Annotated in this window: 51 protein-coding genes; 12 read left to right on the forward strand and 39 right to left on the reverse strand. The window is 45.6% G+C overall.

Going from position 1 to position 46,722, the window contains the following annotated elements; genetic code table 11:
• Positions 1 to 201, forward strand: a 201-nt coding sequence (locus tag ACG2E4_RS14955) for a hypothetical protein (protein WP_395277039.1), incomplete at its 5' end; no start/stop codon positions are given.
• A 10-nt stretch (positions 202 to 211) separates the two neighbouring features.
• Positions 212 to 1,396 carry a tyrosine-type recombinase/integrase gene (locus ACG2E4_RS14960; RefSeq protein ID WP_395277040.1) on the forward strand — a complete coding sequence of 395 codons (1,185 nt, stop codon included), beginning with the start codon at positions 212 to 214 and terminating at the stop codon, positions 1,394 to 1,396.
• A 68-nt stretch (positions 1,397 to 1,464) separates the two neighbouring features.
• Here ACG2E4_RS14960 and ACG2E4_RS14965 read toward each other — a convergent pair whose 3' ends face one another.
• The gene (locus ACG2E4_RS14965; protein WP_395277041.1) at positions 1,465 to 2,229 is read right to left on the reverse strand and encodes an SOS response-associated peptidase; all 765 of its coding nucleotides are present in this window, start codon (positions 2,227 to 2,229) and stop codon (positions 1,465 to 1,467) included.
• Between the two features lie 83 nt (positions 2,230 to 2,312).
• Here ACG2E4_RS14965 and ACG2E4_RS14970 point away from each other — a divergent pair, with 83 nt between their 5' ends.
• Positions 2,313 to 2,645 (forward strand): hypothetical protein, encoded by a 333-nt coding sequence (locus ACG2E4_RS14970; RefSeq protein WP_395277042.1) that lies wholly within the window; start codon positions 2,313 to 2,315, stop codon positions 2,643 to 2,645.
• Positions 2,646 to 3,001: 356 nt separating this feature from the next.
• Here the strand turns inward: ACG2E4_RS14970 and ACG2E4_RS14975 are convergent, their stop codons facing one another.
• The 22 genes from ACG2E4_RS14975 to ACG2E4_RS15080 form a co-directional block, all read right to left on the reverse strand.
• Positions 3,002 to 3,424, reverse strand: coding sequence for a holin family protein (locus ACG2E4_RS14975; protein WP_395277043.1), 423 nt, complete (start codon positions 3,422 to 3,424; stop codon positions 3,002 to 3,004).
• 23 nt (positions 3,425 to 3,447) lie between these two features.
• Positions 3,448 to 3,927 (reverse strand): hypothetical protein, encoded by a 480-nt coding sequence (locus tag ACG2E4_RS14980; RefSeq protein WP_395277044.1) that lies wholly within the window; start codon positions 3,925 to 3,927, stop codon positions 3,448 to 3,450.
• Between the two features lie 4 nt (positions 3,928 to 3,931).
• A complete protein-coding gene (locus tag ACG2E4_RS14985) occupies positions 3,932 to 4,258 on the reverse strand; it encodes a hypothetical protein (protein ID WP_395277045.1) in 327 nt (108 codons plus the stop codon).
• A 53-nt stretch (positions 4,259 to 4,311) separates the two neighbouring features.
• Positions 4,312 to 4,734 carry a peptidoglycan-binding protein gene (locus tag ACG2E4_RS14990; protein ID WP_395277046.1) on the reverse strand — a complete coding sequence of 141 codons (423 nt, stop codon included), beginning with the start codon at positions 4,732 to 4,734 and terminating at the stop codon, positions 4,312 to 4,314.
• 6 nt (positions 4,735 to 4,740) lie between these two features.
• Entirely contained in the window at positions 4,741 to 5,655 is a 915-nt protein-coding gene (locus ACG2E4_RS14995; protein WP_395277048.1) for a hypothetical protein, read from the reverse strand.
• Positions 5,656 to 5,658: 3 nt separating this feature from the next.
• Positions 5,659 to 6,261, reverse strand: a complete 603-nt coding sequence (locus ACG2E4_RS15000; protein ID WP_395277049.1) for a hypothetical protein — start codon at positions 6,259 to 6,261, stop codon at positions 5,659 to 5,661.
• Between the two features lie 5 nt (positions 6,262 to 6,266).
• The gene (locus ACG2E4_RS15005) at positions 6,267 to 6,839 is read right to left on the reverse strand and encodes a transglycosylase SLT domain-containing protein (protein ID WP_395277050.1); all 573 of its coding nucleotides are present in this window, start codon (positions 6,837 to 6,839) and stop codon (positions 6,267 to 6,269) included.
• Positions 6,839 to 8,290, reverse strand: coding sequence for a hypothetical protein (locus tag ACG2E4_RS15010; protein ID WP_395277051.1), 1,452 nt, complete (start codon positions 8,288 to 8,290; stop codon positions 6,839 to 6,841). Before ACG2E4_RS15010 ends, ACG2E4_RS15005 begins: the two co-directional genes overlap by 1 nt.
• Positions 8,291 to 8,292: 2 nt before the next feature.
• A complete protein-coding gene (locus ACG2E4_RS15015) occupies positions 8,293 to 8,862 on the reverse strand; it encodes a hypothetical protein (protein ID WP_395277052.1) in 570 nt (189 codons plus the stop codon).
• Positions 8,859 to 9,269 (reverse strand): hypothetical protein, encoded by a 411-nt coding sequence (locus ACG2E4_RS15020; RefSeq protein WP_395277053.1) that lies wholly within the window; start codon positions 9,267 to 9,269, stop codon positions 8,859 to 8,861. Before ACG2E4_RS15020 ends, ACG2E4_RS15015 begins: the two co-directional genes overlap by 4 nt.
• Positions 9,270 to 9,285: 16 nt before the next feature.
• Positions 9,286 to 10,035 (reverse strand): hypothetical protein, encoded by a 750-nt coding sequence (locus ACG2E4_RS15025; protein WP_395277054.1) that lies wholly within the window; start codon positions 10,033 to 10,035, stop codon positions 9,286 to 9,288.
• Positions 9,965 to 10,777, reverse strand: coding sequence for a hypothetical protein (locus tag ACG2E4_RS15030; protein ID WP_395277055.1), 813 nt, complete (start codon positions 10,775 to 10,777; stop codon positions 9,965 to 9,967). The genes ACG2E4_RS15025 and ACG2E4_RS15030 overlap by 71 nt, the downstream gene beginning before the upstream one ends.
• A gap of 93 nt (positions 10,778 to 10,870) precedes the next feature.
• Positions 10,871 to 11,410: a hypothetical protein gene (locus ACG2E4_RS15035; protein WP_395277056.1), complete on the reverse strand. Its 540-nt coding sequence runs from the start codon at positions 11,408 to 11,410 to the stop codon at positions 10,871 to 10,873.
• Positions 11,411 to 11,595: 185 nt separating this feature from the next.
• Entirely contained in the window at positions 11,596 to 15,738 is a 4,143-nt protein-coding gene (locus tag ACG2E4_RS15040; protein WP_395277057.1) for a zincin-like metallopeptidase domain-containing protein, read from the reverse strand.
• 2 nt (positions 15,739 to 15,740) lie between these two features.
• Positions 15,741 to 16,142 carry a hypothetical protein gene (locus ACG2E4_RS15045; protein WP_395277058.1) on the reverse strand — a complete coding sequence of 134 codons (402 nt, stop codon included), beginning with the start codon at positions 16,140 to 16,142 and terminating at the stop codon, positions 15,741 to 15,743.
• A complete protein-coding gene (locus ACG2E4_RS15050) occupies positions 16,139 to 16,873 on the reverse strand; it encodes a hypothetical protein (RefSeq protein WP_395277059.1) in 735 nt (244 codons plus the stop codon). Before ACG2E4_RS15050 ends, ACG2E4_RS15045 begins: the two co-directional genes overlap by 4 nt.
• On the reverse strand, positions 16,873 to 17,151 hold the full coding sequence (locus ACG2E4_RS15055; RefSeq protein ID WP_395277060.1) for a hypothetical protein: 279 nt from the start codon (positions 17,149 to 17,151) through the stop codon (positions 16,873 to 16,875). Before ACG2E4_RS15055 ends, ACG2E4_RS15050 begins: the two co-directional genes overlap by 1 nt.
• A gap of 9 nt (positions 17,152 to 17,160) precedes the next feature.
• Positions 17,161 to 17,382, reverse strand: a complete 222-nt coding sequence (locus tag ACG2E4_RS15060) for a hypothetical protein (RefSeq protein ID WP_395277061.1) — start codon at positions 17,380 to 17,382, stop codon at positions 17,161 to 17,163.
• 12 nt (positions 17,383 to 17,394) lie between these two features.
• The gene (locus ACG2E4_RS15065; protein ID WP_395277062.1) at positions 17,395 to 18,051 is read right to left on the reverse strand and encodes a hypothetical protein; all 657 of its coding nucleotides are present in this window, start codon (positions 18,049 to 18,051) and stop codon (positions 17,395 to 17,397) included.
• A gap of 9 nt (positions 18,052 to 18,060) precedes the next feature.
• A complete protein-coding gene (locus ACG2E4_RS15070; protein WP_395277063.1) occupies positions 18,061 to 18,603 on the reverse strand; it encodes a hypothetical protein in 543 nt (180 codons plus the stop codon).
• 55 nt (positions 18,604 to 18,658) lie between these two features.
• Complete coding sequence (locus ACG2E4_RS15075; RefSeq protein ID WP_395277064.1) at positions 18,659 to 19,447, reverse strand: transglutaminase family protein; 789 nt, start codon at positions 19,445 to 19,447, stop codon at positions 18,659 to 18,661.
• The gene (locus tag ACG2E4_RS15080; RefSeq protein WP_395277065.1) at positions 19,448 to 20,833 is read right to left on the reverse strand and encodes a hypothetical protein; all 1,386 of its coding nucleotides are present in this window, start codon (positions 20,831 to 20,833) and stop codon (positions 19,448 to 19,450) included.
• Positions 20,834 to 21,385: 552 nt separating this feature from the next.
• Between ACG2E4_RS15080 and ACG2E4_RS15085 the strand changes: the two genes are divergently transcribed.
• The 6 genes from ACG2E4_RS15085 to ACG2E4_RS15110 all read left to right on the forward strand — a co-directional run bounded on the left by ACG2E4_RS15085 (position 21,386) and on the right by ACG2E4_RS15110 (position 27,570).
• Entirely contained in the window at positions 21,386 to 21,877 is a 492-nt protein-coding gene (locus ACG2E4_RS15085; RefSeq protein ID WP_395277066.1) for a hypothetical protein, read from the forward strand.
• 141 nt (positions 21,878 to 22,018) lie between these two features.
• On the forward strand, positions 22,019 to 22,327 hold the full coding sequence (locus ACG2E4_RS15090) for a hypothetical protein (RefSeq protein WP_395277067.1): 309 nt from the start codon (positions 22,019 to 22,021) through the stop codon (positions 22,325 to 22,327).
• Positions 22,328 to 22,488: 161 nt separating this feature from the next.
• Positions 22,489 to 23,286: a TIGR02391 family protein gene (locus tag ACG2E4_RS15095; protein WP_395277068.1), complete on the forward strand. Its 798-nt coding sequence runs from the start codon at positions 22,489 to 22,491 to the stop codon at positions 23,284 to 23,286.
• Positions 23,287 to 23,475: 189 nt separating this feature from the next.
• Positions 23,476 to 24,516 carry a DUF4917 family protein gene (locus ACG2E4_RS15100; protein WP_395277069.1) on the forward strand — a complete coding sequence of 347 codons (1,041 nt, stop codon included), beginning with the start codon at positions 23,476 to 23,478 and terminating at the stop codon, positions 24,514 to 24,516.
• 278 nt (positions 24,517 to 24,794) lie between these two features.
• Positions 24,795 to 26,051 (forward strand): hypothetical protein, encoded by a 1,257-nt coding sequence (locus tag ACG2E4_RS15105; protein WP_395277070.1) that lies wholly within the window; start codon positions 24,795 to 24,797, stop codon positions 26,049 to 26,051.
• A 229-nt stretch (positions 26,052 to 26,280) separates the two neighbouring features.
• On the forward strand, positions 26,281 to 27,570 hold the full coding sequence (locus ACG2E4_RS15110) for a hypothetical protein (RefSeq protein WP_395277071.1): 1,290 nt from the start codon (positions 26,281 to 26,283) through the stop codon (positions 27,568 to 27,570).
• Between the two features lie 304 nt (positions 27,571 to 27,874).
• Here ACG2E4_RS15110 and ACG2E4_RS15115 read toward each other — a convergent pair whose 3' ends face one another.
• Complete coding sequence (locus ACG2E4_RS15115) at positions 27,875 to 29,143, reverse strand: transposase (RefSeq protein ID WP_395277072.1); 1,269 nt, start codon at positions 29,141 to 29,143, stop codon at positions 27,875 to 27,877.
• A 228-nt stretch (positions 29,144 to 29,371) separates the two neighbouring features.
• Between ACG2E4_RS15115 and ACG2E4_RS15120 the strand changes: the two genes are divergently transcribed.
• Together ACG2E4_RS15120 and ACG2E4_RS15125 are read left to right on the forward strand one after the other, a co-directional pair.
• Positions 29,372 to 30,664: a hypothetical protein gene (locus ACG2E4_RS15120; protein WP_395277073.1), complete on the forward strand. Its 1,293-nt coding sequence runs from the start codon at positions 29,372 to 29,374 to the stop codon at positions 30,662 to 30,664.
• 173 nt (positions 30,665 to 30,837) lie between these two features.
• Positions 30,838 to 31,341, forward strand: a complete 504-nt coding sequence (locus ACG2E4_RS15125; RefSeq protein ID WP_395277074.1) for a hypothetical protein — start codon at positions 30,838 to 30,840, stop codon at positions 31,339 to 31,341.
• 183 nt (positions 31,342 to 31,524) lie between these two features.
• Here ACG2E4_RS15125 and ACG2E4_RS15130 read toward each other — a convergent pair whose 3' ends face one another.
• The 15 genes from ACG2E4_RS15130 to ACG2E4_RS15200 all read right to left on the reverse strand — a co-directional run bounded on the left by ACG2E4_RS15130 (position 31,525) and on the right by ACG2E4_RS15200 (position 45,806).
• Positions 31,525 to 34,767 (reverse strand): DEAD/DEAH box helicase family protein, encoded by a 3,243-nt coding sequence (locus ACG2E4_RS15130; protein WP_395277076.1) that lies wholly within the window; start codon positions 34,765 to 34,767, stop codon positions 31,525 to 31,527.
• On the reverse strand, positions 34,764 to 37,931 hold the full coding sequence (locus ACG2E4_RS15135; RefSeq protein ID WP_395277078.1) for a site-specific DNA-methyltransferase: 3,168 nt from the start codon (positions 37,929 to 37,931) through the stop codon (positions 34,764 to 34,766). Before ACG2E4_RS15135 ends, ACG2E4_RS15130 begins: the two co-directional genes overlap by 4 nt.
• A 75-nt stretch (positions 37,932 to 38,006) precedes the next feature.
• Entirely contained in the window at positions 38,007 to 38,297 is a 291-nt protein-coding gene (locus tag ACG2E4_RS15140; RefSeq protein ID WP_395277079.1) for a hypothetical protein, read from the reverse strand.
• 12 nt (positions 38,298 to 38,309) lie between these two features.
• Complete coding sequence (locus ACG2E4_RS15145; protein ID WP_395277080.1) at positions 38,310 to 38,669, reverse strand: hypothetical protein; 360 nt, start codon at positions 38,667 to 38,669, stop codon at positions 38,310 to 38,312.
• Positions 38,670 to 38,781: 112 nt separating this feature from the next.
• Positions 38,782 to 39,330 carry a hypothetical protein gene (locus tag ACG2E4_RS15150; protein ID WP_395277081.1) on the reverse strand — a complete coding sequence of 183 codons (549 nt, stop codon included), beginning with the start codon at positions 39,328 to 39,330 and terminating at the stop codon, positions 38,782 to 38,784.
• Positions 39,331 to 39,700: 370 nt separating this feature from the next.
• On the reverse strand, positions 39,701 to 42,439 hold the full coding sequence (locus ACG2E4_RS15155; protein ID WP_395277082.1) for a hypothetical protein: 2,739 nt from the start codon (positions 42,437 to 42,439) through the stop codon (positions 39,701 to 39,703).
• Positions 42,440 to 42,879: 440 nt separating this feature from the next.
• On the reverse strand, positions 42,880 to 43,170 hold the full coding sequence (locus ACG2E4_RS15160; RefSeq protein WP_395277083.1) for a hypothetical protein: 291 nt from the start codon (positions 43,168 to 43,170) through the stop codon (positions 42,880 to 42,882).
• Between the two features lie 6 nt (positions 43,171 to 43,176).
• Positions 43,177 to 43,515 (reverse strand): hypothetical protein, encoded by a 339-nt coding sequence (locus ACG2E4_RS15165; protein WP_395277084.1) that lies wholly within the window; start codon positions 43,513 to 43,515, stop codon positions 43,177 to 43,179.
• Complete coding sequence (locus ACG2E4_RS15170; RefSeq protein WP_395277085.1) at positions 43,512 to 43,856, reverse strand: hypothetical protein; 345 nt, start codon at positions 43,854 to 43,856, stop codon at positions 43,512 to 43,514. The genes ACG2E4_RS15165 and ACG2E4_RS15170 overlap by 4 nt, the downstream gene beginning before the upstream one ends.
• The gene (locus ACG2E4_RS15175) at positions 43,853 to 44,128 is read right to left on the reverse strand and encodes a hypothetical protein (RefSeq protein ID WP_395277086.1); all 276 of its coding nucleotides are present in this window, start codon (positions 44,126 to 44,128) and stop codon (positions 43,853 to 43,855) included. The genes ACG2E4_RS15170 and ACG2E4_RS15175 overlap by 4 nt, the downstream gene beginning before the upstream one ends.
• Positions 44,125 to 44,520 (reverse strand): hypothetical protein, encoded by a 396-nt coding sequence (locus ACG2E4_RS15180; RefSeq protein ID WP_395277087.1) that lies wholly within the window; start codon positions 44,518 to 44,520, stop codon positions 44,125 to 44,127. The genes ACG2E4_RS15175 and ACG2E4_RS15180 overlap by 4 nt, the downstream gene beginning before the upstream one ends.
• 14 nt (positions 44,521 to 44,534) lie before the next feature.
• Positions 44,535 to 44,777, reverse strand: a complete 243-nt coding sequence (locus tag ACG2E4_RS15185) for a hypothetical protein (RefSeq protein WP_395277088.1) — start codon at positions 44,775 to 44,777, stop codon at positions 44,535 to 44,537.
• An 8-nt stretch (positions 44,778 to 44,785) separates the two neighbouring features.
• Positions 44,786 to 45,172: a hypothetical protein gene (locus tag ACG2E4_RS15190; protein ID WP_395277089.1), complete on the reverse strand. Its 387-nt coding sequence runs from the start codon at positions 45,170 to 45,172 to the stop codon at positions 44,786 to 44,788.
• 59 nt (positions 45,173 to 45,231) lie between these two features.
• Positions 45,232 to 45,447 carry a helix-turn-helix domain-containing protein gene (locus ACG2E4_RS15195; protein ID WP_395277090.1) on the reverse strand — a complete coding sequence of 72 codons (216 nt, stop codon included), beginning with the start codon at positions 45,445 to 45,447 and terminating at the stop codon, positions 45,232 to 45,234.
• A 95-nt stretch (positions 45,448 to 45,542) separates the two neighbouring features.
• Positions 45,543 to 45,806: a hypothetical protein gene (locus ACG2E4_RS15200; protein WP_395277091.1), complete on the reverse strand. Its 264-nt coding sequence runs from the start codon at positions 45,804 to 45,806 to the stop codon at positions 45,543 to 45,545.
• Positions 45,807 to 46,098: 292 nt separating this feature from the next.
• Between ACG2E4_RS15200 and ACG2E4_RS15205 the strand changes: the two genes are divergently transcribed.
• A complete protein-coding gene (locus tag ACG2E4_RS15205) occupies positions 46,099 to 46,299 on the forward strand; it encodes a hypothetical protein (protein ID WP_395277092.1) in 201 nt (66 codons plus the stop codon).
• Positions 46,300 to 46,722 lie beyond the last annotated feature (423 nt).

The raw sequence follows: 46,722 nt of genomic DNA on the forward strand, positions 1-46,722 counted from the left end.
TCAGGCGTTTTAATGGCCTTTTTTTGTTTCTTTTCCGCGCACAACGAAGGAATAAAAAGGAACGGAAAGGAACAAAAAGGAACAGCCATTTCCTCTGCTTTCCCCCAATTTGGGTACAATTTTGGGTACAATTTGGGTACAATTTTAAGAACCCATAATCATGGCATCACTCAAAAAAAGAGGAAAGTACTATTACATTAAATTTTCGAAAATGATCGACGGAGAAGTTTTCGAGTCGACGAAAAGTTTAGGCATTCGTTATAAAGACAATGCTGAAAAAGCGTTACAACAACTCGAAGAACTGGAGGAACGGGGAGACATCGATCCATACAGCAAGTATTTTGAACCACAGAAGGTGCTCGAAAACCTCAATAAAAAGAAACAACCGGTTCCGGTACATACCGTCAGAGAGGCGGCCGATTATTTTTACGAGTTGAAAAGTCATTTATCTAATAAAACGGTCCGTAATGACCAGAAACGACGCGTCCACAAACAAGGGGCCTATGAACAAGCGGTGGAGCATTTCATTAAATTGAATGATATAGAAGATCTACCGATTCAACAGGTAGGTTTATATCATTTTGAGAAAGTCATATTTAAACCTGGAATAAAGAGTACGACCCGACATTTTTACTACCGGCAGTTGCGGGTTTTTTGGAATACGCTAAAGGACAGAGAAATTGTACAGGAAGATTACTTCGAGATTCTGAGAAAAAACCTACCACCGAAGAAATCCAGCGTAATTCCAAAAATGATATCGGATGAAGAATTAATGCAGGTATTTGAGGCTTTCGATAAAGAAGTGGAACGGAAAAAGAAACTTCCGGAGTATTGTCCCTACTTTTCCCAGCAGTGGTTTAAGCCTCTTATTTGCTGCTACTTTTATGGGGGATTGCGAAGAAACGAGGCAGGTTATGATCCCGAATTGTCTTATTCAGGTCTGAAAGGTGAAAATTTATACTATGAGGACGGAGAACTGGCTGCAATTTACCTGGGAATTACCAAGGGAAGGAAAGAGCGTATCATCCCGATGAAAACATTCTGGCGAGATCAAATGAAAACCTATCTGGAGATAAGAGGACCAGTTAAACCAGACGAATACGTTTTTGTCTACCTGGGGGGAAGCAAGAAAGGGTGGCCAGTTACCGGGGATCGTGCCTACCGCGAATTCAAAAGGTATCTCAAGAAAGCAAATTTACCAAGTACACGAACGTTGCATGGTATGCGGCATGAGCGAATCACCCAATGGATTGAGGACGGGTTTAATACATCAGAAGCTCAATACATGGCTGGACATTCATCCAGTAATGTGACCAACCGTTATACTCATTTGAGGGCGAAAAATTTGTTGCGTAAACAGCGGGAAATAGAAAAGCGAAAACGGGGAAATGATTAAGCTTTTGATAAAACACTTGGTGTACTACGGATGGTTTGAAATACAACAAACCATATGAAACCTCCTTTTTAAAATAAATTGCCTTGTTCTGATATATCTACCGGATTCTCAACCGGCTCAATAAGTTCCGGGCCATTGCCACCGTAATCCAGAGATTTAGTTACTTGCCAGGCCTCCATATCGTCATCGGGCCAAGGCTCAAAAATACCAGACTCAAAATAATCTTCTGGTTTATTCGGGTCATTCAACCAAAAATCATAATCCTCACGTGCCAATATCAAAGGTGTTCGCGGCTTTTTATTATGGATTCTCTTGATAATTTTATTTGGACTGGTTGTTATAATTGAAAAGCTTTTAATGGCTTCCCCGGTTTCTTTATTTGTCCATTCATCCCATATACCGGCAAACCCAAATACAGGTCTGCTTTTCAAGTGGAAATAAAACGGAATAGAATCGCTGGGCTTCCTCCCTCCTGGTTGCTCTATTTCAGTGTGGAATTTATGTGGTTCATAGAAACCATTGGCTGGGATGATACACCGGCGACTCTTGAAACATGGTTTCCATAATCCGCTTTCCAACAGTTTGTCATCACGAGCGTTGAAAAACCGATACTGATTTTTTTGCTTGTCTTCTGCTTTACCCCAGTTAGGCATCATACCAAACTCAAAAAGTTCTATTTTACGTCCGTCCGAATCCTTAAATACCACTGGAGCTGGCATTGTCGGGGCTACTTTATAAGTATCAGGGAATTCAATCTCAATCTGATCTGGATCAATATTGAATTCCTCTTCAATATAATGTTTCACACCGTGTGCGTCATAATAAATACACATATCAGATCTGGTTATATTCAATTTGTGTTAAGTAACTCTTTATTATATTTCTGTGCAACCATCAATAATAAAATGGTTATGTAATGGACCAAGAATGGGTAAATAAATCTATTACAGAACGAGTTGAGTGGTATAATAACGAACTAAATAGCCTGTTTGATTATCTCTCCGGTAAAGAGCCGTATGAAGATCTGGAAATGATTAATACCAGTTCAGAGATCCTTAAAAATATCAAAGAACGGATGAAAATGGATATAACATCTACTTTGGCCCCCAAAAATGATACTACAAATACGATCTCTTATTACCAGTTAATTTGGGATGCCTATCAGTTAATGCCCAACAATGAAGAGTCCCGTAAGAAGTGGTTTGAAAAGCTGGATAGGGCCAACGAAATTATTTTAAAAATTAGCTAATTGCTCATGACAATGCTTCAACAAGATATTCGCATTATTTATCACGAATGCATGAAATATCCCCGTACCTTCAGGGTCCGGTTTGAAAAGAAAATATGCACTCTTATGCGCATAGCTTACTACAGAAAATATAACTACAACCCTAATAAAATAATGGATGACCTTCGAATTATTGGCGATGAGTGTAAAGAGAGAGGATTATCTACAAAAAACTATTTAACCTTGGTTACCCGATACTGCCTTGCTGCCCATCGACGATTACACAACTATCAGAAACTCAACAAAGAAACACTACTACTGGAATTTGACTTGCCCGATAATAAAATACCATTTCCAGCCAATAACTAGAATAGCTTCTATTTTGCAAATTTTTCCATAATCTTTTTCTTATCGAAGCTGCGTCCCCCTACGTACCCTAAATAGCCGGTTCCAAACAGCCACCAGAGTTCATTTGGAAGTGCACCCAAATAGGTTTTAATACCCTCATTAATAGCCTGACCCAGTTCGGGATTAACAGCTGTTAGCACACCCATTGGAATAGAAAAAAGAAGTAGTACGTAAAACACATATAAGAAGGAAGGTCGTGCGCGACTGGTCCACGGGTCGGTGCTTCTTGCTTCAGCTAATATAGCGGACATTTGTATTTCAAGCTCTTTCAACTGACCCTGTTGTTCAAGCTCCATTAATTTCACTTTGGCTTCTCTGGCCTCCGCTTTGTCAGGAAATAATTTATCTATAATTCCAAGTCCGAATTTTGCTACAGCATTTATCGGTTCCATACTGGCTGTAAATTAATTTTAAATCATGGTTCTACGATAAAAATATGGTCCAATCCAGTGGCTCGGATATCTTGGTGTACCCAAGTCGGTGCAAATTCACCATTTTCAATCGTAGTAAGACCGGCATTTAGCCAAGACTCTGGATCTTGATTTATTACATCGCGTACTACATCAGCAGGAATTTTCTCCCCATTAACACCACGTTTATACTGGCAATCCAATGCTCGACCAAATTTGTGTTGACTTAACGACGAACCGATCTGACAGTCGAATGGTCGTAGCCCACTGAGCTTTCGCTCACCTCCCCATTTGTAATTGTTTATTATAACTTTTATCTCTTCTCCAAAATGGGCACTCAAGTAATCTTTATTGAACTGGGCAAGCGTAATAATACGATGATCAAGTAACTGCAAGCAACGATGAGAACCGTGATTTTCCAATAGTTTGGGGGGAACTAGCTCCTCAATTACAAAGTTTGGTGCGCCATAATGTGATAAGTCCATAATTCTATCGTTTTTGGTTGAGCTTTTCTATGGCTTCCCGATAGGACTTTTCAAGATCCTGTAAATCCATTTCGTGAAATTCCGGTGGTGATATATCATACTGTTGAAGCGATTGGGCATACAGTGACCAATACCGTATTTTCCAGATGGTAACCTCCTCCTCCAGGTGTTTTGTCCGTGCTTCAACTACTTTCAGGCGATCCAGGATATCAGCGCGAAATTGAATGCGATCATCCGTATCGGTTCGGTCGGTTGACCTAATCCAGTTAAACAGCCCCGTAATTAATGCGCCTATACATGCAGCTATTACTCCAACTATCTCTGTACTCATTCGTTTAATCCTATTTGGATTCAAAAAGATTGATATCATCATCCCAATAATCATCAGCGACCATTCTTTTTATGGAGTGTAAAGCCAATGCCTACCAAAAGAGCTGCTCCTCCGGCCCCATACATCAGCTTTTCGGTGGGTGAAAGGCGTCGCCACCAGTCCATAGCGACAGCAGGGAGGGCTTTTATCCTGCCTATTACACTGCTCTTCGGTTGTGCCGGTACGGTTGATATCTCATCGAGAGCGGCCCAGGTGTTGGGGCCTACGATCCCGTCAACGGCCAATCCTTCCCGGGCCTGAAATTCCATGACAGCGGCCCTGGTATCCGGACCGTATTTGCCGCACGGTTTCAAGGCCAGCTTGCGCTGTACTGTTTTCACATCCTCTCCCTGCATATGCGGGATCGTTAGACGCAACATGCGACGGGTATCGGACAGTAGATTAATATCTGTTGAATGCTGAGTCAGGTATTCCATACCAAATTATCTGTTTAGTAGCAGCAATAATGCTACACCGCCGAGCCCCCACCCCCACGTGGGGATCCGCTTTAGCGTTGACGATACCGTTGCAGATTTGCTGTCCGGTGAGGCCGTAGAGCTGCTATCAGTTGCGGTTGTATTGGCTTGACTGGGGCCGGTTGGACTTGCACTTCGGTTGTCTGGACGGTTTGCATTGTCTGCCGCGCTCGTTTTCGCGGGGCGCCGAGGAGGCGGTTTTTTAATAACAAAGGCGGAACTCCCCGTTTTGTTACGTTCTAACTCTTTAAGCTTCTCGGGATGGTCCTGGAGCCACTCTTTCAGGTTTTGTTCGCTTTCAAAATACCGGGTTTGCCCTTTGTCATTTATGTGGATCCGCTTATACAACCGCACATACTTGAGCATATCATCCAATGTGAAACTGCTCTTCTTTTTTTTAAGCCGGTTCCGTTCGGCTTCTGAAAAGCGCTTTACCACCAAATAATTGTCGTCTTTGTACTTTGCGGGCTGTATGAGGGCAGCGATACCCGGATTCTTGGCTAGCCAATCACCAGCTGAAGCTCCGCTGTTTAGTGTCACCCGGTCATTTCCATCATCTATATACAGTCGATTGTGATCCATCGTCTTGAGTAACAAATCAACTTCCTGCCGGGTCGCCGGTCGGCCCTGCATTTGTTCGATGCGCTCAATTCCTTTTCGTACATCTTTTATCTGGTTGATCTTGACTTTCTGATCACGCTGATACCGCATCCAGGCCTGCTTCTCTTTCTCTGAGAGCTGATTCCATTCCTTCCCCGTCATCGTGGGCTCTTCCGGAAGTTCCGGATAATACGCGGGGTCATCCTTCAGGTATGAATCCGGAATAGAAACTGCTCCCAGCCCCGCATGTTGCGTCGATACTTGTCCTAATAATGTGCCCATTTCCTACCTGTTTAATGCTGCAATTAACAGTAAAAGCGTTGCTCCCCCACCCACCGTGTAGTACACCGCCGGGTCAACAGCTTTCAATCTACTTTTAAGCTCGTCAACAATATTGCCGCCGGTTTCGGGTTGGACCGGTTTTTCGTTGGACTGCTCAGGATCCGGCTGATCAGTTGTAATCGTGACCTCCTGTTCCGGGCTTGGCGGGGGACCTTCATCGGAGGGTGGCGGGGGAATATTTCGATGGTCCAGCTTCATGCCCCCTGACCCTTCAGGATCGCCAGATGATCCACCTGAGCTATCGCTGCCCTTGCCCGCGGATTCATCGTTGGACTCTTCTGAATCCGGATCGGAAGTGGTAATCGTCAGTTTCGGTTCCGGACCTGGTGGCGGCCCCTCATCGGTTGGCGGCGGGGGGATATTTCGATGGTCCAGCCGTCTGCCTGCCGACCCGGAGGAGCCACCTGATCGATCATTCCTGTCGCTTTTGGACCTGCCATCGCCGCGGGAAATTCGTACCGGTTCAAACGTTCTAAGACGGGCTCTTGTCCTGCTTGTCATTCCCAATTCCGATTGTTGTTGCTGTGCACCTAATAAGTTACCCATGATCGTTATCCTTGGTTCGTAGATACAATTTGAGAATACAGATAGCCCATCCCACCCATCAGTACCAGCATAGCGGGAATCAACGATTGGGCCTTGTCGAGTCCGAGACTGAGCTCCTTTTTTATCATCTCTGCACGTGCCAGCACATCCCGGCTGTAATCGCCCCCGGTGGTGTAGAAATCGGGATCTATCCCCCGGACGCGGGCGGTATACACGGCATCCGGACCGGCATTGTATGCCGAAAGGGCCTCCTTAATGCTGCCAAACCGGTCGCGCAATTCACTTAGAAACCGGGCACCGTATTGAATCATTTGCTCATGATCGTTCGGGGCTGTAATGGTTGCAAAATGGTGATACCGGTCATCAATTTGCATAATGCCCTTACCGTGCCCATCCCGACCGGTAAAGCCATTATTCCGGTAGTAGCGGTCGGTGCCCATCCCGGTCTCGCGGGAGGCCACGGCCAACAGCACTTCCAGCGGAACCTTCCACCGGCGGGCCGCCCGTCGGAATACCGGGAGTAGTCCGCCTTCCCTGGCCGCCGCCAGCTGGTTCGCTATGTTGGCGGGACTGGCCATCACACAATGATTTCAATGGTGTATTCAATTTGGGCAAACTCCCCGGCAGCGATTGTGATCTGATCGGTGGATTTCAAGGCAGTTCGGGCAATGCAGGCAGAATACATACCATTCGAATGGGCATTGTTTTCTCGATTATTGCCAAACAGGGCAATCTCTCCAATGGTTATGGAATTGCCGGTTCGGTTCTCTACAATACGATTCACCTTAAAGTAGGCTTTGTTGCTTGCGGTATCCCGGACTACTTCCTCAACGTTCATTCCGTAATACCACAGCTGCCCGGCTCCATCCCCATGGGCAATCGGGCCTTTGCAGTCGGTATCGGTCATCGAAACGTAGGTGTTATCGGTTCCAACTCGTATGCCAAAATCATAGGCTTTGCCGGTCTGTGAGGCTGCATCCCCACCCATGTGTCCTGAAGGCACAGCCATATTGAACACAAATCCTTGTGTGTTGTTACCACCTACTGCCATGCTTCGTATATCATACATGAAATTTTGTATAAAGCCACCGTTGGTGCCATCTGTCTCGGTGTCTTGGGTATCGGGGGACAGTTGAATTACCAGCTCATAATCAACGGTGAGCGTTTTACCGGCTGGAATCGTTACTGACGAACCCAAGGTGTCTCGTACCATCAGTAAGCCGGGGAAATTTACCCCTTCAAAATCGCCATTGTTGTTATAATCACTGCCCTGTGAAGTGATTCCAATTTCGCTTACCGTTATATCGGTCGTCCCTTGATTAGTAAAAGGCTTGGAAATAGTGAACCGACTGCTGGGCTTGTCGGTTACTATGGCACTAATGCTACGTGATCCATGCGAGAGCTGACCGTCGTTACTCCCATGCGGTATACGGTCTTTCAGGTAGTAGTCGTTCACATGAGTAGCATCTGAATTTGCGCCTACTATAACCTGCCAATGCTGCAATAACTCTCCCCAATATTCCCCGTCGTTCCCCATCCGCATAGGATACCAGTCTCGAAAGCCCATAACATGGGCTTTTCCTCCACTCGTATAGGCTCCATTACCGGCAACCGGGTTGCCATCCAAATCGTAAAGCTTTAACTGGTCGCTATCCACCTTGACGCCAGTAAAGTATCCGTTGGCAGCAGTATTGCCCTGAACGCCCCAAATCCAGATTATGTCCTCGTTGTCCTGCCAATTGGTAAGGAAATCAGTTTCGGTAAGGTTGACCTCAATAGGGCTTGCGTTGCTGGCATTGTCAATGCCGGTGGGTGGCTCGGTGATGCCATAAGCATTGTGGGGTGCCATCGGCTTTGGAACATTTACGTAACCTCCATGAAACAGGGCTTGAAGCAGGTGAGGGAAGTTCCCAACAAAGCTGTCACACTTGAAGCGTTGCAGCTCCTGCCCATCCATCTTGATTGAGGCGTACAGGTCGAGTCCTTGCAGTTCTTTGCCAACGGTTAAGGTATTTTGAAGCTTCTTCATGGTCATGCTACTGTCGTATTAATATTGGTTTCAAAAGTGGTTGTTTGATTGGCAGTGCCACCGGTGGGGATCAGGGGTTTGGTGGCATCGTGCACCAGGGTTACCTCCGCGCTGCCTTCGGGGGTGGCGTTGGCATGGGGATCAGAGCTGGGCCCGGAAACCGTCGCAAAAGAGCTTTTGGTCGGTTGGACCTGTTGAATGGCTGCCTGCAGCCTGGCCCCCTCCGAACTGGTGGCAAGTTTCGAGGTCACATACACGCTGTAGACCGGGCTTACCAGCTCCTTACCCGCCCGATTTTGGCTGCGAACGCGAAAGTAGTGGGTGGTATCCACGTAGGTCTGTGGAAAGTAGACCTCGTGCATGATCGTGTAGATTCGTTGCCCCTGGTCATCAATAGGAATGGACGTTTGGTTGGGAACCGTATCATCCTCAATGCCGTAATCGATCTGCTCGGTCGCGGGCTCTCCGGAGGACCAGCTGACGAGCAATGAACCATCTTTGATCATGGCCGAAACCACATAGAGGTCGAACCCCAGAGTATTGCCGCCCGATGGAGGATAAAACCGGCTCATACCGCTACCTCCTTGCTGAGCTCCGTGATCATCGCCCTGCTGTCGGCCGGGGCTCCTTGTTCCCAAACACCCCAAAGCTCCCCTTTATAGGTTTCAAGCAAGGTATCCTGGTCCAAAATCAGGTGATCGTTTCCGGGTATGTAAAAGCTGTAGAAAGTCTCCCCGACCTGGACCTCATCGTTGCTTAATGCCAAATAGAGCGCCGATCCGCTGTTGTTATGGATGACCAGCCCCACGCGGTTGGCGTTACGCTGGACAAACCGCTGCGGGTCGTTGTTGCCAATCGTAATGGGGACGATCAGAGAGGTGACCTCCCCGCCGGCCCCGGTTTGCCGGCTCAGTAGCTGCTGGATGGTTTTCAGCTGGTCCAGCTGCTGGCACAGGATCTGGTATTTTGCATTCGTCATATCCTACTCCTTTGGGTTAGATTCGATAGCATTCGGCGAGGAAGCTCACCTGGTGAGCACTGGCCCCGCTGTTGGTCACAAACAGATCGAAGGGGGTGTGCGCCTGCAGGGTCCGCGGCAGGATGATATCCTTGTCACGGAACTCATCGTTGAGCTGCTGCAGAAACACTTCGGGTTTAATGCGGGTCCTCCCCTGGCGAATAGACAGGCGTATTTCGCTATCGGTGCCGGTCGTGCTGGCGGCCATGCGGTACAGGCGCAGCTTGTAGGCCGGGAGGTTCACCGAAAACCGCTGCTGCCCAACGCCTGCATTGATCGTTTCGGTGATGTAGACAAATTCCGGCTCGGGGAATTTGACTCCATTCGCCCTGTAGGAAGCTTGTTTCTTGTGCAGGTGTGCGCTGTCATACCCCACCAGCGAAAAATTTACCTGGTGATCGGAAGAATCGTTGTTGGTGAGCGTGACGATCACTTCCGTACCGCGCTCTATAACGATAGCACCGCGGAGCGATCGCGCTAAAAACAGGTTCCGCAAGGTCTCCAGTTGTACGTCTTCAAATCGTTTGTCCCGGCCGTTGTTAAAGGCCACCGTTGCGGTAATCTGTGACAGGCCACTGCCGCCCGGCAGCATCCGGTTTACGCCGTAGGCATTGCCGTTCAGGCCGGTAAATATCAGGGTGTTTGTTTTCCCTGATTCAATCGTAATAGTCTTGGAGGGCGTGTAATATTGTGCCTGCTGTAAAAGCTGTTCTAACTGGGTATTCATGATATTCGTCGTCGGTTATTAAATGAATCGCAGGAATAAAACCTGCCTGCCAGATGCACGCTGGCAGGCAGGCCGAAAGGATGGCAAGCGGGCTTAGCCGTTCGCACTGCGGAATGCGTTGCGGTAGCGGTTCAGCTGCTGATCGTCTACCTGCGCCAGGGTGAACTGGGCGGTAATTCGCCAGACGGCCGGGGGTATAGTCGGCCGCGCTGGGCAGCTTCGACCCATCGTTGAAGACGATATCAAAGGTGAACGACTCGTTTTTGGTCAGGTAAAACAGGTCGGGCACGCGACGGGGGCCGGTCGCCTCTACTGTTACCATCGTACGGGAAAGCACGCTGGGTGCGGTTGCCCCGTCATTGGTGATGGCAATCTGCCCGCGGGATTGCGAGAAGTTCATGTAGTCGCTGACCGGCTGCAGGATGCGCTCGGTGCGGCCGCCGTTGGTCTCGACCAGTACGGTGGCATCTTTCAGGATATTGGCAATTTCCACCGGGTTCACCTTACCGGCATCGTCTTCCAGGATGATGTGGGAGGTCAGGTTCAGCGAAAGGTCAAGCACAATGTGGTTGTGATTGCCCTGGAATGGGTTTTTCACATAGTTTCGCTGCGATTCATCCCGGGTGGGCTGGGGAGGGAACAGCGAAAGCTTTGAGGTGGCCCCGTCAATTTCACGGGTATCAAAGCGTTTAATAATTTCTACGTCGGAAGGTAATGCTGGAATATTCTTGTACTTAGACATAGGGAGTTCCTCTTCGTCTAGTTGTGTGTTTCGGTTAACTCCCAACAGCCAACCGAATCAACTCCACGTCTAAGTAGTATTACATGCTTCGGGTTAAGCGGCCCACGCCTCCCCGCCTTCGAAGGATTCCGAAAAATCAGAATCTTGCAGCAGGTGCGATTCGCCCGTGGCAAATCCACCGCCACTTTCCGGCAGAGCTGGTGAGGCCATCTTGCCTTGGTCAATATTGGCCTTGGCCACCCTGTTCCCCTCTTTGTCATACAGATAGCCGTCGGGTTTCAGGATTAGGTCCATCTCCCCGACCGTGGCACCGTCAGACATCCCGCCGGGGGCTACGCCCTCAATCAGTTTGTCGGAAAGTCCGTTGGCGCTAGCCAGGACCATACCACCGGCAACACCTTGCCAGATGGCACTGTTCTTGTCGGCATACATCGATACACCAATACCGGCAACGCCGGGCCCGATAATCATCAACCATTCTCTGGCCCATTGCGGGAGGTTGACCGGAATCTGTTTTAACAGATACTGGGCCCCTTTAACGGTACCGGTTGCTGCGAGCGCGGCCAGTCCAAATTCGGTGAACAGGTTCTTGCCCGTATCTACAAAATCATCTGCTGCGTTCTTTCGTGACATAAATCGTCCTTTTTTGTCTCGTTTGCGTTTAAATTTTCCCATTTTCCTGCTGGATTTAGTTGGATTTTGGACCACTAATTCCGCCGGATTGTCGACCGTGTCAACATCCTCCGGAGCTGGGTTTTTCGCATACACTTTCATGCGATCTCCTGTTAAAAGGTTTTTATTGGTTCGCTTCGACGTTCTTAGTTCAACAATCCGCGGCCATTCCAATCAATGTTGCCCACAATCAAGATATCGCCCTTCACAACCGCCGGTCGCTTGCCAGCATCAAATTCATGTACGTAGTGGTTTATTTTTCCTTCTTCGTCGCCGGGCTGGATCACTTTATCAGAGGCATACCAGATTTTTTGAGCTGTCCCGACCGGGTGCGCGGGTTTATCGGCGGGCCAGTCGATCTCAAAATCAGTCTCGTCGGCCTCGTAGTTATGCCATTCCTCGTATCCGGCCACAGCCGCCTCGGACTCTACCATGTTAGCCACTTCGCGCACGCGATATTCGGGTACGACAAACAGTTTATCCTCACTGACAAATGTGGGAAACGCCCCTTGTAACCCTTTGGTTCTGCGGCCATCATCAATGGTAATTTTTTCGGTGGTACCGATATAGATCAGCGGCTCATCGGGGTTATCCCGCACCTGCTCAAACAGGGAAAGAGTAGGCGTTTCCTGCCGATCCGGGACAAATCGTTTCACGTCGGCCGCAATATTTTCTTTGCGTCCCGTGCGGGTGTTTTTGATGATAAAATCGTCGCCTTTGGTGCCGATAACTTCAAATTTATCAGTATCGTAGAAATCCCGGATAATGTCGCCGGTTTCAAATTCCGATACGGGCAACAGTGTTACTTGATCACCGCTGGGATTAATTCGCATTCGTTTTACAAACGCATCTTCAAATGCTTGCGGCGGGGAAACCTTATCGATGGGATTAAACAGATCCTCTTTGCCGTTTACTTTCCACTGGTACATGCGGAACCCGTCGCGAATACCTTTCTGGGTCGTCTGATCCAGCAGGAATTGGGCCAGTTGGGCTTCCTGCTCGGTAAAACGGTCGGTATTGGCACCGGTAAAGGCGTCGGATTGATTCATAAAATCGTCAACGGTATCGATGCCGTCGGTACGTTGCACCTGGGCAACAATCTCAACGGCTTTTTGAATCGTTGGCGCGATATCGGCCTCGGTATCAATAAAGGGGATGATATTCCCGTAACTGCGTTCCAGTCCGGCTTTTTGGGTATGCTTTAGATTCATAAAGTGCTGCAACGCCTGTTTGTTTTCTTCGGAATCAAACACGAGCCCTGCAAATACCGACCGCAAAAAGTCTTTGCCCTCACTGGTAAGGCCATTATCCTCGACAAGTCCCTGCCGGTCTACATCGTTGATCTGATCTAAAATGCGCATTCCCACATCGTCGATCACCTCACCGATTGTTTCACCGGATGAATCATTAATCAGGTTGCCAATCGCTTGTTTTCGATCTTTCGGCAGGTTCCGGATATAGGCTTTGCCCTGGTCAACCTTGCTCATTTTGGCCTGGGAGGTATCAACGACATTGCCAAGCTCAATGGCCCGATCTTCGGAAACATCCAGCACGCGAACCAGTACCGGTTGCTTGAAATTCTTTATTTCGGGTTTAGATAAGCCCCAATTACCGGCATGATCTATCAAATACTGCTTATATTTTTTGGCGTTTTGGGGATGCTCGTCGTAGGCAATTTTTAGCGCAATGCCTCGGCCGTTGCCCTGAATTACCTGTCCGTCGGGCAGCACGGTTGAAGCACCGTTGAACGCTAAATTCCCCTTTGTTATAGACGTCGGATTCAGGTTTTGTGCGATAAATTTCGGCTGGTTGCACAACGCATCTAAGCTGCGATCCCGCGGCTGTCCCTTGCTTATTTTATGCTTGCTGTTGGGACTGCAATCTTTGTTGTGGGACGGGATCACGTCTGCCACTTCCATAATTGCATAATAGCCTTGCTCCTGGATGGAGCCGTCCGCCTTAAAATCAACCGTGGTTTCGTTGCCTAATACAAAATTACCTTTGGGCTTGGATGTGTTGGATTCATTGCTACCGGAATCCTTCTCAGATGTATTGGATTCGTTACCGGTAGATGCTACATCGGCCGCCTGTCGTTTCCCATCTGAGAACTCACCGGCAATCTCTTTGGCAACGTCAAGGCGATAGGCTGTTTTCTTGGCAGCCCAAAACGGTTGTTTCCCGTTGGGGGTGTAGAAAAAGAACCCCGCTTTTTTCAGCTTGTCGCGTACCGTTTGGGGTGGTGCATCGGAAAAACGAATCTCAATACCGTCTTTTTTATCGTTGGTTTTGGCATTGGTGGTAACCAAACATTTGGTATCGGTTTCGGGATTGGTGCGCTGAACTTTTACATCAGCTCGATACGCCGGTACCCCGTCGGCATCCCGATCCAAAATATAGTCGGCGGCCTCCTGGGACCGGCTGGCCGCACGGAAAAAGAACTTGTTATGCTCTTTCATAGCTTCAACAAGTCGCTCGTTCCAGCTTTTAAGATAGGCTGCGCTTTGCTCCCGTGTTTTAAACAGGATTCCGGCCTCGGCTGACAAGTAAGCAGCACCCATTTCCGCAACCAATTCTTCAAAAGCGTATTTCTCATCTCCAAACTGTTTCCCGAACTCCCGATCCAGGCGGCTTTTATGACCGGTAGAATGGATAGATTCGTGAAACAGGGTAGAATAGTAGTATTGCGGTTCATCATACGAGCCAAACTTCGGCATGTTGATAAAGTCCTTTCTGCGATTGTAATAGGGCTTTTGCTCATCATGCCTTAATTCGGGCTTGTTGGGATAGCTCTGAAATATTTGCTCCGCAATGTCGATTTTATGTTCATCGGATAATTTTTCTGCATCAAAATCGCCGCCAAAGTCGATTCCTTCGATATCCTCACCGTTGAATACCGAATAGTATTTAACGATGGGTATAACCGACTGGTCAGCGATTTCCTCTGCGGTAAAAACGCCGCCGTACTGGCCACCGGCCTCTTTCATCAGATTGATTTGACTGCTATGATCGTTTAGCCAATCGATAAATTTATCCCGATCATAGGTGCCAAACTCCAATGTGGGATCGTCCTGCTCATATTTATAAAGCAGGGTAAAAAAGAACGCCTTTTGTGCTACGGCTCCCTTTTTAACTTTCCCGCCCAATTCTTCTACCTGGTTAAAGGTCAAGTAATAGGGATTCTTAAAAGACCCTTCGACTAATTTCTTTTTGCCCTCGATGCGGATCCACTTAAAGAAATTGAGCATAACCCAATTGATACCGCGATACGGTTTTTTGGAAGCAAAATTGGTAGCCATCCCGTGATCAAAGCCGGTACCATATCGTTTTTGCCAGGGCAATGTTTCGTTTTCTTCAATAACCGAAATAATGCTGTCGGTGATCATATCGTAGATATCGTCCGGCTCAACGCCGCGGTTTTCCCGCAATACCTCATCGGGATTTTCGATATACTCAATACCATATAAGAGATCTTCGTCGGCGGGATTGAGACGCCTGTTAGGTTCCGGTCGATCCGAACCATACTCAGGCGTATCCCATATTTCTTTTGCTTTTTCAGCTTTACGGGGATAATTCTTTTTAAGCCATTTTTTAAACCGGCCAAAATCGGAGCTCCCGTATGTATCACCTCGGAAATGCTCTTTTATTACCAAATTGTCATGCCGTTCATCAGAATTGGTTTCGGCCTTATCGGGATTCTCTCGTTTCCCCCGCTCAAAAACCACCTCCATCGAGCGCGGTGTTTCCTCAAAACGATTTTTTTCGGTTTCGGCCACCCCGTCGCACACCTTGATCTCGATATCCGGCATGTGCACCATCATCGTATTACCTTTATAATTGCCGTCTTTGGTAGCATGGAGGATATACCAAAGCATCACATTTTGATCTTTGCACCAATCATGGAAAGCTTCAAATTCTGCTAACTTCACATATCCCATGCTGGCCGAATCCAATACCACAAATTTCGACTTGCTGTATTTGACGGCGGCTTTCAGATCCTCAAGTCCTTCAAAATCAGTCACCATTAAATCGGGATGTTCAGCGCCCAGCCGTTTTATTTTACCTTGCATCGAAGGCCCCGGACCTTCCTCACTGCTGCAGTAAATCCCTTTGCCCAACTCGTTGGCAAGTACGTATGCAAGGTCAACGGCCATCGTGGATTTTCCACTTCCTTTCGGTCCCCAAATAGCGCCGGAGACGTCCATAGGAATCTTACCTAACATTGGCCCATAGGGGGCGGGTAGTGTTATACCCGTGAATTTTTTTTCTGCAAGTTCAGCGGTACTAATCATGGTTAGCTATTCCTGTAATTTTTAATGGCTAATATGGATCCTGCCGCTATAATAGTACCGGCGATTAATCCAGGTACATTATGTTTGATCAGATCACCAAGTTTTTCTTCCAGCCTCGGGCCGCTGTCGTTGATTATCCGTTCGATATCCACCTGGTCGAAATACCGGTCAATTTCCACCTCGCCCTGGCGATAGGCCTCACGCAACCGGCCGCTGTCCTTCGCATAATCGGCCCAAATCAGGGTATTGGTAATCAGCTGCCCGCGGTTCCCTTCGCTGAGCCGGTCCGCCTGACGCGCGATCCAGCTTAAAAACCCATCCTCTCCCCACGGCCGGTCGGCAAGGGGAATGGTCTCCTCTGAAATAATTTCCGCTTCTTCTATCTCACCTAACGAGTGATTCATCCTGTCAGCTTCTTTTTAAGGGTTGTGGGTGCCACGGCGTCCATCTTGGTAGAGACAAACCGCTTGATCGCATCGCCATTTTTCCAGACCAGGTAGGCGGCCAGGCTCACCCCTACCAGCATGGTTACGCTTCCGACCGTGCTGCGCAGATTGCTAAACAGCGGATTTTGAAAACTTTTGAATACCGATTCCGGTTCGGTGATCACGCCTGCCTTATACAGCTCATCCTGGGAGGCATTGAACCGCATCGGCTCCGATTGGGCGACCATTTCAACCTCTCCGTTTTTAACCCTCTGCAGCGTGGTGCGGTCCTCAAACAACTCCTGCGTGCCGCCTTTGTAGATCTCAAACCGTACCCAGTCGGTTGGTCCCGCCCGAAACTCCGGGCTGAACGTGAGCGTAGCCTCCCCCCGACAGCCGCGGAAGGCATCGGTACGCACAAAAGAGGATCCCAATATCTTGTCCTGGTGCTGGTATAGCCCGCGGGCCACCACAAACGCATCGAGGCAGGCAAAGGGCGTGCGCCAGAAATCGCCCCCGGAGCGGAAGGTTTGCACCTCTATTTTTACCGAAAACGGCACGCCCCGGGGTGGCTGCCCCTGCTTGGGAAATCGCTCAAGGATATTTACGGTGGCAAAATCGCTGTTAATCACATCAGCAAGGCCACCGGATCGCCGTTCAGCGTCCGCCAGCGTGGGAGCCCCCACATATCCTGTACGTGCTTGATTCATTATTCGAGTGCTTTTCCTATGAGATAGATAGCTGTGATCGTCCCACCGGTATACAGTCCATATCGCTTGATCCTTTCCCAGGGAATACCGGCCAGGGGATCCTGCTCGGCCGTCGGAGTCGTGCTGGTATCGGGCCTCGCTTCGGCGGTGTCTTTACCAAGGCTTTTGACGGCCCCGAAAATGGTTTCCACCGCGTTTTGGAACTTCTCCTCGCTTACTTTCCCGCCGCCAATCGGCTCAAGGTCGATAATCCGGACGTCTTCGGTTGGTTGCTGCATAGCTGGGGCTTATTGGTTTCGTCTTCCAAGGACATAGATGCCGAAAAGTCCGGCAGCGGCCCACGGGAGCCAATCCTTGTTGGCCTGGGCCCACGAGCGAACGGCCCCTATTACCGACAGGTTCTCACCGGCTTTCAGCTTCTCGCACGGTGTCTTGCTCTGGCTGCCAGCATCGCCGTCGGAAAGTAAATTCGTGTTTGCGGGTATGGGATCTTTTTGATCTAAATACATGGTAGTAGCTGATTAATTTGATAATGCGGCGGCTGTACCCAACGCAAGCAAGGTGAGCCCGCCAAGGGTTATATAACTCATGTTCCTGGACATCCCGGGGATAAGGCCCTGGGATACAGGCGTCTGCTGATCCTGCTGGCCCGATGGTTGCGTATCGGTTTGGGCCCCTGTTTGGCCAGGCGATTGGTCATTGGGTGGTTGAGACTGCTGCCCGTTTTGCCCGCCCGTTTGACCGGAGGCGGGCAGCGAACCGTTGGGGTCGGCCGGTTCTGTAGCGGGACTGCCATCGTTTTTTGTAATCGATGCCTGGTACTGCTGCTTGAATTCCTGGTATTTGTTTTTCTGATACGCCCGCACTTTTTCTTGCAGCCATCCTTCAATGCGATCGAGAAATCGCTGGTGCTGTGGGGCTACATTTTTGTGCTTGCAATCTTTCCCACCCCGGTGAAACCGGGCCATTGCCGCCGGGGTTGGCGAAATGCGACTGGTACTTGTCCCGGTAGAACGGATGAACTCGGCCCGTTCGGCCCGGGTCGTATATTTCTCCAATGCTTCGCGCAATCGTTTCTCGGTTTGCATCTTGGTAAAACTGCAATCACCACCCCCGAAAATAAATCCAAGGGTATGTTCTGATTCCGCTTGATTCTGATATCCTAGCAGGTTTCCCATGAGAGCCCCTTAATTTTTAATAAACTTGTTATACCCGGCATAAGCAGCGGTGCCCACACCAAGCGCCCCAATACCATATAGCACATATTTCAGCGGAGGAGCCAGGCTGGCCGTTGCCACGCTCATGTTGGCCGGTAGCCCGGACCCGGAATGGGGGTGTGACGGTTCCAGCTCCCCGCGGCGTTGCGCGATACGTTTGGGCAACTGGTTTAAAAATTGCCGGTCGCCCGGCGATACGTTCTTATGCTTGCAATCTTTCCCACCTACAAAGAAATGGGCCATATCTTTCGGAGTCGGGGAGATGCTTGATTCGGCCACACCGACAAGTTCCTGCCGGTCGCTGTAGTTCAGGTACTGCGCAATCTGTTGCTCCATCTGTTGGCGTTTCTGCCGATCAGAGCCCGAACAACTGCTGCCGCCAAAAATTTTGGGAATAATGCTCGTTGCAGCCGTCGTAGCGGCGGTGATAGTTCCCGGTTCAATCCCCAGTCCGGCCTCCTGGAGTCGATCTCCAACATCCAGAGGTTCTTGCTGTCCAATTAAAGCGCCCATAATGTGTCGGTTTGGTTATAAATTTCTGCGTTCCCAACAGATCACCGTCAACACACTACATTGACCGGTTTCGGCATCGCCACCAGGAAAGTGCCAGGGCCCCGGCCAGTAATACAACCCCGGTTAATTTCCAATATGTTATTCCGGGGATACCGGAAAGCCCGTCCCCCGAGCACCGGCACCCGTGTAAGGAATCATGTAGTGGATCCCCCAACGGAATGGTCCTGGAGGCAAATATCTGGTGGTCTTTCAGCCCGTCCCCCGCCTGGGTGTGCAGGGTCGGGTCAAACGGCTTCCATTGCCCGTCTGCTTTATATTCCAGGTACACGTGCGAATAGGCGTTCGGTTTGCCTGGATCGGCCTTCACTACTTTGAACCGCGTGGGGATGCCGATACTGCTTAACAGGGTGGCCGCGGCAATACTTTGGTCATCACAATCTCCATATCCGTATTTCAAGCCCTCTCTTTTTTCCAATGTTCTGATCGGGGACTGCAGCCACTCGATATCGTGGGGATCCCGAACGTAGGCTACATTCTTTTTCATCCACTGGTACACGGCATCCGCAATATTGTGGAAATTTCGTCGGTCCGGCAGCCCCGTCCGTATATCTCTGGGAGTACCTGCCGTTATTTTAACCGCCCAATCCCGAATTTTGGGATGGCCCTTGTATTTCTCAACCATCTCCCTCATACGTTCCAACACCCCATTTAATCCCGGATAGGGCAACCGCTCCAATGTTGGGGAGTTCGCGGGCCGTACGCTCCCGGTCCCTCCCGCTAGTCGTGGCGTTGACCGCTGACTGTTGGGATGTTCTGTAGTATGTTGTTGAGCTAACAGGGGCATCTATGATTCTTTCAGTTTCTGCTTGAATACATCGAGGATCTTCACTAAAAACTCTCTTTGCGGCTTGGTCACCGTAATATCATATTTGCTGATTAGCAGGTTAGCTGCCGCTTCGGCGGGTACAAACTTCAGGTTGCTGGCCGCCCCGTCGAACTGCTCAAGAATCGGTTTGATCGTTGCGGCGGCTTTTTCGGCTGTAATGGAATTAGAAATAGCAAATTCCACCAACTGTTTGGAAATGCCGATCCACATGCCAGGCTGAATTTCCATGCCGTTGGATTCAAGGTGCTTAACGCCCTGTAGCACCATGTTCCCCAATTGCTCTGCGGCGGGCTGGCCGTGCAACATCGACGAGGCCGCATTCTGTATTACCTGGGATGAAAACTGTTGTAACATATGCTGCATTTGATTCGGGGTAGATTGTTGGTTGGGTTCTTCGGGGGAAGGGTCTTGTTCTTCGGCGGGCGGGCGGGGTTGCCGAGAGGGTTGCTCCTGTGGAGACTGTTGAGGATTGACTCTTCCGTTGAGGGCCGCCGGTTGCCCCTGTTGCGGCATCGTTCCGCCAAACAACTTATTCATAAGGGGTGCCAGCATCTTCACCGTGTCGGGATCTTTGGCGGCCTCTTTGATCGTATCGACCAGGCTAAAGCTTTTGTCTGCATCGGCGTACTTGAGTTCCTGCTGGAGCTCAAAGTTTTCGAATTTCAGGTCCTGCATCCGGTCCTTGAGGCGGTCGATCTCGGCCTGTAGTTCCTGCCTGAGAGTGCGCTTGCGGCGTTCGGTCTGCCGATCCAGCTCGGCCAGCTCCTCGGTCAGCTCCCGGACCCGGGCCGATTTGCGGTCCAGCTCGGCCTGCATATTCCGGTTACGATCCTCCAGCAGCCGAATGATCTCCTCGTAGGCCTCGGCCGTCTTTTGCTGGGTACGCTCGGCCATCGGGTCCGGTCGGCCCACTTCGGCTGGTGGGGAGGAAGCGGGCTCGGGCTCCTTCTCTACGGTAAAGGACAGGTTCAGGTGCCGCTCGTCCTGGGTGGTCAGCCGCAGCTCATACTCCCCGGCCCCGTATTTGCGTTCCACATCTTCAATACAGATCGGGTTCCGCTTCGGGATATCCCGGACTTTGCGATAGTGGGCCCCTTTAAGCTTCATGAGCGTGCCGTAAAAGGGATAGTTTTCATAGATCCGCTCAGCGCTCAGGGCCAGCTCCTGGTGCTCGGTGGGATCGACCAGCTCGGACTCATCGAGATACTGCAGGTTGGTTACTGGACCGGACCGGGCCGCCCGTTCGGTGTGGGTTCCGGCCTCGGAGAAGCGCCTGATCGTGGGATTGGGTTCTTCCGTCCGCCCGGAAATGCCGTTTTGTGTGGTAGCTGCCTGGGGGCCCATTCGAAGTACCTGTGGGGTTGCGATTACATGATAACACCTCGAATCTATTTCCCGGTGGGGATACCTTCAACCGGTGCGGACAGCTGCGGAAGGATCTGGCATGATTCCGGAAGGATTTGACACGCCTGTGAACACCTGTGACACAGCTGTGGACGGTGGTGACAGGCTTGCGGACCCATGTGAACACCTGTGGTACCGGTGTGGACTAAAAACAGCTTGAAATTATTGGGGTAATCAATTATTTAAGCTCTACAATATGAACAAGATAAAGGGAGTCGTATGATACAACAGGCTATTCTTGTGTTTAATACCTGGATGTTAATCACCGCACTGATTGTGGCTCTGGTGGTCTACCTGTGGAAAAAAGAAGTATTTCAGTTGGGTAGGTAGGCTGTTATGCAGTAGTGTTATGTCAACTGGAGTTGATATAACACGCTGTAATAACGTGTCAAACAGCGAATAACGAATTTACACGACCCTGATAATCTGTAGCGATAATATTAATATAGGGTAGGCTTGTTTTTATAATTATAAGTTATACCTTTTTTCAAAATGGACCATCAAACAAAAAGTGATATTGAGAGTAATTTCAGGAGAATTGATAAAATCCTGGGCTCTAACATTTTCCATCCATCAAATTCACAGAATCCTTTATTTCAGTCTGCTTTGATAGAATTACTTATTAGAGTTAGAGATTTGATGGCCAAGTCAAGGATCCATGCTGAACGTGTGGATTTTGAAGACGATATAATACAAACTGATAATATTGATGATGTTACAGATTTGATAACATTTATTAGAAATGCTGTTTGCCATATTGACTCTGACAATCATAATCTGGATGAGATAAATGCTAGACTTAGTTTTAATGCCATGTTTGGAAAAGGCTCATTTGCTAAAATCGGTGATGTTGAATTAAAGTCAGATTATGATGATGATGTTTGTTTCTTCTTTGGTGCACAAAAAGTTTATCTAAATCGACATTTAGTTAGAGCTTATAAAGAAGCAAAACAGAATCTTATACCAGAAATGAAAAAGGTATAACCAGCGCATTAAGCGGACAGGCCTCGCCGATTCTTGCCACCCTCTCTTTTTATAGTTAACCTATCATTTTGTAATTAATTCGACACTCCGACGCCTGCAGCTTATGCGCAATGTCGTTATACCAACATATCAAATTATTAGATGTCGTTTCTAGAGCTTTTTGAATTACAAGCTTATTTAGGTAGCCCCGTATTTATTTTTGCTGCCATAATTCTGGTCTTTTACTTAAAAAAAGCCAGTCAGGTAAACTTCTCTTCCATAGCTTTTGTAATATTGTGTTTAATAATTGGCAGCATCTTTCTAGGAGTTGCAGTTTGGGGAAATTGGCCATTCGAAAATTTGGACGTCATGATATTGGAGTTTATCAATTTACCTGCTTTAATAGCTTGTATTATAAATGTTCCACTTTGCATCTGGCTATTTTCAAATAAGGAGAAAAAGTTGGTATAACCACGGCATCAAGCGGACGCAACTCGCCCCGGCCTTGCTTGATTTAAAGTTTTAAGCTACAATGTAATTCATCAACAATTTCGGGGAACGCATTGCGCCGCTTATCCCGTAGGCCGTTAGGTACCTTGGCAAATTTTAAATTCATCTATTGATAAAAATTAATGTCAAACTCTATACCATACCTTACATCAGGGCAAACAGAACAGATAGCAAAAATTTTAGGTGACACCGAAGAAGGCCTAACGGGAAGCCAAATTGGTCAATTACTAAGCCAAGCTCGTATAAAAGATGTTGATCCAAAGAATACAAAATGGAAAAGGCTTTTTAATGCATTCGCAAATTGTCAAAACAAAGCTGGCAACAGCACCTGTGTTTTCAATTTTATTCATTATGCACTTGAACCATCAAGATATGTAGGGCGAAAGGACGTATTTAAAAAAAGACAGGAAGAAATTAATAATGTTCTTGCCTTTGTAGGCTTTCGATTTTCGGACAATGGAAAGTTTGTCAGAACTTCAAAAGCAAAATCTTTATCAGAGGCCGAGAAAAGAGCAAGTCAACTTCGTGAAAAACTTCAAGATCGAGATGTACATAAAGATGTCCTGAAATTTTGTAAAGCTGAATTATTAGAGGATAACTATTTTCATGCTGTTCTTGAAGCAACCAAGAGTATTGCTTCAAAGTTGAGAGAAAAATCAGGTCTTGATCTTGATGGGAGTAAGTTAGTTGATGCGACTTTAGGTAGTTCATCACCAATAGTCCTAATAAATAGCTTTCAAACCAAGTCTGAAAAAAGTGAACAAAAGGGATTTCTAAATCTAGTTAAAGGGCTATTCGGGACATTCAGAAACCCTACAGCACATGAAGCAAGAATAGAATGGGCTATGGATGAAGCCGATGCTTTAGATCTGTTAGTTACTGCATCCTATGTTCATCGTAGAATTGATAATTCAAACTAAAATCCAAAGGTACCTAACCTGCGCATTAACTCGGACGCACCTCGCCAATTCTCTGCCCCTCTTGGTTTTAAGTCTCTTCTTTCGTTAGTTGCTAATTCAACATCAATCCGTGCGCCGGTTATGCGCAATGTCGTTATGTTTTTATCCTCAACCTGGTACATCTAAAATAAAACTATTATAGAATAGAGAATGGGTACACGAACTTACAATGAAGTCCTAGAGTACTTAGATAGTACAGATCGAGATATCCACCTACTCTTGGGAAATGGTTTTAGCATGGCCTATGATCCAGATATTTTCTCCTATAATGCTCTTCATAAGTTCATAGAACAAATAGATGATGAATTATTGTCAAAACTATTTGATATAGTTAATACAAAAGATTTCGAGTTAGTCATGCAGCAGCTCGACAATTTTAATGAATTGATAGAATTATTTGGTTCTGATAAAAAACTAAAAACTCATACTACGAGAGCGATTCAAAGATTACAAGAGAGTTTACTTGAAGCTATTCAGGATCTACATCCTGAACATGTTTTCAAAATCTCAGAAGATGAAAGTAAGTCTGCTGCAGATTTTTTAAGCTTCTATACTAATCATAATGGTAACGTATTTACAACAAATTATGACTTGTTACTCTATTGGGTTTTAATGAGAAATAGTATTGCAAATTCTACCGATGGATTTGGGCGTGATTTACTTAATCCAGAGGATGAATATATACCAGAAGATGAACTAGAGTATTCTAAACTTAGATGGGGAAAAAATAAAGAAAATCAAAATATTCATTACGTTCACGGAACATTACCATTTTTTGATACGGGTATCCATATCGAGAAGGAGGAGTATACCACAACACGATATCTGCTAGAAAATGTAAAAGCCAGATTGGATAGAAAGGAATATCCCATATTTGTAACTGCTGGATCAGGCAAAGAAAAATTAACACATATATTACACAACAGATACCTCACTTATTGCTATGAGAGTTTATGTAATATTTCTGGATCGTTAGTAACTTTTGGATTCAATTTTGGAGAAAATGATAAACACATAATTGATGCAATAAATAAAGCTAGCAAGCAGGGTAAACAAGTTCCACCCAGATTGTGGAGTGTTTACATCGGCACATACTCTGATGAAGATAGAAGACATATTGAGAGTATTAGAGAAGATTTCAAATGTAAAGTCACAATTTGGGATGCTAAAACAGCCAAAGTCTGGAGATAAAACATAACCCGCGCATTAAGCGGACAGGCCTCGCCCTTTCTTGCCCGCCTCACTTTTTATGGTTACAATTTCATTTCTAAACAATTTCAACACATTGGCGCCTGCAGCTTATGCGCAAGGTCGTTATACGGCAGAAATGGAGCGTCTGCTATTAGTGTCAATATGGAGTAAATGCCTAATTGGATCGATATATATTTATATATCGATCTTGTCATGTTCTTGATACGTTGTTTAACTTGTACATCATTGGTGCACTCATAGAGTTAATTTGAAATCTGATGAATACTTTAAATAAAACACATTTTGAGGTTCTGAAAGAGAGGTTTCTTAACCACCGAGTTGGTGTTGCTATTGCATCCATTCTAGTAATAATTGGTGGAATTTCTGCTTTTTTATCCAATGTATATAATATTAGGAATAGATTATTCCCGAGTTATGATTTGGCTATTTCAGCTAACATAAACCAAAATGTAGATGAATTCGAAAAAGTCCCATTGAAGCTTGAAGTGATACTTTCTGGTGACGCTGGAAAGGTTGTAGACGATGCCACGATCACGTTGGAAATTTTAGATGCTAATGGTCACCCGATGAATTTAGCACAATCGTCCCAGGCTTTCATCTTGCCAGAAGAACCAATTCAGGTGCCACCTCTGACTCCGGAAGCACCACAGAGGGAAATTGAGCTCTCAATAACTCCGCAACGGTCTGGATCTTATACTATTGTCGCGAGAGTCTCGGCGGGCGGACACGTATCACAAACTCACTCGCGTATTTCAGTCTTACGGCGAGAAATAGCAACACTTCAGCAGGCGGCTCCCGAAAATGCACCTCTGCTAGTGGTAGATGAGGGAATCGCAAAATCCGAAATTCCTCTTGCTGAATTAGATTTACTCCGAATATTGATACCTGAACACATTGATGATTTAGGATATTTCAATTCTACTTTGTGGCTTGAAAAAACGGCTGTCTTAGCTGCTGGAGGGGTGACGTGGAGAGTTTCTAGTATCCATAATTTTGGCGACATCATAGGTGAAATATCTCGTTTTGAAAAAGCAATTGAAAACCCACAGCTTTATAGCGACTCGTACGAATTACAAACTCACTTAGCCGACCCTTCGCCTTTGGTACTAGTCGGAGATTCGTGGTACGAATTGTCTATCATCGGGGGGCAGCGAATTGGGTTTGTAGAACGAGAAGAGACCTGTTCACAGTTACATGGCGTATTTGCAGGAAAGGCTCCGATCGATAGCACAGGTAGACTATATCAAGGTCAAGTAATGGGCAAGAGATGGTTATTCAATAAAGTGGATTTGGAAATAATTGAAGGACCTTGGGATTGCGGTGCCACTGGTATGATTTGTTCGTATATAATCCAGATCAACGGTGAGCCGAATTTAGTGAGTTTCAGTAATTCACCAGCACACAAGTTTGTAGATAAGTTTCCCGTACGAATCGAACACGAAGGAGGACATGTCATTAAGGTTCACAAGAGTCCTATTTCTGTAGAATTATGCAAACCAATGGAGAGATTCTAAACCTCGATGCTGTGGTCGTAAATTGTCCTCTTCAATCTATTTATACCTCTTGAGCTCACATAAATGCGCCGCATAACCAGCGCATTAAGCGGACACGCCTCGCCGGGGCTTGCCAACTTCTGGCTTTTTAGCTCATCGTTCATTATTTATCAACTCAACATTCATTCGCGTGCAGCTTATGCGCAATGTCGTTAGCCATACTAATTTCTAAATCCTATTTATCAAATCCATGAAGTTAGATTTTATTGATTGGCTCAAAAGACAAAACTTTGATTCGGAAGTGATAAATCTTTTTGAGGAAGCGAGTAAATGTTATAAAACTCAGGCCTATCATGCAGCTCTGTTATTCTCTTATTTAGGTTTCCAAAGTATTATTAAAGCTAGAATATTAAATGCTCAGCCCCCCAAAGGATACAAAGAGAATTATTGGGAAAGTATTCAAGAAGATTTATTAGATGATAATAAGTGGGACCATGTTATTTTTGAATCACTTACTAGAAAAAAGCCAGCACCAATATTTATAATTTCAGATGATTTAAGACATCAAATTGAATATTGGAAAAATAGAAGGAATGATTGTGCTCATTTCAAAGACAACTTAATCAATAATTCACATGTTGAGTCATTTTGGGTATTTCTAAGATCAAATTTATCTAAACTAGTTGTTAATGGAAGCAGGGAAAGTTTACTAAACAAAATTGTTGATCACTTTGATTCTAGTTTAACTTCACCTGGTAGTGATTTTCAATATTTGGTAGATGAAATTCCTCATGCAGTCGAAGTAAGACACTTGGAAAATTTTTACAAAGATCTTTTCCAGTTTTTTAAAACTCTACCCCTTTTCCCTTTTGATCCACTCCCACAAGAAGCGATAAAATTTGTTGCTCGAATATTTGAATTAGACTCAGATCCACCCGTAGATAAATTAAAATCTTACCTTAAAAATGATCTCGAATCTTTAACTTCCTTGCTGGACTACAATCCACAACTTATTGTCTATTTTAGTGGAAACGATACTTTTATTAGAAAATATTGGTATGATCACATAGACAAATCAAAGAAGGTATTTGAGATCCTTTCAGCCATGTTATCTCATAATTTAATACCGGATGGTGAGAAAAAGGAGGCTATAAAACATATAATTAAAAAAACTGGCCTCGGCACTCCATCAAAAGATAATCATCCTATTCTAGAGCAATTCGGATTTTTTGAAGAATTCAAAAAAATTGCTTTCGAAGATGAAAAAATATGGAGTTTTAATTGGAGCAATTCTAACTACAACCTAGTTGTTTATTATTTGCAAAACTTTGAAATAGACGAAGTAGTTGCGAAAGCACTTTCAAATAATTTTTCAAATGATAATTTTCCATTTGAATTAAGAGATGCATTAAATAGATTTTTTAGCAATAATCCTGAGAAAAGGAAGAAAACGGCAAAAATTATCGTGGAAAATAAATTTAAAAAAGCTTACAAGATTCCAGCACTTTACGAAGAACAAGCCGAAGAAGGCAGTCAATAGTATGGCTAACCAGCGCTACCCTTAGAAAAGAAGCAAGAAAAAGGTAACAATGGCATTCCCCGGACATAGCTCTTCCATGATAGGGTGATCCCAATTTTTTAATGGTCGGTAAAGGAGTGGTTTTCCAGCGATGTTACCTTCTCTGGATGCTGACCCTTAAAGCGGAGCCGCACCATCATATAGTATGGACCGGAAACCAAAGCCAACCGGCCGTGACGGTGATTCAGTAGCGATCATTCCGCCGACAGGCGGATGACCATGCGCTATTGTCGATCATCGACCGGTTGGAGCCGGGCGGAGCAGCTTACCCCGCACAGCGATATACGCGCTGCTCATTAAACGGCTGGTTGCTTTTGGCTGCGCCATAAAGAATCTTCAGCAGTTTTCGCATGCACGCTACCTTGGCCTTGCGGGCTGGCATGCCCTCGGCGATCTTGCGGTGGTAGTATGGTCCCAGCAGGCGGTCTTTACGGGTCAGGGCAAAGGCGGCTTGCCCGAGATGTTTGCGAAGCAGGGCACGTCCTTTCTTGGTGATCTTGTCCTTTCCGCGATATTTCCCGCTGGCTCGCATCCGAATCTTCAGCCCGGCGTAGCCCATCAGTGCCCGCCAGTGCGGGAATCGACGCAGCGGGCCGGTTTCGGCCAGAATTTTTGCTCGCATGGGTTTGGGAAACCCTGAAAAAACCGGAGGAATCCACTGGCCAGGATCCAGGCGATCCACCAACTCTACCATTTGCACTGTCAGTTGCTGTTTCCGATGATTGTGCCGGTTCCACAACTCCCACAGATAGCTGAGTTGATCCGAACATCTCGCGCGTTGGCCGCCACTCAGGGGAGCCCTGCAGCTGCTTTGGGCCTGCCGCCAGACACTGGCCAGGCAACGCTCAGGAATCCCGGTTCGGTGGGCTTTCATCCGGGCTATAAACCGCTGGTAAGATCCGGAAGTAATCCTCCACGGATCAAATCCGTAGCACTCTTGCAGGGCCCGTCCGGTTGCGCCCCAGCTCAGATCCCCGCTTTGCTGCCAGTCAACAAACAGCGACCGCCGCAGCTCTCCGATATGAATCCGGGTCCGGCTGGCCGCCAGCGTGGTATCTTCCAGCCACTGACCCCACTGGCGCAACTGTTGCCAGCAGGCCGGCAGAACCACCAGCCTGGCCACCTTGCCCATCCGCCCCAGCATATACAAGACCTTCCCGTCCAGCGGGTCCGATTTGCCCCCGTCCCCATGATGGACCACAGCGGCCTTGTACATACGTTCCGGATTAACCATCCACACGCTGTGTCCGGCCTGCAGGGCCGCCCGGGTAAGCTTTTGCTCGTAGCGCCCGCTCGGTTCGACAACAACCGAGAGCCCGCTGTAGCCCAGCCGACCGGCTTGGTTGGCGTAATAATCAAGACGATCGGCAATTGTCGCCAGATCGTTGGAAACCGATTCGACAACCTCATATTCTCTCCCGTCTTGCCGGTACCGGCTATAAAGATCCAGTTTTCGGCTGCTTACATCCACAGCCAGTAACAGACTGCCAGGGTCGAGCTTGCCGATGTCGTGAAATTGTGTAATCTTCCTCATATGGCATCCTCTTTGGTTTTGTTTGTGGTAGAACAAACAAGGTGAGGCTCTTCGATGAAGAGCTCAACCTTGAGGGTGCCCTAATTATATGATTCAAGGGGACGCGCCTCGCCAGGGCTTGCCACTTTTTGGTTTTTTAACTCCCCGTTCATTATTTAACAGATCAACGTTAATTTGCGCGCACCTTAAGCTCAAAGTCGTTATACCGCTTCAAATTCATTAGTCATAATGCCACTAGAAATTCATGAAGATTGTCAGGATAGATTAGCTGAATTCCTAACAGCAAACCTACCTCAAGTTTCGGTTAACAACCAACTTTTCGTCAATTATAAAAGCCTAGAGGCAATATCAGATATTGATGATATTCTACCTCAAAATGATGATTTCCAAGATCAGCTTCATAAATGGATTGGAGAGAACCCTTTATCCAGTTTTATTTTTGGAAAACTTCAAGAAACGTTGGAAAGCAACTATGAATATAATAGTGACCAGCCTACACAAAATTTAAATGAAATTGAAGAATTCGAAGAGATTGAAGAATTAGCTAATTCCCTAATTGATGACTTTATAGCTCTTCCCAATGAATACAACCTTCTTTTAAAAATACCTAGAGGAGTTGCTACAAGATTTATTCAAGCGATTGGCGAAGAAGAACTATCTATTTCTGAAAACTTAAGCCTTATTTCACCAAATCAGGATTTCAGGAATGAATTTCCTGACCCACCCAAACATAGCCCTAAAAAAGGATTAGCAGGTTTAGATTTTTTAGATCAACAGGTTGAGTGGAATCCAGAACACTTATATATAAAATATCGTGTTGAGGGTTTTATAAGTTCATATGAGCAAACAACTCCAATTCAAAGATTTAAGGAGTTATGCAAATCGTTTATCGGCATATGTCTTGCGTTAAGACTATTAAGTTTTGAACACAACTATCTTAATTCCTCATTTGAATCAAAAATTTTAGTTTTCAAAAGTAGTAATGAAACATGGTTTTCAAAGAAGAACCACACTTTTTCCGAATCATTTAGTAATCGATTTCAATCATTAGATTTGTGGAGTACTTGGGAAGAGGAATTAAATGAAAACCAAATTAGCACCTTAATTGTTAAAGAGCTTCAGAAAATACAATCAGTTTTTAGAGATCAAGATAATAACGAGACTATTCTAAAATCTAGTCAATGGCTGTTTGATAGCTATTGTAGTGAAAATAAATTATTAGGTTTTATTCAATCGATAACTTCAATTGAAATTTTACTCGGTGATAAATCGATTTCTGATATTATAGGCTTAGGAGAATTGCTAAGAAATCGATGTGCATATCTTATTGGAAAAAGTAAAAGTCAAAGAGATGAGATCTTAAAAGATTTTAAAAGAATTTATGATACGCGTTCAAAAATAGTACATCGAGGGAAAAGTACCTTAAGTGAATCGGAAGTTGACGATTTCTATAAATTAAGATGGTTGTGCATGCGTGCCATACAAGAAGAAGTTACATTATTAAATGAAGATGAGGACTAATATCGCGGTATAACCAGCGCTTCAAGGGTGACAGGCCTCGCCATTGGTTGCCAGTTTTTCGTTTTTTGGCTACTCTTTCTTTTACAGACAAATTCAACACTTTGGCGCCTGCACCTTAAGCGCAGGGTCGTTAGGCAACTTGCCAAAATTCAACTAAAAAAATCATCATCGATATGGATAAAGAAATAAACGAGATCTCTTTTAATCAGTTTAAACTAACTCCAAGAGATTTGAGAGTTGAAGATTTAAAACCTGGCTTAATTTTGAAGTTCAAAACTGAATTACCAAAAGAAAGGCATGAAGAGTTAATTCAACTTTATAAAACTCATGACTTCTTCGAAGTATCAATTGGTGATTCAGAAACAAAAATAATGAGGTTTGGTAGGCCTTTTTATTCAGAACACGACAACATTATTAAGTATCACATCATATTGGTGAGTAAGGAATATGATGAAAATGTGAATGGAGATCGTCCTGTTCATGATTCTGATCCAAATATGGGAAATATTATTGCATTCAATAATGCATATATAGAAGAATTAGAAAATCTATTGATAGACAAAAAAAATCTTAACAGAGAAGAAATTCAGAAATTAAGAACTAAATCTGAGAAAAATATTCCTAATAAAAAGTTTGAATTTGGCAAACTTGATGATGTAGATAAATACGCATCTTAAAATGATTCAATTGATTGGTGACCAATAAGGGTAAATGTCTCTGGCGAATGCGGGCCAACGGGACTGCCAGACTTATGAAGGGATGGAAGTTGATACCACTATCACTATTGAATACAAACTTCAGAAAAACGAATATGGTGAATGGGAAGCCATTTTAAGAAATAGGAAATCAGATTTTTAGGTTTAATTGTAATCTATTTTAATTTTCTTTCCCAGACATTCCCTAAAAATTTGATCAATATGGCTGAGATCAGGTTCCCTGAAATAAAGACCCAGTTGATGGCAATCCGATTTTGTTTCAACATCATTAAGTCGTTTGACTTCAGAAAAGTCAGTCTCCGAAATGATAAATGAGTGCAAAAATATATTATTCCTGCCACTTTTTGCATTTAATTGCCGCTCATAATCTTTGATATCTGATGAAAATTGAACCTTGTTATTTTGGTGAATATTTATTTCATGCTGTAGGCCGTGAGGATCGATAAAGCAGATATGTTGTTCGTCATCATTTTTAACCCAAACGATAAAATCCGGGAAGAACCGTTCGCCTTCTAAAAGAAAACCTATGCCATGTCCCCGAGACTGATTGCGAAGCACATATACTTGGTAATCTCCGATTAGCTCATTCGCTTCTGGTTTACCAAAAAAATCCTTGAGATCTTGAATAAATTTCCATTCCCCGACATTTAGACCAGGTGGTGTGGATTCAATGATTTTATCTTCTCTTTGATCCTCAATCAAGAGTGGAAGATATAAGTGCTTATCAAAGTAAATTCGCGGTAGTTTACCATCTTTACGATTAATTACAGTTTTCTCAAAGAGGTCTCTATCCTCAAATAATGCTTTTATCTCTTTTTCCAGCTCTTCAACAGCTCTTTCCTTAACCCGAAGCTGATAACCAGGGGTAGTTTCATCTAAACGAGGGATATTTTTGTCATCGGAATTAAAAGCTTTGTATTCAAGCTGCTGATACTCCCATTCTTGTTGCTTCTTTTTATAGAAGGTATCGATGTATTTACGAATGATAATCAAGGCATACAATTCTACCTCTTGTATATCTTCAAACGAGGAGACATCAAAAATAGAATCTTCACAGTATAGTTCGTACTGTTCTCCTTGCAGAATATTTTTTATATCTGATTCGGTAAAGCTGAGGTTTTCATAGCCTTTCTGACTCCGATAATACCAGGCCTCACGATATAAGTTATCGGTATCTAATAACGGCAGAAACTTAGTTGGGATATATTTCTTTTCTACAGAGTTGACTGCTACCGCCTGATCTTCCACGCGGTCATCGGAAGCTTCCTCCTCAACAGTGCTCGTTAAATCTATCTTAGGCGTTATGTCGTCACTAATTTCGAGTATTAATTGCTCAACCTCTTTAAAATCATCTCTTATTTGGGGACGAATTACTAACAACCCTTTTCCATCAAGATTATCTTCGACCTTAATATCAAGGTTAAGTTCAATTCGTCGATCAGTATCAATTCCTTCTTCTTTAAGAAACTTTTGAAACTTCTTCATGTAATCAGCATTCATACCAAATATCTGAAGCGTCTCTAAATACTCAATATGCGGTGGACGCTGAATACTTTTCATCTCTGAGGATCGCTTAAGACTTCGATCTTTTCCTAACAGTCGAACGCCACGCCCAAAGAGCTGTATAATTTGTGGGCCTTCACTGCTACCAATATTCATCAGGCCCATACACGACACGCGCCAGGAACTCCATCCCTCGATAAACTTCTTAGACCCGATAAGCACGTTTACATCCGAATGCTGGGTGTTAATTTTCTGAAACAACGAATCTTCAAACGCATTCGGCTCCTCAACGGTTAGCTCAGTCAACTCTTCTTCGATATAGGAAAGAAAATTGCTGTCTTCCCCAATATTGATGACCCCAAAAAAGTTATCGCTATTTCCGGCTCGCAGACCAATTTCCCCCTCAGCGGAGGTTAAGTTCGTTAACTTTAAGGGTGCCGGTGCTTGTAGGTGAAAGACTTTATTCAACAAGTCGGCATAAAGCTGCTCGGGTTGCCCTTTGTAAGTATTGCGCAATACCGAAAAGCTGTCTTCGAACAGGTCGCTCCCATCTTCACGCTTGACCCCTGAATCTCCATCTAACACTTGTCGGATGGTATCAATGGTCCAGTCCTCATCTTGTAGCACCTTATTAAGAAACAGGATTAGTTTCTGTACATCTGAAACCGTTTTTTTCTCTGGGTTATTCCATCTTGATTGAGTACGACCGGCCTGTACGCTGTGTCCAATAAATGTGAGCAAAGGTTCGCGAAGATTCCAAGTCTTGTATAAAGCCTCGGGATGTTGTTGATAGATATGCTGTTGTTCAAAAAAGGTCAGAAGGTTAGCCAACAGATATACCTGCTGCTGATCATCTTCAAACTTCTGTTTCTTCTTGAGGTTCAAAATACGATAGTCTTTCCCATAGCCATCATCATAGAATCGGGGATAGGAATAATCAAAGACAATAGATTTGCCGTATTCATTTTGAACACCGGCACTGGCCTTATTGAGCGCCTGGCCAAAGGTAGCACTATATTCAAAAGTGAATCCTTCTTTCGCAATCGCTTTACGTCTGCGCATCCACTGAGACCCTTTCGTACCGGATCCCTTGTGTCCTTCATCTACAAAAACCATGTTATTTCCTTCGAAGGAAGAAACTTCTATGCTATCACCGTCTCCGGTCTTCTCATCTACAAACTTTGTTATTTCAATGAGCTTTACCGTTTCGGGATCAGCTCCAGATCCGCTGTCGGAATCCAAATAGTATTGATTTGGAATTCCACTCATATCCAGCTCTTTAGCATGTTGGTGCGTAAGGCCAGCATTGGGGGTTATTAAAAGAAAATTGTCTGGCTTCTGATTCATCTTTGGCTGATAATGCAAAAACTGATAATAGTTCAGATGCATGATCAGTGTTTTGCCACTGCCGGTGGCCATCCAAAAGGCTAATTTATTTAGATCATCCGCTTCAAAATCGGTGTACTGTACCTTGGAGCGGTGTTTGTCTTCTTGCTCAGAAACAAAAGCATTCAGATCATCTAAAAATGCCTCTTTATCACTTGTTATCTGATCAAGATAATATTCGGTATAGAAACCAGCTAACAGCTGGAAGTATTTGAAAACAATATGATCTTTCTGCTGGCGATTCTCATTTATCTTTGCCGTATGAGCAGATATGTTCTGATCATATTTCCGAAGTTTCTGATTATCTATTTCTACACGACCGTGACTCTGTAATACCTTGCACAGTGTACTAATGCCATCGGCATCATAGGCGGCCCCTTCGGTATCGCGACTTAATTCTTGGTAATAGCGTTGGATAGATTTGGGATCATGGATATTATAAACCCCAAATTGCTTGCGTAAATATCCTAAGAGTGATAATCGTTTCTTTAATTTCATGCTACTCCCTCAAACATCTTTTCCCGAAAGGTGATCTCCGTGGGTTCGGCGTCCTTTATCTTACTTGCTCCGTTGACATAGATTCTATCAAACGTCTTATCATCAATGATTTCCTTAGTGATCCATTCAGCCTCTTTGTCTAAATCTAAATCTTCGCTGTTTCGCCATACAATAAGTACATCCTCGATAGCATCTTCATCACGGATTTCTCCTTTGCTGATGATATACCTCCTGCCCTGATGCTCATATCGACGCAGCGTTTGTACCCAAAGGCCAATGAGGTAATGAAAGGTTTCTACCATATCAACTTTTTCGGGAACAGGACTTTCATGGCCGCGCTGTATATTTAGCTCATAGTCAAAAGGAGTTTCGAAGGCCTCATCTTTCAACAGTGTAGCACTGACACCTTTTGTTTCGAAATCTAGCATGTATTTGAGCAGATAGTCATCAAATTCCATTGCTTGCTGGACATCATCTTTCTTTTTGAAATCAATGTTATTTAAACAGTCATCATAGAATTCAGTAATCTGATACTTTAAAAAATGAGATTGCCATTCATTTTTATTCAAGTTCAATGGTATACCATTTTTCCAATCCGTAGAAAGAACTGTCTTTTGTATCCGTTTTTTAATTACATCACAATTCCTGAAATCTAAATCTATTAAAAAATACCTTCTCCCTTCATTATACTCTTGGTTCAATTTTATAATAGATTCAGCAGTCGTACCAGAACCTGCAAAATAATCTAAAATTAATGCGTCTTCATTCTGGATTGAGTAAAATAGATATTCAAGCAACTTTGGTGGTTTTGGATAATCAACTTTCCCGCCTAATCCTAAATTCTCTAATACCAGACTACCATTACTTTTTAGGCTAATTATTGAGCGTAATAAAAAAGACTCTACCTCCTTTAAATAGGTTATTGAACTTGGCTGAGTTGTTGTGTCGTTTGCATACCAAATTCTTCCTTTCATCATACTACCATCAGGTAGCACATATGTGGGACCATTTTGTTCAGCATTCCTAAAGGTATCCTCTTTCCACCTCCATCCATTCTTTGGTATCGGAACAGGTTCATTTGTAACTGGATTTATGACCTCATATCTGGGACCCTCAGAATTAGGATTGGGCCAAGACATGTTAATTTTACCCCAAATTTCATAATTTGGATCTAACTCACAATAAAGGGTAATTCCTCTATCATATCCTTGTTTTTTATAGAATTTCTTTAACCTCTCTCTAGCAATATCTAAAGAATTATCTTGTCTTTTTTGTTTTTCAATAAATTCATATATCTCTTCAATGCCTTCCTTCTTCATCACAAATGAAGAATCATTGTTTTTCCAATAATCATAATCTTTTACAAACAAATAAATATATTCATGAATATTACCTATCCCTTTATCATTCTTAGGGACCCGTTTATTCCAGGTAATAGTTTCAATATGATTTTTTGCAGAAAATGTATTATTCAAAAGGTTACCAAAGTTTAAAAATTCATTTTCATCACAGCTTGCAAAATATGAAGCCTGTGATTTCATTAAAGCTTTAGCCTTAATATTCGCCTGATTTAGCAGACTCAACCATGATGATGATTTGTAATTATCTTTATAAATAAATCCATCATCCCCAGTATTGTAAGGCGGATCTATGTAAATACAGTCAATACCGTTGGAAAATTTATTTTCTACTAAATTTAAACCTTGAAAATTTTCACTATTTAATACTAAACCATCTAATTCTTCATCTAAATCATCATAAGAGGCCAATAGCTCATACTTAAAATCATCCTCAAAAAGCTTGGTATCCACCATCATATACGGATGGCTTTTTAGTACGGCTTCGGTCCATTCGCCATTCCACTCCAAGTTCTTTTCCCACTCACCCATACTATAGCATTCTTCCCAGTAGGCAAGCTGCTCTTCATTCGCCAAGATGGTTTCGTAGAGTTCTTCGGGCACCTTGTCCAACGTCATACAATAGTGGGTATCCACCACAAACTTTTTCTTCTCGAAGAGTTTCTTCTGGAAATCTTCGATCTGGCTGAGAAAAGTGATCACTTTCTCGGCAATGCCCCGAACCACTTTTGCACGGGTTAACGCTGTTTGCAGCGGTTGCTCAGAATCGGCCTTAATAAAGTCATCTACCTGTATTACTTCATGCTTCAGGTAGTATTCCAGCTCCCGTTCCAGAAACTCCTGCAGGTTCTTGTGAATGAAATAATCCGTTGTATTCTTGGCCGTAAAATGATTCAGCTTGTCGTACAGCAGAGAATGCTCCTTGTCATCCGGCATGGTAGATAAAGCATCGCGCCATCGGCCAGTCACCTCACTGCGCACCCAGTCATCAAAAGCCGTGCAAAGGCGTTCTCTGTCAATTGTCTTGAGGGATTTACCAGCAGCTTCATTGTAAATCTCGAGCCACTTTTCCTCCTCTTCATCCTTCAGCGGACGGTACTCAAACCAAAGTGTTAGGGTATCATTTTCTTCATCAATTTCGACAGGCTCTTCCGGACGGAGCACAAAGTATCGCGTATCGCTTTCTTTGACGTTGTCTTTCTCTACTTCGGCCTGTTGTACTTTAAACCAAACATTTAGGCCATTAGCCTCGAATTTATAGTTCGCGAAGTGCTCACCGGTTTTAATATAGTACTGGTCTTTATTGGCCCAGTGCAGCTTCACTTCCTCACCGTTATAGGGAATAGCGTATTTGGAGTCACGGGTGCTAATACGTCGCTGGGTGAGGAAATCTCCATCATCGTAATAGCGCGAAAAGAACGTGTAAAGGTCTTGGTATATGCGTTTTTCAATTTCTTCGCCAACTTCCTGCTTGTCAGCCTTCTTTTTAGCTTGCAGGTACTTTTTACCTAAAGGGGTATTTTCGTACTGCTCCGCAAGACCTCCATTTTCAAAGGCCTGTTCTCCCAACGTATTTTTGATTTCCTGTTTTAGCTCATCAAGCTGAGACTCATCATCCTGGCTATATTCTTCCAGTCCCTTTTCAATAGCATGTAACAGATCCTCTTCGATAAATGCTTCAATCTCATCTCTTTTGCGATTGAGAATACGGTAGATCCCGAAATCAAGATCAGAGGCATTAAATTGAAAGAGTTCCCGAAGCTTTTTTTGGAGTTTTGTACGGAGTTCTTGACGACTTTCTGGCATTGTTAATTAACTTGTTCAAAATAATTTTGAACCTTAAAATGTGAGAATAATTGGGAAGGCGCAATGTGGTTTTCATCAATTTTTCGCCCTATCCTCCACTCTCTTCTTATGCAGGGCAATAACCTCATCCACCTTCTTTTTGCTGATCTTTATGACGTTGGCCTCAACGGCCCGGCCGCGTTCATCCCGCCGTACAATGAGCGGGGTAAAAAACTTTTTCAGCTTGGGATATATATTCCGGTAGTAGAGCGTCCGACCAATGCCCAGCTTATCCTGACAGTACAGCCGGGTCTGGGTGCGGGTTAACTGCTTCTTCTGTATCAGGTTTTCGATCTGTTGCTGCGTCAGGTTATCTGAGTGAGACATTACGAGGATTTTTTACTTGGAGTTGATGATAGTAGAAGAGTTGCTGGCTAATTCTCTTTTCACTTCCCGCCAGTGGATAATGCGGCGTTTCCCGGGATGCATCGCTTCAGGCACGACTAGGCCATGCTGCCAGACGGCACTGCAGGCAGTGCATTTCATCCCCACATCACACCGGTAGATGCTGCTGGAATGGCGGCTTTTGCGAATATGAAATCGCCAGTGCTTGCAGAGGATCTCATCATGGCCGCATACCAGGCATTGAGGGGCAAATTTGGGCAGAGGTACCGGGCCGGAAAAATCCCACATTCGGCGGATCCGGTCCCGGACTTCTTCCGGAGTAAATGTTGGAAATTTATATGTAGAATTTTTCATAAAAAATTTTGTAAGGATTGCCGTTCGTACCGGTCTATTAGATCCCGACTATTGAATGGAGAGCACATTCAATGTCCTTCAGCCGCAGCCGGTTGATCCCGGTTGCGGTCATTTAGTCTACTGAGGCGTTTTGTTTCAACATCGTTTTATACCGTTCTACTTGCTGGTTAAACTTTTCCTGGTCAAAACGGTCCCCATAGATCTGCTGCATGTGTTCTTTACGGATCCGGCAGATCTGCAGGAACGCCTCCAGCTCCCCGTGCTCCTGCACGCTGCGGGCCCGGGTAATGGCCTTCCCCTTTTCAACGTGAATAGTGGTTTCGTAGTAAGGATACCGGTTGCCGGATTTCATTTTCTTGATGGTCCGGTAGACCCCAACCACACCGGTTGAGTTATTCCGGGCCTCCTGGTAGAGGAAGCGGGTGTCGTACTCCTCCGGCTTGGTAGGTGGCCTCCCCTCCAGTGCTTCCAGGATCTCTTCCCGGTTGGTTTTGGCTTTTTCCAGTGCGGACTGCTTACCCCCGTGCTTTTGGTCGGCAAAGTACCGACCGTGGACTTCTCCCCCATACTGCACGCGGACCTGCCAGCCGTGGGTGTGGCCGTGGTCAATGCGGGTGATGTTGGGTAGTGATTCGGTCTGTTCCGTGGCCATATTCGCCATATCTATATTTTATTTATTTAGGTTATAATTAGTTTATGCCTAATATTTTAAAATCGAGTTTCCAGGGTCATGTGTATTTTTCTTGGGGTCATTTTTCAATCTAACGTTTCTAACGTAGGCCCAAAAATTTCGCTAAGTCCCTGTTTTTATTGATAATTTTCTACGTTAGAATGAACGTTAGAATTGCCTGTTGAAATCTAACGTAAATCTAACGTTTCTAACGTGGATCTAACGTTAATCTAACCTTCTTTCTAACGTTAGTTAAGTATATGTATATCAACAGGTTAACCTTTATTCTTCGGGCAACGTTAGATTCAAACCACCCATTTTCGCTTGTAATTACACATTCAAAAAAACAACTTAAAAAAATTTAAAATGGCGGATCCTCCAATTTTTCAAAATCTATCGCCGATGTATCCTCTTCATCGTTGTCCTTAAAATGCTGCTGAGTGTCTTCGTCGGTCGGAGGAAATAGCTCTTTTAGCATATTATTTCTGTCCAATTGATCATACCTAAGGATATAGGAGTGTTGAGCCTTGTTTACCTCCACCTTGTTATTTTCCCGGTCGTAATAGGATCCATACCAGCGGGTGGTTCCCGTGGCATATCCTCCACACTGGTCGAAATATTCACGCAGAATATTCCGGAACTGCCCCATCGGGATTGCCTGGTCCCGGCGGAAATCCTCATATAGTTGGTAGCATTGCGTCAGGTTAACATACAGTTCCTTTTTGTTGTCGTTGTAATAGTAGTGCCAGGATTCCTTAAGGCGGCCGCTGGAGGCCAGGTAAGCCAGCTGGTTGAGCAGGGCCACCTCCTTGTTATTGGCTCTGGCCGCGGCAAACCGGGATAGCAGCTCCTCATAAATAAACGTTCGGAACCCGTTATCCCGCCCAAACACAAGCTCATAGGAGGCCAAAATCCTTGTGTAGTTGTCGGTCAGCCGGTGCTCCACGTTATATTTGTTGGGATGTTCCCGGGCCTCCCGGTCCACGGCGGTTTTCATTTTCCGGTAGTAGGCCTCGGCCTTCTCTTTAACCTCTTGCCGCTTCTTATCGGTCTGGCTGAGCAGAAGGTAGGTTGTTATTTGCGAAAAATTATCGAGATTTGCTTTCAGCCAGTCGAACAGGTCTTCATCATCAGACCGGTACTCCTTTTTGTACTGAAAATTAATGGTCCGGCTGTCGGTCGCGTCGGCCTGGTCCACGTCCAGGTTGATCGGGTAGTTGGTGGTGATGGCCAAAGAGGAGCGGATCGGGGTAAATTTGTTCCTGTTTTGCCGATCCACGTCCGAGACCGATCGAGACGTCCGGTGGTAGTAGCTGTTGATATGCTGGTAGGTGATATCGCTCTGTTCGGGGTTGAATTCATCGTAGCAGACCGGCATTTGTGAATACATCCCCATCGAGTTTTCGATCGAAGGTATCGACACCGTATTCCCCTTGATCTCTTTGGTTTTGTGCAGGCCGAAAAATGCGCGGAGCAGGGTATTGAAGTAGGTTGTTTTTCCGGTGCCCTTGGGGCCATGCACATACAGCATCACGGTGTGGCCGTTGATATCGTTCGCATAATACAATTGCTGCTCATACAGGTGGTAGATTACGTATCCCAACAGAATCTTGCCATAGTTGGGGGCTCGCCCGTCCGGATCCCCGCCGCCGATCAGCCGGATAATCTTTTCCTTGGCTTCCCCCATAAACGAGTCGATGCCACTGGTATCGCAGTTGATAAACGGGGCCAGCTGCTCTTTCTCCATCTCATTTTTGTAGAGTGGAAGGGTAAATCCAAGGGTCTCATCTACGATGTACTCCCCGGCCTCGTTGGGCTCCACTACTTTTGCCTCGTGGTCCTCCCAGGGCGGACAAATCAGCGCATTGCCAAACAACCAAAACGGGCGACCGTTGGCCTTCGTAAATCCGACATGATCGGGCCGTCGTACAATCGGTTTATCAAAGTTCTGCAACAACCATTTGAAAATACTCAGCGGCTTTGTTTTCTGTGAGCGATACTGCAGGATCTCTCCCATCGAGTAGGGCCGGATCGCCTTGTAGAACGACCGCAGATCATCCAGGTACTCCGGCTTGATCTCGATGGTATCGGAGACGCGCTCCACCCCGCGGTCTAATTCCCGAATTTTTACGTAAAATATTTGTCCCTCCCGGTCGTCCTTAACAATACTTTTGATATCGATATTAAAATCGGCAATCACGCGCTCGTTTTCGTCGTTGGCATAGATCTTTAGCTTTTCCTCAAAATACAGGTCTTTAATACTGCGCGGCTCCTCATCCTCCTCAATATCCGTGTCGATACCCAGAAAAGCTTCGGCCTCCGATTCGGATGATACCGGTTCGGTATCAAAGGCCAGTTCCAACAGCTCATCACGGGTACCGCCGCCGATCAGCCAGTCGCTCACGTCCTGTTTCTCCTTGAGGCCTGGCAGCTCCAGGATCCGCACCTTTTTTGCGTGGTCGATGATCCCCGCGGTAACCGCCACGGCATGCTCCCGACCGGGATCGTCGTTGTCCGGAAGGATGATTACTTCGGCCCCGTCGAAAAATTCGTTAAACTCGTCTCTCCACTTTCCCGCCCCCATCGGGCTTGTGGTGGCCACCAGGTCACGTTTGATCAAGGCGTCGGCATCCTTTTCGCCCTCACAAATAAAGATGGGCCGCCCCTCCTCTCTGGCCTCCAACACATCCGGCAGGTTGTAGATCACTTTCCGCACGCCTTTGGAGGTCCATTTCCATTCCCCACCGGTGGCCGGTTGCCGCTGCAGGAACTGTTTGTTTTGTTTCCGCACTACTTCAAACAGCAGCTTTCCGTCCTCATCGGTGTAAGGGTAGGTCTTAATAATTTTGTTTCCCCGCTTGTTACGTTCCGGAAACAGGATATCCCAGTCCAAATCCAGCTGGTCGAGAATATCCCGGGTTTTGCATCCGGCATGGCAGTAGATCATAATTTTACCGGACCGGTCTTCGGTCATCGACATGCTGGCCTTATCATCCTTGTGGACCGGGCATTGTGCCTGCCACTGGCCCCGGCCGCCACTAACATCGGATCCGGCCTGTTTTAGTGCATTGATGATTGTTTGTACCCGTTTCGATACCATAATGTACTCGTTCGTTTATTATTCCTCTTCCAGTGTTGTACCCGATGTAGGTCCTTTTAGACGTGCAGAAAGCCCCCAGAATGGACGCAATCCAGCCGGTCTGCCCTCCCCGATTTCCGATGCAAGGTATCCTGCTTTGGGGGGTGCGGGGGGAAGTCGCTTATTACATGTACCAGTCCGTTCGATTAGAATGTCATCCGCCCGGAAAATCCACCGGACGGATGGTCTGGTTATTTGATTTTGGCCATTAGCGGGGCAAAACCAGGCCAGCCGACCAAACCACGCCTGGATGCTCAAACCCGCTAAAATAGGACGTATGGGGCTAAAACCCGCCTTTATATTTTGCCATAGAGCGGCGATCTCAAATCCCAAGGGGTATGGGTTGGGTGAAAAATGCATGATTAGGCGAACAGGTCAATTCGTTCGTTTAAATGGTTCCATCACTTGCAATACCGTTTTTCAAACTCTTCGATTTTTTCAGCAAAATGGTTGAACCGTTCAGGGTCGGCGTCAGGGTCAATCTTGACCAGCTGATCAACCAAGTACTGGTACCGGTCCAGGCTCATTTTAGAGGGATAGATTCTTCGTTTCCCTGCACTAATAAGGGCCAGCAAGGCCTCCCGTTCTTCTCGTTCAAACCTAACCTTCCCGTCCTTGCTAAGTGTTTGCAACTTCCTCCGGGCCTTGTGCAGCTGCCCTGGATCGATCTTCAGTTGTGGGATTACAGCCATAGTCCTTCATTGTTTGTTATCAGGTGCCTTCCATGTGAAGTCACCGCGCCCGTATTCCAGAGCGCGGATCCAGGAGTAAACCGCTATTGCGGTTATCGGGGTACAACATTGGTGAAATTGGTGAATGAGTGATTGAGTGGATGAATAAATCACACTCGATTTTGGAATAGTTGCAGCGGTATTTTGACCGGCTTGTCCCGGCGGCAGGCGGACCGGCGTTCCTCTGTTTTGAGTTTTCCAGTTCCTTAAACTTCTCGTTGTCCGATAGGTCTGCCTGGTCCAGCGCACGTATGGTTTTAAATGCATGCCTTTTACACCGATTCCTTCGTAGAGGTCGCTCGTCATGGCTCCTCATCCTCTTCGATCTCAACATATCGGGTGACCGTATAGCCCTGCTTTTCCAGGATCCGTTTCATCTTATCCAGCCGCTCCTGGCGGATCAGTTCAGCCTCCTCCTCGGTGACGAATTGCCCTTCAAAGTCCACATCCTCCACATCGATGTTTTCGTCCCACCGGTTGACAGTAATCTGTTTTTCGATGAACGGGGGCTTCCAGTTTTCGTCCGGTACTTCAATCTTAAGCTTTACCGGTACTTCTCCTTTCCGCAGGGCGGTAGCACTCCGCTTGGTTTTGACCATGCGATCAACGCCTTTCTTGGTGCATATCAGGTAGATAGTGTCGTTCATGATGCCACCTTTTGTTTTTTTCGTTGTTTGACGTATGCCTGGTATTCGTCCCGTTTAAGAATGCCCAGCAGGTTCATCTCCAAATCCCAAAACAGGAAATCCGACGTATATTCCCACTGCTCGACACCGTACCTCTCGCAGTCTTTGCGGTAGATATCCAGCGTAATAAGTGCGATGTCACTGTCGGTGTAGATGGTTTTTTCCACAAAGCAGTCCTTGGCGTTCTTCAGGATCCGCGGATGAATGTAGGCGGCGTTTGTTTTCTTATTCATGGAGTCAGCTCCTCTGTTTGGGTTATCGGTATCGGTTGGTGCTGCTGGGCCAACATATAATTGTAGGTGAACCCGGTAAGCAAACCCACCTTGCGGGTAAGCAGGATGCGATCCCCCGGATAGGTTGGAGAGGCAGCACGCACCGACTGGTAGAACCTTCGGGATACGCGGACGGTCCATACCTTGGTATCGCGGGCAATAATAATCATGTAAGGTGATTGCCCCGCTTCCTTCGGACGTGCAAACTTTTTATGTACTACCACCGCTTCGGTATCGGTGATGGCCCGCCGGTTCCCATAGTCTGCAGCGACAAAAAGGATCGCCAGCAATGCAATGGCTATACAAACCGGCCCGAGTATCAACACGATTATCTTGGATATGGATGAGCTCATCTTACCCCCTGCTGTCATGACTGCTGATTGCGATTGTCGATAGTCGTCGTCTTGACCAGGCGCGGCTCGGGATCCGACATGATGGCTTGGAGCTCGTCGGACTTTCGATTGCGATTCTGCAGGTTACAGATCTCAGTATGTTGCAGCTGGGTGAGCGTGCGTAGCTTATCGTTGCGCTGTTTCAGCTTCTCTACCTGTTCCTGTAATTGCTGGTTTTTTAGATTCAATTCCTCGGCTTTCATCTTGTAGTATTTCATCAAGTAGCTCATGACAGAAGGATTATGGTTGCGATTATGGCCCACAGGATAGCAGAGCCCCAAATAGCATTATCGATGGTGAAGATAGATGGGGCCGAATCGGCGGGAATGTTGGAATCCAATGGAATATCGGGCTCCTCCCCAAGTTGAGGATCCTGCATGTGGTAGCTTTCCATCAGCTCATCCACCGTGAGGTGCCGGGCCCGTTCAATAACCACATCAGAGGGTATCTGCAGGGACAAATTCCAGGCCAGATACTGTATCAGATCCTGATCCCTGCCGTACCGGCCGCCGCTCTCTGCCAGGGCACGCCTGATCATCGATGCCAGAGCCAGTTCGTTCAGGTAGCGATTATCGTTTATGGGTGTTTTCTGGGATGTGTTGTAATTGCTCATAATACAGTGTGATTGGTTAGCAGGTTAACACGCCGCGACGTTCTGTGCAGGTACTACATTCATTTGTTAAGCTCCGATTTGTGAATTTCCCATTGTCCTTTGCCGTTTTTGCGGGCCCGCCGGTAATCGCCGCGGCTTACGTAGTTGCTTACCGTCTTGGGAGCCAACCCCGCTTTTTCGGCAAACTCCTTGGTAGTCAGCCACTCTTTTTCCGGTTGAATCCGATTTACTATCTGCTCCAGGTGATCGCAGTTGGCCCGTATTTGTTGAATCATCTGTAAAAGCTCGGTTCTTGTTGGGTCCGGCATTCATGAATCAAAAACTTTTTACTTATTGTTTTTACACGAGTTAAGAGGTTATAATTTGATCGCTATATCTGTTTCTGCACTTTATAGTTAGCAGGATCACTAAGGCGGTTGTCTTTGTCTTTTTTCCGCGCCTTTGCAATTAGCTTGTAGATTTCATGCTTGATCCAGGGAGTATGTTCTTTACCCTGGGCAACACGGATTACAGCCGTATGGGAGAGGCCACTGGAGCCATCGGGTTTGGTAAGACTTCTGCCAAATTCAGAAATACTGGTTCCAAGAATCTCTACCGCAATTTTAAGGTCGGTGTGAAGTTGCGTCTTGCTCATTATTTTGTATAATCTACTTACAGTTGTGAGTAACAGATGTAAGTATAATGTGAGATTAACAATTTTGTCAAGCAAAAATCATGGAATGTCACATATATCTGATCGTATCATTGAGTTAAGTTCAATATTTTCAAGTGATAAGGAGTTCTTAGAAAAATGTGAGATTAACAATTATTCACTTGTCACGGACTTAAGAAAAGGGAGAGTAAATGCTCCTGGCGCTGAGAAATTGGCAAAAATTGTGCGAGGAACCGGTTGCAGTGGTACTTGGCTGTTGACAGGAGAGGGTGAAATGTTCGGGTCCAATAGCAAGGCCGGGGAAACCCCCGGCGGGTCGGTCAGTCGGGCCCTTCAGCTGATTGAACGGATAGAGCAGCAACCAGCCGAAGCAAAAGCAGCTCCGCTGCCTCCGGATCTCGAGCTTCGACTTGCTCGATTATTGACACGACTTCTCGAACGTCGTCTTGAAGATCGCTCGGACGGCCACTCCTGATTACCTCTTGACAGTTTGTAGTAGTTCTGCAGGTTTTCATGTGTACCCCTTTAGATGAAAGTTGCAGTTAATCACATGAGTAGCCCGGAAGGAATATTTTCAACCTATTTAAAAAATCTAATGGAGTACAACCGCTAACTAAAATCTAACTACCCCAATACCCGGAGTATCCCGAGGGAACAGAAGGGAAATGAGGTCATTTTGGTATTGTTTGGCTAGATAGCCAGAAAGGCAGAAAATGACCACTATATGTACAGTTTGGGTACACTAATGGGTACAATATTTCAAAATTGTGCCCTTAATGGCCTTTAAACGGCTATTTTAGAAAGACTGAAAATCGTGGTGTCGGCGGTTCGATTCCGCCCGGTCCCACTTCTTTTCTCAAGTCTTCTAAAGGCCATTAAAACCCGCTCTCAGGCGTTT

The organism is Halalkalibaculum sp. DA384, assembly GCF_043951955.1.
Classification (GTDB): Bacteria; Bacteroidota; Rhodothermia; order Balneolales; family Balneolaceae; genus JAMQKA01.

Coding starts and splice junctions, on each gene's coding strand:
- ACG2E4_RS15175 (WP_395277086.1), bottom strand. CDS start 44,128: ATGAATAAGAAAACAAACGCCGCCTACATTCATCCGCGGATCCTGAAG.
- ACG2E4_RS14960 (WP_395277040.1), top strand. CDS start 212: ATGATCGACGGAGAAGTTTTCGAGTCGACGAAAAGTTTAGGCATTCGT.
- ACG2E4_RS15110 (WP_395277071.1), top strand. CDS start 26,281: ATGAAGTTAGATTTTATTGATTGGCTCAAAAGACAAAACTTTGATTCG.
- ACG2E4_RS15020 (WP_395277053.1), bottom strand. CDS start 9,269: ATGACGAATGCAAAATACCAGATCCTGTGCCAGCAGCTGGACCAGCTG.
- ACG2E4_RS15010 (WP_395277051.1), bottom strand. CDS start 8,290: ATGAAGAAGCTTCAAAATACCTTAACCGTTGGCAAAGAACTGCAAGGA.
- ACG2E4_RS15185 (WP_395277088.1), bottom strand. CDS start 44,777: ATGAAATACTACAAGATGAAAGCCGAGGAATTGAATCTAAAAAACCAG.
- ACG2E4_RS14985 (WP_395277045.1), bottom strand. CDS start 4,258: ATGAGTACAGAGATAGTTGGAGTAATAGCTGCATGTATAGGCGCATTA.
- ACG2E4_RS15105 (WP_395277070.1), top strand. CDS start 24,795: ATGAATACTTTAAATAAAACACATTTTGAGGTTCTGAAAGAGAGGTTT.
- ACG2E4_RS15155 (WP_395277082.1), bottom strand. CDS start 42,439: ATGGTATCGAAACGGGTACAAACAATCATCAATGCACTAAAACAGGCC.
- ACG2E4_RS15190 (WP_395277089.1), bottom strand. CDS start 45,172: ATGAGCAATTACAACACATCCCAGAAAACACCCATAAACGATAATCGC.
- ACG2E4_RS15205 (WP_395277092.1), top strand. CDS start 46,099: ATGTTCGGGTCCAATAGCAAGGCCGGGGAAACCCCCGGCGGGTCGGTC.
- ACG2E4_RS15065 (WP_395277062.1), bottom strand. CDS start 18,051: ATGGGAAACCTGCTAGGATATCAGAATCAAGCGGAATCAGAACATACC.
- ACG2E4_RS15170 (WP_395277085.1), bottom strand. CDS start 43,856: ATGAACGACACTATCTACCTGATATGCACCAAGAAAGGCGTTGATCGC.
- ACG2E4_RS15120 (WP_395277073.1), top strand. CDS start 29,372: ATGCCACTAGAAATTCATGAAGATTGTCAGGATAGATTAGCTGAATTC.
- ACG2E4_RS14980 (WP_395277044.1), bottom strand. CDS start 3,927: ATGGACTTATCACATTATGGCGCACCAAACTTTGTAATTGAGGAGCTA.
- ACG2E4_RS15135 (WP_395277078.1), bottom strand. CDS start 37,931: ATGCCAGAAAGTCGTCAAGAACTCCGTACAAAACTCCAAAAAAAGCTT.
- ACG2E4_RS15115 (WP_395277072.1), bottom strand. CDS start 29,143: ATGAGGAAGATTACACAATTTCACGACATCGGCAAGCTCGACCCTGGC.
- ACG2E4_RS15130 (WP_395277076.1), bottom strand. CDS start 34,767: ATGAAATTAAAGAAACGATTATCACTCTTAGGATATTTACGCAAGCAA.
- ACG2E4_RS15060 (WP_395277061.1), bottom strand. CDS start 17,382: ATGTATTTAGATCAAAAAGATCCCATACCCGCAAACACGAATTTACTT.
- ACG2E4_RS14965 (WP_395277041.1), bottom strand. CDS start 2,229: ATGTGTATTTATTATGACGCACACGGTGTGAAACATTATATTGAAGAG.
- ACG2E4_RS15080 (WP_395277065.1), bottom strand. CDS start 20,833: ATGGGCCCCCAGGCAGCTACCACACAAAACGGCATTTCCGGGCGGACG.
- ACG2E4_RS15095 (WP_395277068.1), top strand. CDS start 22,489: ATGTCAAACTCTATACCATACCTTACATCAGGGCAAACAGAACAGATA.
- ACG2E4_RS15040 (WP_395277057.1), bottom strand. CDS start 15,738: ATGATTAGTACCGCTGAACTTGCAGAAAAAAAATTCACGGGTATAACA.
- ACG2E4_RS15195 (WP_395277090.1), bottom strand. CDS start 45,447: ATGATTCAACAAATACGGGCCAACTGCGATCACCTGGAGCAGATAGTA.
- ACG2E4_RS14970 (WP_395277042.1), top strand. CDS start 2,313: ATGGACCAAGAATGGGTAAATAAATCTATTACAGAACGAGTTGAGTGG.
- ACG2E4_RS15075 (WP_395277064.1), bottom strand. CDS start 19,447: ATGCCCCTGTTAGCTCAACAACATACTACAGAACATCCCAACAGTCAG.
- ACG2E4_RS15165 (WP_395277084.1), bottom strand. CDS start 43,515: ATGACGAGCGACCTCTACGAAGGAATCGGTGTAAAAGGCATGCATTTA.
- ACG2E4_RS14990 (WP_395277046.1), bottom strand. CDS start 4,734: ATGGAATACCTGACTCAGCATTCAACAGATATTAATCTACTGTCCGAT.
- ACG2E4_RS15025 (WP_395277054.1), bottom strand. CDS start 10,035: ATGAATACCCAGTTAGAACAGCTTTTACAGCAGGCACAATATTACACG.
- ACG2E4_RS15200 (WP_395277091.1), bottom strand. CDS start 45,806: ATGAGCAAGACGCAACTTCACACCGACCTTAAAATTGCGGTAGAGATT.
- ACG2E4_RS15100 (WP_395277069.1), top strand. CDS start 23,476: ATGGGTACACGAACTTACAATGAAGTCCTAGAGTACTTAGATAGTACA.
- ACG2E4_RS15000 (WP_395277049.1), bottom strand. CDS start 6,261: ATGGGTAACTTATTAGGTGCACAGCAACAACAATCGGAATTGGGAATG.
- ACG2E4_RS15140 (WP_395277079.1), bottom strand. CDS start 38,297: ATGTCTCACTCAGATAACCTGACGCAGCAACAGATCGAAAACCTGATA.
- ACG2E4_RS14975 (WP_395277043.1), bottom strand. CDS start 3,424: ATGGAACCGATAAATGCTGTAGCAAAATTCGGACTTGGAATTATAGAT.
- ACG2E4_RS15055 (WP_395277060.1), bottom strand. CDS start 17,151: ATGCAGCAACCAACCGAAGACGTCCGGATTATCGACCTTGAGCCGATT.
- ACG2E4_RS15085 (WP_395277066.1), top strand. CDS start 21,386: ATGGACCATCAAACAAAAAGTGATATTGAGAGTAATTTCAGGAGAATT.
- ACG2E4_RS15045 (WP_395277058.1), bottom strand. CDS start 16,142: ATGAATCACTCGTTAGGTGAGATAGAAGAAGCGGAAATTATTTCAGAG.
- ACG2E4_RS15050 (WP_395277059.1), bottom strand. CDS start 16,873: ATGAATCAAGCACGTACAGGATATGTGGGGGCTCCCACGCTGGCGGAC.
- ACG2E4_RS14995 (WP_395277048.1), bottom strand. CDS start 5,655: ATGGGCACATTATTAGGACAAGTATCGACGCAACATGCGGGGCTGGGA.
- ACG2E4_RS15125 (WP_395277074.1), top strand. CDS start 30,838: ATGGATAAAGAAATAAACGAGATCTCTTTTAATCAGTTTAAACTAACT.
- ACG2E4_RS15160 (WP_395277083.1), bottom strand. CDS start 43,170: ATGGCTGTAATCCCACAACTGAAGATCGATCCAGGGCAGCTGCACAAG.
- ACG2E4_RS15035 (WP_395277056.1), bottom strand. CDS start 11,410: ATGTCACGAAAGAACGCAGCAGATGATTTTGTAGATACGGGCAAGAAC.
- ACG2E4_RS15150 (WP_395277081.1), bottom strand. CDS start 39,330: ATGGCGAATATGGCCACGGAACAGACCGAATCACTACCCAACATCACC.
- ACG2E4_RS15090 (WP_395277067.1), top strand. CDS start 22,019: ATGTCGTTTCTAGAGCTTTTTGAATTACAAGCTTATTTAGGTAGCCCC.
- ACG2E4_RS15070 (WP_395277063.1), bottom strand. CDS start 18,603: ATGGGCGCTTTAATTGGACAGCAAGAACCTCTGGATGTTGGAGATCGA.
- ACG2E4_RS15180 (WP_395277087.1), bottom strand. CDS start 44,520: ATGAGCTCATCCATATCCAAGATAATCGTGTTGATACTCGGGCCGGTT.
- ACG2E4_RS15145 (WP_395277080.1), bottom strand. CDS start 38,669: ATGAAAAATTCTACATATAAATTTCCAACATTTACTCCGGAAGAAGTC.
- ACG2E4_RS15015 (WP_395277052.1), bottom strand. CDS start 8,862: ATGAGCCGGTTTTATCCTCCATCGGGCGGCAATACTCTGGGGTTCGAC.
- ACG2E4_RS15030 (WP_395277055.1), bottom strand. CDS start 10,777: ATGTCTAAGTACAAGAATATTCCAGCATTACCTTCCGACGTAGAAATT.
- ACG2E4_RS15005 (WP_395277050.1), bottom strand. CDS start 6,839: ATGGCCAGTCCCGCCAACATAGCGAACCAGCTGGCGGCGGCCAGGGAA.